Raw genomic sequence first — 56,610 nt, 5'->3', positions numbered from 1 at the left:
ACACTTGCAATGACGGCATGTGAGTAGTATTACTACTCACATGGATATCGACACCCTCAGCGACACCCAGCAGGCGATCCTCGGCTTCATCGCCGAGCGCATCGAGGCCGATGGCTACCCGCCTTCGCAGGCGGAAATCTCGCGCGCCTTCGGTTTCAAGGGCGTGCGGGGTGCGCAGTACCACCTCGAAGCACTGGAAGCGGCCGGCGCCATCGAGCGCAAGCCCGGCGTCGCGCGCAGCCTGCGCGTGCTGCACGCGCCCGAATCACCGCAGCCCGGGCTGCCTCTGGAAGATCTGGACGAAACCGCGGTGCGTCTGCCGGTGCTGGGCCAGGTGGCCGCCGGCGTACCGATCGGCGCGGACATCGGCTCCGACCAGGTATTGATCCTCGATCGCGTGCTGTTCTCGCCCAGGCCCGACTACCTGCTCAAGGTGAAGGGCGACTCGATGGTGGACGAAGGCATCTTCGACGGCGATCTGATCGGCGTGCACCGCACTCCCGAGGCGCGCAACGGGCAGATCGTGGTCGCCCGCATCGACGAGGAAATCACGGTCAAACTGCTGAAGAAAAGCAGCGATCGCATCCGCCTGCTGCCACGCAACCCGGACTACGCACCGATCGAGGTGCAGCCGGGGCAGGACTTCGCCATCGAAGGCCTGTATTGCGGGCTGGTGAGGCCAAATCGGTGAGTCGCGCGCGTCTTTTCCCTACCCTGCGCAGGGTCATCGCCCGCTGCCGTCAGCCGCGGCAAGGGACTAATTTCAGACTCGCGCGCCCCGGTCGCAGCCTGTGCGACAGGCCCCGTGCAGACTGGAACCCATGAGCAAGAACACTTCCGTTTCCAAATCCCGCACCGAGGACACCAAGATGGACGAAAACCGCAAACGCGCGCTGACCGCAGCGCTTGGCCAGATCGAGAAGCAGTTCGGCAAGGGCTCGGTGATGCGCATGGGCGATCGTGCCATCGAGCAGGTCGAAACCATCGGCACCGGCTCGCTGATGCTTGACCTCGCACTCGGCATCGGCGGCCTGCCCAAGGGCCGCGTGGTGGAAATCTACGGCCCGGAATCCTCGGGCAAGACCACCCTCAGCCTGCAGGCCATCGCCGAATGCCAGAAGGCCGGCGGCACCGCCGCCTTCATCGACGCCGAACACGCGCTCGATCCGGTCTATGCCGCCAAGCTCGGCGTGAACGTGGATGATCTGCTGCTGTCGCAGCCCGACACCGGTGAGCAGGCACTGGAGATCGCCGACATGCTGGTGCGCTCGGGCGCGGTGGACATGGTGGTGGTCGACTCGGTCGCCGCACTGACGCCCAAGGCCGAGATCGAGGGCGAAATGGGCGACCAGCTGCCCGGCCTGCAGGCCCGCCTGATGAGCCAGGCCCTGCGCAAGCTCACCGGCAACATCAAGCGCAGCAACTGCATGGTGATCTTCATCAACCAGCTGCGCCACAAGATCGGCGTGATGATGCCGGGGCAGAGCCCGGAAGTGACCACCGGCGGCAACGCGCTGAAGTTCTACTCCTCGGTACGCCTGGACATCCGCCGCATCGGCGCGATCAAGAAGGGTGACGAGATCATCGGCAACCAGACCCGGATCAAGGTGGTCAAGAACAAGCTGGCACCGCCGTTCAAGCAGGTCATCACCGAAATCCTCTACGGCGAGGGCATCTCGCGCGAGGGCGAGCTGATCGAGATGGGCGTCAATGCCAAGCTGGTGGACAAGGCCGGGGCCTGGTACGGCTATGACGGCGAGCGCATCGGCCAAGGCAAGGAAAACGCCCGCAACTATCTGAAGGAAAACCCCGAGATCGCGGCCAAGCTGGAAACCCAGCTGCGTCAGATCCACATTCCGGAAGAAGCCGAGCGCGAAGAGGAAGGCGCCGGCGCCGAAGCATGAGCCCGCCGCCCGGCGATGACGCGTCCCCCTCGCGTCGTCGCCGGACACGTCCGCCGCCGACGCCGGGGCAGCGCGCGCTGGGCCTCCTGGTGCGTCGCGAGCATTCGCGCAAGGAACTGCAGCTCAAGCTCGAAGCCCGTGGCGTGACGGCGGATGAAGCGCGCTCGGCGGTCGAACAGATGGCCGAGGCCGGCTGGCAGAGCAACCAGCGTTTCGCCGAATCCCTGTTGCGCAGCCGCGCCGCGCAAGGCCACGGGCCGATCCGCATCCGTGCCGAACTCGCCACCCATGGTGTGGACGAGGCGCATGTCGAGGCGGCCTTCGCCGCGTTCGAGGAAGACTGGAACCGCCTCGCCTTCGACCTGGTACAGCGTCGCTTCGGCAGCGGCCTCCACCTCGACCGCACACGGCAGCGCAAGGCGGCCGAATTCCTGCTGCGTCGCGGCTTCAGCACGGAGCAGATGCGCCGCGCCACGCGCAGCAGCGAGTTCGACGAGTATTTCGACGCCTGAGAGCCGGCGGCAAACGCCTTGGGCTGCACGCGGGCCGGCCCGCTCCACCCGCCCCTCCCACGACCATCCCGCTGCCGCTTCGGCCTGGTCGTGCGCCACGCGATCCCTCGAGGCGATCCATCACGATCAGCGATCGACGCGATCGGCAAAACCATCCGCAGGATCGGCGCGTCCTGCTACCCTTGTGCCTCCCAGCTTGCCGGCCGAGCCCCGCGCCCATATCCAGGGGAACGCGGGTGAGTTCGTGCCCGCCGCGCCAGACCACCGATTCCGTCCCGCATGAAAACCACCGCCGACATCCGCAAGGATTTCCTTGACTTTTTCGCCGACAAGGGCCACACCATCGTGCCGTCCGCACCGCTGGTGCCGGGCAACGACCCGACCCTGCTGTTCACCAACTCGGGCATGGTCCAGTTCAAGGACGTGTTCCTCGGCGCGGAAAAGCGCAGCTACGTTCGCGCCGCAGACGTGCAGCGCTGCCTGCGCGCCGGCGGCAAGCACAACGACCTGGATTCGGTCGGCTACACCGCGCGCCACCACACCTTCTTCGAGATGCTCGGCAACTGGTCGTTCGGTGACTACTTCAAGCGCGATGCCATCGTCTGGGCCTGGCAGTTGCTGACCGAGGTGTGGCAGCTGCCGGCCGAGCGCCTGCTCGCCACCGTCTACCACACCGACGACGAAGCCTTCGCCATCTGGCGCGACGAGATCGGCCTGCCCGAGGAGCGCATCATCCGCATCGGTGACAACAAGGGCGCACCGTTTGCCTCGGACAACTTCTGGCAGATGGCCGATACCGGCCCGTGCGGGCCGTGCAGCGAAATCTTCTACGACCACGGCGCGCACATCCCCGGCGGCCCGCCCGGCTCGCCGGATGAGGAAGGCGACCGCTTCATCGAAATCTGGAACCTGGTGTTCATGCAGTACGACCGCCAGCCCGACGGCGAACTGCTGCCGCTGCCGGCGCCCTGCGTGGACACCGGCATGGGCCTGGAGCGCCTGGCCGCGGTGCTGCAGGGCGTGCATTCCAATTACGAGATCGACCTGTTCCAGCAGCTCATCGCACGTGCCGCGGAACTGACCGGCACCCGCGACACCGACAACAAGTCGCTGCGCGTGATCGCCGACCACATCCGCGCCGCCAGCTTCCTGATCGCCGATGGCGTGCTGCCGTCCAACGAAGGCCGCGGCTACGTGCTGCGCCGGATCATCCGCCGCGCCCTGCGCCATGGCTGGATGCTGGGCGTGCGCCAGCCGTTCTTCCACCAGCTGGTGGCGACGCTGGATGCGCTGATGGGCGAGGCCTATCCGATCCTGCGCGAGCAGCGCGCCACCATCGAGCGCGCACTCAAGGCCGAAGAGGAGCGCTTCGCCGAGACGCTGGACGCCGGCATGCGCATCTTCAACGAGGTCGCCGCGCAGGCTGCCGCGACCATTCCCGGCAACGACGCCTTCCGCCTGTACGACACCTACGGCTTCCCGCTGGACCTGACCCAGGACATGGCCCGCGAGCGCGGCCTGTCGGTGGACGTGGCCGGTTTCGAGGCGGCCATGCAGCAGCAGAAGGACACCGCGCGCGCCGCCGGCAAGTTCGGCGGCGGGCTGGTGTTGCCGACCGAGCTGATTGCGCAAATGCAGCCGACCGAGTTCCTCGGCTACGAGCACGGCGAAGCCGGCAGCCTCAAGGTCGTCGCCCTGCTGCACGAGGGCAAGCCGGTGCAGGAGGTCGAAGCCGGCGACGACATCGTGGTGATCCTCGACCGCACCCCGTTCTATGCCGAGTCCGGCGGCCAGGTCGGCGATACCGGCGCGCTGAACGGCGTGGAAAGCCGCTTCACCGTCGGCAACACGCTGAAGCTGGCCGGCCAGTTCCACGCCCACGTCGGCCGCCTGCAATTCGGCCGCCTGCGCATCGGCGACATGCTGCATGGCGCGATCGACACCGAACGGCGCGCGGCGATCGTGCTCAACCACAGCGCGACCCACCTGATGCACGCCGCGCTGCGCGAGGTGCTGGGCAGCCATGTGCAGCAGAAGGGCTCGCTGGTCGCGCCGGACCGGCTGCGTTTCGACTTCTCGCATTTCCAGCCGCTCAGCGCCGAGGAGCTGTCCGCGATCGAGCAGCGGGTCAACGCCGAAATCCGCGCCAACCATGAAGGCGAAGTGCACCACATGGGCATGCAGGAAGCACTGGACTTCGGCGCGCTGGCGCTGTTCGGCGAAAAGTACGGCGAGCAGGTGCGCGTGCTGCGCTTCGGCCCGACATCGACCGAATTGTGCGGCGGCACCCACGTCGCCCGCACCGGCGACATCGGCCTGTTCAGGATCATTTCCGAAGGCGGCGTCTCCGCCGGCGTGCGCCGCATCGAGGCCGTCACCGGCCAGGCCGCACTGGATCACGTCGCCGCGCAGGCACGGCAACTGGCCGAACTGTCCGCCCTGCTCGGGGCCAACCAGGGCGATGGCGCCGACAAGCTGCGCGGCCTGCTGGAGCGGCAGAAGAAGCTGGAGCGCGAGCTGGAAGCGCTCAAGGCCAAGGCCGCCAGCTCGGCCACCGGCGATCTCGCCGGCCAGGCCGTGGACGTCGATGGCCTGAAGGTGCTGGCCGCGCGGCTGGAAGGCTTCGATGCCAAGGCCCTGCGCGAGGCCGTGGATCGGCTCAAGCAGCAACTGGGCGATGCGGTGATCGTGCTCGCCGGTGCCGGCGGCGATGGCAAGGTCGCCCTGGTCAGCGGTGTCAGCGGCGCGGCCATGGGCCGGATCAAGGCCGGGGAACTGTTGTCGCATGTCGCCGGTCAGATAGGAGGACGCGGCGGTGGCCGTGCGGACATGGCCCAGGGTGGCGGCGAGGATGGCCCTGCACTGCCCGCGGCGCTCGCGGGGGTCGCGGAATGGGTTGCGGCGAACGCCTGATGCCCGCACCATGCCCCTTTCGCGTGCAAAGCGTGTTCAGCATGACGGCCACTCGCGTTATGCTTGATGCAGTGAGTGCCGGCGCAGCCTGTGCCGGCAGCAATTCAGGAGCGGTATTCCATGTTGATTTTGACCCGTCGAGTCGGTGAAACCCTGATGATCGGAGATTCGGTCACGGTCACCGTGCTTGGCGTGAAGGGCAACCAGGTGCGCATCGGGATCACGGCACCGAAGAACGTTGCCGTGCATCGCGAAGAGATCTACAAGCGCATCCAGGATGCGGGCAGCGAAGCGGATGCCCCGGGCAGTGCCGAATCCGGCCCGGAAAATTTGCCCGGCAACGCCTGAGCCGGTATTCTTTGCCGTCTGCCCGCCCGCGGCAGACCCCGGAGACTTGCCCGAGAGGCCGAAGGGGCTCCCCTGCTAAGGGAGTATGGGGCTAAACACTCCATCGAGGGTTCGAATCCCTCAGTCTCCGCCAGATTCGCATCAAAGCCCCTGATTGCAGGGGCTTTTTTGTTGGCGCAGGGCTTTCATCCCATCCCTTGTCCCATCCCCACGCACGATCACGTCGAACCGCCCGCGCACGCGCCGACGCGTTCAACCTCGGCAGCGATGACAATGGAGTGCATGGCGAACCGACCGGCCGCGACCATCACACCCACAAGCCGGACATCGCCCGCCTGCCTTGTCGAACGGATCCCGGACGGCGTTCGGCGTATGCTGGCCGCAGCCGAGCCTGTCACTGGAGCCTTCCATGCGTCTTGCACCCGTCATCGCGCTGGCATGCCTTGCGCCCATCGCCCATGCTCAATCGACACCACCGGCGCCGGTCCCCGATGCCATCAGCCCCGGCAGCATGACCAACGAGAAGTTGCGCCAGGACGCCCTGGTCGGTGCACTCTCCACAGCCAACGCGCGCGGCTGCCGAGACGCCAGCAACTTCGCCGTCTGGGTCACCCGCCTGCCCGAAGGCACGCCCGGAGAGCGCAGCTGGCAGGAAGTCTGGGTGATGCAATGCGCCAACGGCAGCTTCCCCGTGCGCATCGACTTCCGCGAGGACGGCCTGCAATCGGCCTACTGAACCATCACTGGCACCAGGGCAGAGCCGGCCACGACCGAGGCCGAAGCCAAACCCGCTCCCCCCACCCCTTGAATCCAACAGCACGCACCATGTACCACGCCATCGTCCGCAAGCGCCTTGCCAATGCCTTCGCCGGATTGGGCGAAGGCCGCATCGAAGCGATCACCGACGAACTCTCTCCAGACGCCGAGCATTACTTCATCGGCCAGCATGCCCTGTCCGGCACCCGCCGCCGCCCCGAGCTGATCCGCGCCTGGTACGAACGCCTGCTGCGCCTGATGCCGGGTATCCGCTTCCGGCTGGACGAGATCGTCGCCAAGGGTCCGCCCTGGGACACCCTGGCCGCAGTGTTGTGGGAAGAAACCAACCACGGTACCGATGGCGTGGCGACCACCACCGAAGGCGTCAACCTGATTCGCCTGCGCTGGGGCAAGGTGGTCTCGGTGCGCATCTACACCGACACCGTGGCGCTGAAGGCCACCCTCGACCGCATCGCCGCCAAGGGCACCCACGAGGCCCATGCCGTACCGATCATCGGCTGAGCGCCAGCAGCTCCCAAGCCCCCCCACAACTCGACGGCGCGCCCATCCCAGCCTGCGCCACACAATTGCAGAGGTTGACGCCAACGACCGACATCGCCATAATTCCGCTTCTCCCGCGCGCCCGTAGCTCAGCTGGATAGAGCACCAGGCTACGAACTTGGGGGTCGGAGGTTCGAATCCTTCCGGGCGCGCCACTTTTGAAAGCCGATGCTGACCGCATCGGCTTTTTTCTTGTGCGCCCGTCGGATTCCCGGCCCGTCGCTCACGCAACGGGCGTTCGCTGGATGCGCCTGGGGCTGCGTGGCCCCAGCGACGCATCCATCCGCTGCCATGATCTGCGATCACGGCTGAGGATCCAGCGAAGCATCTCGCGCGGACCCGTGGGGCGAGGCCGCCACGTGATCGTATTACGATGCCCGGCAGACGTTCGATCGAGTGTGGATGGTGAAGCAGATAGCGCGGCTACGGTCCGGTTGTCGGGTGACCTTCGAAATCAAGCACGAGGCCGTGCGGACGATGCGAAGGGGCCACCCGAAGGCGATGAGGACAGCGGGGTAATGGACGCGGTCGTCCGCCAGAGGGTCACGCTCTGCCCGCGACGACGCCCGCGGTCGCTCATGCAAACCGCTTCGCCGACAGCCAGCGCGGCATGGACTGTCATGCACGCGAGAACATCGTGACAGACAGGGATGCCACCACCGTGGGCGCGAAAAAAACAGGCAGCGTACCTGAGGTCTTCGCTGCCTTCCTGCGCCTCGGGCTGACTTCGTTTGGCGGCCCGATCGCGCATCTGGCGTACATGCATGAGGAGTTCGTGCGGCGCAGGCAGTGGCTGGACGAAGAAAGCCATGGCCACCTGCTGGCGATCTGCCAGTTCCTGCCCGGACCCGCCAGCAGCCAGTTGGGCTTCGCGATCGGGCTGCTGCGCGCGGGCTGGGCGGGCGCGCTGGCGGCCTTCGTTGCGTTCACCCTGCCCTCCGCCGTGCTCATGCTGGCCTTCGCTTTTGCTGGCACCGCACTGGAGGGCGCATACGGCCAGGCACTGGTGCATGGGCTGAAGCTGGTTGCGGTGGTCGTGGTCGCGCACGGGCTGCTGGGCATGATCCGCGCACTGGTGCCGGATCTGCCGCGCGCATTGATCGCCCTTGGTGCCGTCGCGGTCTTGTTGCGGGTTCCCGGTGCGTGGCCGCAACTGCTGGTGATCGTCGCCGGTGGCCTGCTCGGTCTGCTGCTGTGCCGACGCGCCACGCTGAAACCCGTGGCGCCATTCCCGCTACCATATGGCCGGGGTGCGTCGATCGTCTTCATCGCACTGTTCCTGACCGGACTGTTGATGTCGATGGCTGCCGGTCGCGCGCCGAATGGCCTAGGCAAGCGACATCCGTGTTAGCACACGCCCGTCAGGCTGTCAAAGCAGGCGCTCCAGCGCACACACGCGAAGGCACGAGTGACACGAAGTCAGCGCCCGTTCCGGAACCCGACGGGATTGCGCCGAATCAGGCATGCAGTGGGGCTCGCCAGCCGGCGATGACCATCTGGCACGTCCCTGCAGCACGTACTGATGCCTGTCGCCTGCCGCTGACGCGCGCGGACTTGCCGGTGCCCGGAGTCGGCCGCCATGGCATGCCCGCCGTCACGGCTGGGCCGGTTGAAGTCACCTCGGTCTGGCCAGGTTGGTCTGGCCGGGTGCTGCACAGCCTGTCACCCGGCGTCGGAAGTGATGGCACGACACAAGCTGTTGCTTGTGGTGCGCAGGCTGCCGAATGTTCGCATCCGGTCTGGCAGGTGATCGGCACTTCCGAGCGGGGATCGGCATATCACGACCAATCGCCCGTGCAGCTTCCATTGGCTGTCGGTTGCTTGAATCAAAGGTCTTGCCAAGCGTCGCCGCATCACGCCGGTGAACCCGGAGTTGACCTGCAAGCACCTGTGCACGAGCGGGGATCCGGCCATCACTTGCGACCACCGCGCTCAGTTGGCTTGTCATTCTCATCCCAGCCATTGCGCCAGGCTTCGTACTCCTGTGCGCTATGGAAAACGAAGCTGCACCCTTCGGGACCCTCTCGGCCATCCGCACAGTAGTTGATATCCGTGCATGGACGGTATGTCAGTTCGTAGCTGTAGTAAGGGCAGTGAAGTTCCAGATCCAGCACCGCATACGCCTTGGGCTTGAACACCTCACGCGCCCAGCCCGACGCGATATCGACGAACGACTCGGTCAGACCAAGCACGCCCTTGCCGGCATTGACCAGCGTCTCCAGTGACGGCAGGCCAGCCGAGTCCACTTCCGCGCGCACTTCGACTTTCGCATTACCCACTGGACCAACATGGCTCCGCTCGGGGAGTATGCGGATCATGAATTCGCTTTCGGTGCTCGACCCCGAAACACGCTTCATCCGCTTGCCGATGCGACCGGCACCGAAGAACCTGGCATCGGGATTGTCGCGGCGCGACCAGTTGGCGTGCAGCGGATCACTGAACAGCCGCCAATCCAGAATCCAGTTTTCCGCATTTTTGGCCACGTCCTTGATCGAATCCGCGGCTGGAAGACTGGTCCAGCCGAGGCAGTCACGTATCGCCTGCTCAGGCAGCCCGCCCTCTTTCACCGCCTGTTCGTAGGCCTTGAGCTCCTCCTCGGATACGCCCACCCGCGCGGTGAACTTCACCCTCTCCGGATTCCCCAACGGCTTGTGCATCTGCGTGACGTTGCTCTCCACCGTCACCTGCGTGTGCGCATAAAAGGACGCCAGCGAAATCACCTTGCCGACGATGACCAGCGACGAGATGGCCTGGCTGATCTGCTTGCCGGCATTCTCGCCCCAGAGGCGCTTGAGCTCACGCCCCAGAAGCTCATTGGTGACCACGCCATTCGCGGTATTGGCGACGTCCTTCCAGCTGTCCCAGGCCTCCTTGGCCACTTCGCAGGGCGTGGATGCATGTGCCGTCGGCACCAGCACATCCAGCAGCGTGGGCATGGCGGCTCGATGGGCGACACTATCGGGTCTGGGTTGGAAGGCGGAGGCGAACAGGGCCATTTCCAGCAGGCTCCAGCGATGCCGCGCGGCGGACGGCGCCTCGGCAAGGTCGATCGGATCGGCTTGCAGACGCGCCATCTCCGCCAGGTACAGGGGCACGAAGCTGTCCGGATGGTCCGGCTCGGCCGCCGCCGCGCGTACCCAGGCCGCCAGCAGTTCCATCAGCTGGCGGCCGGCCTTGTCGTTGGCGCCGAAGCCGGCGGCTGCATTTTGTTCAATTTTCTGCAAGCGCCAGCGGGCGTGCTGCTCCCGAGAGAAGGCCTCATCCAGTTCGCGGGCACGGGCGCGCACCTCACGCACCGCTTTTTCCGCCTCGACGTACTCCCGTCGCAACGCCCCGATCCGGGCGCCGTATTCTTCACGCGACGCGCTCGACAATGCCCGTATCGCTTCATGCGCCGCGGTCTGCCGCTTCAAGGCGGGATCAGTGATCGCCTTGATGCGGGCGCGGTGCCGGGCCTTGGCGGCGTCTTCTTCGGCCTTCTTTTTCGCCTTGGCGGCCTCGTAGGCAGCCCGCCGCTGCCGGCTGACTTCATCGCTTGCGTCCTGCCGCTCCTCTGGGTCAATCGTCTTCAATACATCCGAATAATCGTAGCCTCCGTACGTGGCACTCACACCCTCGAACGGGAATCCGAATGACAGCAGCATCTGCGCGAACTGGTTGGAATCCAGTCGCATCTGGCTGGATTTGCGTCGCGCGTCCAAGGCATAGCCCAGCACTTCACTGCGAGTCGCCGAGGGAATGCCGCCACGTTCCACCACGTTTTGGGTGGCCTCGATGGCCTGCTTGACCCCGCCATCCACCAGTGTGTGGCTGAGGGTCGAAGCCTGGCCGCGCGGCAACGGGGTGAAGTCCGCAGTGGCTTCGTCATCGCGGCAACCCGCCAGCATCAGCGCCAGCAGGCACACCAGCGCAGCCATGGAGAGCAGGTTTTTCATGCGGGTATGTCCGGTGAGGTTCGCGCCGCATGGGCGCCGGCACATGCCGGGAAAACCCGGCCCTTTCCCCATATACGAGATCGCGTGGCGAAAACCGACAGCCCGCGGAAAAGTTGATCCGGCGGCCGATGCGCAGCACGCGGAAAATACCGGACAGGATGCGTCGGCTGACACGCGATCGCCCCGGCGACGAGTCGCAAGGCCGGCCGAACACGCCCGTGCGCGTGCTAATGTCGCGCCAAGCGCGCTTGACCAAGCGCCATACTGGGGAGGGAGGTGATCATGAACGTTCCACGGATCGGGGGGCTTGCCGCCGCCCTGCTTTGCAGCACGATGCTTGCCGGCTGCGGCGAAAACTACGCCCATCTGGAGGAGTCCTACGCGGTGGCGGACATCGCCGGCAGCCCGAGTCTTCACGATCTCTCGATCAAGATCGGTGGCCCGGCGCACAAGGCGGAAACCGGCTATGCGGATGCCGCCAATGTGTATCTGGGCGAGGATTCGATCTCGATCAACCTGGCGATCCCGCGCCACCAGCCGTTGCGCATCCCGGTCAGCGACATCAGCGGCTGCGCGATGAGCTGTACCCAGCCTCGCGAGCGCGAGGTGGATTTCCTGATCGGCTCCAAGGGCACCTACCTGTCCCTGCCCAGCAGCAATCGCCTGATCGACTGGTGCTGGGAGCAGAAGAAGCCGATCTACTCGGGCGAGATCCAGCGCGAATGGCGGAAAGGCGCCGAACTGCCGGCACCGGAAAGCATGGACACCGCGTTGTCGAACAAACTGGGTTACCGCTCCGCGATGAGCGGCAGTTGCCGCCGTCGCTGATCATCAATGCCGGGCCCGGCCGGGCAGCCGGGCCCGGACACACGCATTGCAAGCCGGCATTCACGCGGCAGGTTCCGGCTGGCGGCATGTCCGCTTGCCGGCCGCCGACGCTCACAACGGAAAGCGCGCCAGCTCCTCGGGTGCGCGCAGGCACAGGTGCACGCACTGGCCGGCCTGCCACTCGCCCTCGGGCAGGTCCACTTCCAGCAGGCCGCCTTCGGCAAGGCTGAGGCTGCCGACCAGACCCGGGCCGCGGAAGCCGACATCGACCAGTTCCGCACACACCGGGCCGTCTTCGGCCAGCCGCAGTTGCTCCGGGCGCAGCAGCACCAGATTGTCTTCGTCCAGACCCAGCGCGCGGGCGCGGACGATGCTGCCGCGGCCGATGAAACCGGCGACCTCGACACTGGCCGGGCGCGCGTACAGGCTCGGCGCATCGCCCCATTGCAGGATGCGGCCACGCGCCATCACGCCGATCACGTCGCCCAGCGCGAACGCCTCGCCCTGATCATGGGTCACCATCAGCACGGTGGTGCCGGTGCGCTTGAGCAGGCCGCGAAGTTCCACCGCCAGTTGCTGGCGGGTATCGACGTCGAGGTTGGAAAACGGCTCGTCCAGCAGCAGCACCGCCGGGTCCGGCGCCAGTGCGCGTGCCAGCGCGACGCGCTGCTGCTGGCCGCCGGACAGCTCATGCGGATACTTGCCGGCGGCGTGCTCCAAGCCGACCAGCGCGAGCATGTCGGCGACCTTGGCACGGCGCTGCGCGGCATTGGCCTTGCGCAGACCGAAGGCGACATTGGCGGCGACATCCAGATGCGGGAACAGCGCGTAGTCCTGGAACATCATGCCGACCCGACGCTTCTCCGGGGCCACGCCTTTGCCGGCGCTGGCGACTTCTTCGCCTTCGATCAGGATGCGCCCGGCGCGCAGCGGCTCGAAGCCGGCCACCGCACGCAGCACCGTGGTCTTGCCGCAGCCGGACACACCCAGCAGGCAGCCGATCTGGCCGCGCTGCAGGTGCAGGGACACGCCATCGACCGCGCGGAACTCGCCGCTCGGGGTGCGGTAATCGACATGCACATCGTGCACCGCCAGGCTCGGCGTGGCTGCTTCCGGTACCGGCTGCACGTTCGGCGCCAGCGGGAAATTGCCGATGGAAGTGGTGGATGCGGGGCTCATGGTGTCGGGGTATCCGGTTGTGGTGCGGCCACGGGTGGATGCGCATCGCGCAGGCCGGTGCGAGCGAGCAGGATCACCGGCAGCAGGCCGGCCAGCACGATCAGCAGCCCGGCCACGGCACCTTCTTCATAGGTGCCGCGCGCGGCTTCGGCATACAGCCAGGTGGCAAGGGTTTCGAAATTGAGCGGGCGCAGCATCAGCGTCGCCGGCAGTTCCTTCATGCTGTCGACGAATACCAAGAGCGCCGCCGCCGCCAGTGCCGGACGCAGCAGCGGCAGGTGCACATGCCACAGGCGCGCGCCGGGGCCGTGGCCGAGGCTGGCGGCGGCCGAATCCAGCGAGCTGCCGATGCGCTGGAAGCCGGCTTCCAGAGTGCCGGCGGAAATCGCCAGAAAGCGCAGCGTGCAGGCCAGCACCAGCAGCGCCAGCGAGCCCATCAGCCAGCCGCGGGCGCTGCCGCCGCTGGCCGCATCCAGCCAGCCATCGAACACGCCGGCCGCGGCCAACAGGCCCAGTGCCAGCACCGTGCCCGGCAAGGCGTAGCCGAGGCTGGCTGCGCGCAGGCTGGCCTGCGCCAGACGCGGACGCCGGCGTTGCTGGGCCAGACGCAACGCCCAAGCCAGCACCAGCCCGGCGAGCACGGTGGCGGCGGTCGCCAGCGCGGCAACCAGCAGGGTATTGCCGGCCGCCGACCACAGTTGCGCGCTGATGCCGGCGCCGGATTGCAAGCGTTGGATGGTTTTCCATGCCAGGAACGCCGCCGGTGCAGCAAAGCCGAGCAGCACCGGAATCAGGCCCAGCGTCAAGGCGAACCACGCCGCCGCGCCATGCAGGCGCTGCGGCTGCATCGGCCTCGGTCGTTGCGTCGCGGCATAGCGCTGGCGACGGCGGCCGAAGCGCTCCAGCAGGATCAGCACCAGCACCACCGCCAGCATCGCCAGCGCGATCTGCGCGGCGCCGGCCAGATCACCGCGGGTGACCCAGGTGACGTGGATCGCCACGGTCAGCGTCTGCACGCCGAGAAACTCCGAGGCGCCGATATCGTTCAGCGTTTCCAGCAACGCCAGTGCCAGGCCAATCGCGATCGCCGGCCGCGCCAGCGGCAGCACCACGCGCCAGAACAGCGCCGCGCGTCCGGCGCCCAGCGTGCGTGCCGCTTCCATCAGCGCCACCGCCTGGGTCATGAACAGCGCACGCGTGGTCAGGTACACATACGGATACAGCACCAGTCCGAGCAGGCCGATGGCGCCCGGCAGCGAGCGGATGTCCGGCAGGCGGAAATCACGCGGGCTGTCGATGCCGAGCAGCGCGCGCAGCCCGCCCTGCACCGGGCCCAGAGGATGCAGCAGATCCAGATAGGCGAAGGCGACGATGTAGGTCGGCACCGCCAGCGGCAGCAGCAGCATCCAGCCGACCGTTTGCCGGCCCGGGAAGTCGTAAGCCGATACCAGCCACGCACTGCCGACGCCGAGCGCGCAGGCGACCACGCCGACGCCGACCAGCAACACCAGCGTGTTGAGCGTGGCCCGCGGCAGCACGTGGCTGGCCAGATGCGACCACAGCCCGTCACTGCCCTGCGCCGCGGTCAGCGCAAGCGCCAGCAGCGGCAGCAACACCAGCAGCGCCAGCAGCATCGACGCCAGCGTCCAGGCCTGCGGCCGAGGCCAGCGCCAGTGCAGGCGCTGGCGCGGCAGGGGTGGACTACTGATCGAAACCAACCCGGTCCACCAACTCGCTGGCGGCGCGGCGGTGGCGATGGATCTCGGCCAGCTGCAGCGTATCGACCTGCATCGGGCCGAGCGCCTCGATCACCGGATCCAGTTCGACCCCGGCCTTCACCGGGTATTCGTAATTGGCCTTGGCATACATCGCCTGGGCCTCGTCGGACACCAGGTATTCCATCAGCTTCAACGCGTTGTCCGGGTGCGGCGCATGCGCGGCGATGGCGGCGCCGCTGATGTTGACGTGGGTGCCGCCGCTGCCGGCGAACACCGGGCGCACCACGCGGATGGCATCGCCCCACTGGCGCTGTTCGCTGCCCTCCGGCGAGTTCTTCATGCGGCCGACGTAATAGGTGTTGGCGATGCCGATCTCGCAGATGCCGGCGAGGATGTCGCGGGCCACGTCGCGGTCGCCACCGGCCGGCTTGCGCGCCAGGTTGGCCTTGACCCCGCGCAGCCAGGCTTCGGTCGCTTCCACCCCGTCATGCGCGATCAGCGCCGCGATCAGGCTGGTGTTGTACGGATGCTGGCCGGAACGGATGCACACCTTGCCCTTCCATTCGGGTTTGGCCAGATCCTCGTAGGCAAAACTGTCCAGCGCCAGATCCTTGTCGGCATACAGCACCCGGTCGCGCAACGACAGCGCGAACCACTGCCCTTCCGGGCCGCGCAGGTGTTCGGGGATCGCCGCCTGCAGCACCTCGGACTGCACCGCGCGGGTCTGCCCGGCATCGACCAGATCCAGCAGGTTGCCGGTATCCACCGTCATCAGCACGTCCGCCTGCGAACGCGCGCCCTCGGCGGCCAGCCGTTCCAGCAGGCCATCCTTGAGGTACACGGTATTGACCTTGATCCCGCTGTGCGCGGTGAAGGCATCCAGCAGCGGCTGGATCAGGCCCGGCTCGCGGGTGGTGTACAGATTGACTTCATTGCCATCGGCCGCACTGGCGTCGGCTTGGGCCGACTCGTTGCCGGGCTGCGGGTTGCACGCGGACAGCAGGCCGAGGGCGAGCAGCGCGGTGGCAATGACATGAAGGCGGCGGGAGCTGCGCATGCGTGTTCCTTCGCGGGCATGGGCCCGGCTGGGTTCCAAATGGGAATTATACGCATTTGCGATGCGGCGCGACCCAACAAGCTGAAGCGAACGGCGATGATTCAGGCACTTCCGGCCGGTGGTGTCGGCTGCACTTCCGCGACGCGGCTGGAGTCGACGGCAGCGCCATGCGGCCCAACCAACGGTTCGGTGCGCACTGCCCGCTTGCCGGCCACGCTCGCCCGCCCCGCCGAGCCATGGATCAGCATGATCTGCGCCATCAGGATGAACATGGCGATGCCCGAGAGCAGGAACGGGTGGATGTACCACTGCGCGCCGAACTCCAGTTCACCGGCGAACAGGCGCCGCCAGCCACCGAAGTTCTGCGTCGCCGCGACCACCAGGCCAAGCGTGGCGAAGACGCTGCCGATCCAGCGCAACAGCCAATGGCCCGGCTGCGGCAGCAGCATCAACAGACCCAGCAAGCCGATCATGGTGCGCTGGGTGCGGCAATACGGGCAGGCGTAGACCAGTTCGGCCAAGTCCACCGCCCAGGTGGCGATGGCGATGAGGATGGTCAGTATCCCGATCAGGCGGATCCGGTCCAGCCAGGTTTCGGCATCAAGCAGCGACATGCGGGGCTCCGGTGGTGTGCGGCGATATGCAAACTGCCGATTGTGCACGCATTGGTGTGCACGCATCGGTGCGCGCCCGTCCGCTGGCGCTCGCGATGCGCTCAGCGAGTCGCGGCCTGCGCCGCCTAGGCGGCATCGCGCGCGAGCTGGTCGAGGAAGCTCTGCACCTTCAGCATCACCTCGCGGGTGCCGTCATGGGCCAGCGCGGACACCACGAACCACGGTGCATCCCAGCCCAGCTCCGCGACCGCGGCGCGGGCCGCGGCCTCGGCGTCTTCGCGGGTCAGGAGGTCGGCCTTGTTGAACAGCAGCCAGCGCGGCTTGTGCATCAGTTCGGGATCGAAGCGGGCCAGTTCGCGTTCGATGGCGCGCACCTGTTCGGCGGCGCTGCTGCCGTCCAGCGGCTCGATTTCCACCAGGTGCAGCAGCAGGCGGTTGCGCTGCACATGGCGCAGGAACAAGGCACCCAGGCCGGCACCCTCGGCCGCGCCCTCGATCAGGCCGGGGATGTCGGCGATGACGAAGCTGCGGTGCGGCTCGACGCTGACCACGCCAAGGTTCGGATACAGCGTGGTGAATGGGTAATCGGCCACCTTCGGCGTGGCCGCCGACACCGCGCGGATCAGGGTGGATTTGCCGGCATTGGGGAAGCCGAGCAGGCCGACATCGGCCAGCAGCTTCAGTTCCAGGCGCAGCTCGCGCTCCTCGCCGGGGGTGCCCGGCGTCGACTGCCGCGGCGTGCGGTTGGTCGAGCTTTTGAAATGCATGTTGCCGAGGCCACCCTTGCCGCCCTGCGCCACCAGCAGGCGCTCGCCATGACGGGTCAGGTCGCCGATCACTTCGTCGGTGGCGATGTTGCTGACCACGGTGCCGACCGGAACGGTGATGACGAGGTCGTCTCCGGACTTGCCATAGCGCTGGCGGCCCATGCCGTTCTCGCCGCGTTGCGCGCGGAACAGCTTCTGGTGGCGGAAGTCGACCAGCGTGTTGAGGTTTTCATCGGCCACCAGCCATACGCTGCCGCCATCGCCACCATCACCGCCATCGGGACCGCCCTTGGGGATGAACTTCTCGCGGCGAAAGCCCACGCAGCCATTGCCGCCGTTGCCGGCGACCACGGTGATGTCTGCTTCGTCTACCAGTTTCATGCGTGGCGGTCCTGTGCGTCGGGTCCAGTGTAACGGGGCCGCCGGCAGTCGATGCCGGCAATGAAAAGCCCCGCCGAAGCGGGGCTTTGCACCTGCACTGGATGCAGCCTTATTCGGCCGCGACCACGCTCACGGTGCGGCGCTTCTTCGGACCACGCGTGGAGAACTCCACGGTGCCGTCCTGCAGCGCATACAGGGTGTAATCGCGGCCGCAGCCGACGCCCGGGCCCGGATGGAACTGGGTGCCGCGCTGGCGCACGATGATGTTGCCGGCCTCGATCGCCTGGCCGCCGTAGATCTTGACGCCCAGGTACTTCGGGTTGGAGTCGCGGCCGTTGCGCGAGGAACCTACGCCCTTTTTGTGTGCCATGACTGCTTCTCCTTATTGCTTGTCGCCACCGGCGATGCCGGTGATCTCGATTTCGGTGTAGTGCTGACGGTGCCCCATGCGCTTCTTGTGGTGCTTGCGGCGGCGGAACTTGATGATGCGCACCTTGTCGGCGCGACCGTGGCCGACCACCTTGGCCGACACCGTCGCACCCTTGAGTGCATCACCCAGCTTCACGCCATCGCCATCACCCAGCATCAGGATGTCGTCGAACTTGATTTCACTGCCGGCTTCGGCATTGAGCTTTTCCACGCGCAGGGTTTCGCCCTGCATCACGCGGTACTGCTTGCCGCCGGTGACCATGACTGCGTACATTGCCATCTTCCTTTGTCGTTATCGTGGCTGTTGTTGGCCGCCCACGGCATGCCGCCGCGGAACGGAACCGGGAATTATAGCGGATTTTCCGCCCGTGGGCAGTGTTTTGCACGACGCGGCCTGAACCGGTGCATCCGCCTGCCTGACTGCCACCGGGCAGCAGCGGCGCGAGCACTCCGACGGCCCGGTCATGTTGCTGAACCCGGCGCCCCGCGACCCACGTTTCCGTGGACTGACAAGGCTTCCCGGCTTGGCTTGCGTCGATCCGCCCCCATGTTTTCGCCTGTCCGGCCGGTTGCCGGACCCGCGCCCGGCGCTTTAGGCTGGGCGATTGCCTTTTCGCCCACCAAGGATCCCCCGTGGCGCTGGACACCATCCGCATCCGTGGTGCACGGACGCACAACCTCAAGAACTTCGACCTCGACCTGCCGCGCGACAAGCTGATCGTGATCACCGGCCTCTCCGGCTCGGGCAAGTCGTCGCTGGCGTTCGACACCATCTATGCCGAGGGCCAGCGCCGCTACGTCGAGTCGCTGTCGGCCTATGCGCGGCAGTTCCTCTCGGTGATGGAAAAGCCCGATGTCGACCACATCGAGGGCCTGTCGCCGGCGATCTCGATCGAACAGAAATCGACCAGTCACAACCCGCGCTCGACCGTCGGCACCATCACCGAGGTCTACGACTACCTGCGCCTGCTGTACGCACGGGTCGGCATCCCGCGCTGCCCCGACCACGACTTCCCGCTGGAGGCGCAGACCGTCAGCCAGATGGTGGACCAGGTGATGGCGCTGGCCGACAAGCCGCAGACCGCCGAGCAGCGCTGGATGCTGCTCGCCCCGGTGATCCGCGAACGCAAGGGCGAGCATGCGCAGGTGTTCGAGCAGCTGCGTGCGCAGGGCTATGTGCGCGTGCGCGTCAATGGCGAGCTGCACGAGATCGACGAAGTGCCGACGCTGGCACTGCGCCAGAAGCACACCATCGAAGCGGTGATCGACCGTTTCCGCGTGCGCGACGACATTCGCCAGCGCCTGGCCGAATCGTTCGAAACCGCACTCAAGCTCGGCGACGGCATGGCGATGGTGCAGTCACTGGATGATGACGCTACCGCGCCGCTGCTGTTCTCCTCCAGGTATTCCTGCCCGGTCTGCGACTACGCATTGCCGGCGCTGGAGCCACGGCTGTTCTCGTTCAATGCGCCGCTGGGCGCCTGCCCCACCTGCGATGGCCTCGGCGTTGCGCAATTCTTCGACCCGGCACGCGTGGTGACGCATCCGGAATTGTCGCTGGCGGCCGGCGCGGTACGTGGCTGGGACCGGCGCAACACCTATTACTTCCAGATGCTGCAGTCGCTGGCGAAGCATTACGGTTTCAAGGTCGACACGCCGTGGCACGAGCTGCCCGAATACATCCGCAACGCGGTACTGCATGGCAGTGGCGAGGAAGTGGTCGCCTTCACCTATGTCAACGATGCCGGCAGCCGCAGCACGCGGCGACATCGCTTCGAGGGCATCCTGCCGAACCTGGAGCGGCGCTACCGCGATACCGAATCCAGTGCGGTGCGCGAGGAGCTGGCCAAATACATCAGCGAACGCCCCTGCCCCGACTGCGGCGGCGCGCGCCTGAATCGCGCCGCACGCAACGTGTTCGTCGGCGAACGACCGATCTGGCAGCTGACGCAGCAACCGATCGACCAGGCGCTGGCCTTCTTCACCGAGCTGCGCCTGCCCGGCTGGCGCGGCGAGATCGCGGCCAAGATCGTCAAGGAGATCGCCGAGCGGCTCGGCTTCCTGGTCGATGTCGGCCTCGATTACCTGACCCTGGAGCGCAAGGCCGATTCGCTGTCCGGCGGCGAGGCGCAACGCATCCGCCTCGCTTCGCAGATCGGCGCGGGACTGGTCGGCGTGATGTACGTGCTGGACGAGCCTTCGATCGGCCTGCACCAGCGCGACAACGAGCGCCTGCTCGGCACCCTGACCCGGCTGCGCGATCTCGGCAACACGGTGATCGTGGTCGAGCACGACGAGGACGCGATCCGCCTCGCCGATCACGTGGTCGACATCGGTCCCGGTGCCGGCGTGCATGGCGGCGAGGTGGTGGCGCAGGGCAGCGTCGAGGACGTGATGGCGGCACCGCGCTCGCTGACCGGGGATTACCTGTCCGGGCGCAAGGGCATCGAGGTGCCGGCCAAGCGCCAGCGTGCCAACCGCAAGCTGATGCTCAAGCTCAAGGGCGCCAGCGGCAACAACCTCAAGGACGTGGACCTGGAAATCCCCGCCGGGCTGATGACCGCGGTGACCGGGGTCTCCGGCTCGGGCAAGTCGACCCTGGTCAACGACACCCTGTACGCGCTGGCCGCCAACGAGATCAACGGTGCCTCGCACACGCCCGCGCCGCACCGCGAGATCATCGGCCTGGATCTGTTCGACAAGGTGGTGGACATCAACCAGTCGCCGATCGGGCGCACGCCGCGCAGCAACCCGGCGACCTATACCGGCCTGTTCACCCCGCTGCGCGAGCTGTTCGCGCAGGTGCCTGAAGCGCGTGCACGCGGCTACGCGCCGGGCCGTTTCAGCTTCAACGTGCGCGGCGGACGCTGCGAAGCCTGCCAGGGCGATGGCCTGATCAAGGTCGAGATGCACTTCCTGCCGGACGTGTACGTGCCCTGCGACGTGTGCCAGGGCAAGCGCTACAACCGCGAGACGCTGGACATCCGCTACAAGGGCCACACCATCAGCGACGTGCTGGAGATGACGGTGGAGGACGCCGCCGAGCTGTTCGCCAACGTGCCGTCGATCAGCCGCAAGCTGGATACGCTGATCGACGTCGGCCTGTCCTACATCAAGCTCGGACAATCGGCGACCACGCTCTCGGGCGGTGAGGCACAACGGGTGAAGCTGTCCAAGGAACTCTCGCGGCGCGACACCGGGCGCACCCTGTATATCCTCGACGAGCCGACCACCGGCCTGCATTTCGCCGACATCGAACACCTGCTGGCGGTGCTGCACCGGCTGCGCGACGAGGGCAATACGGTGGTGGTGATCGAACACAATCTCGACGTGATCAAGACCGCCGACTGGATCATCGACCTCGGCCCCGAGGGTGGCCACCGTGGCGGCGAGATCATCGCCACCGGCACCCCGGAGGAGGTTGCCAAGATGGCCCATTCGCATACCGGCGTGTTCCTCGCGCGCCAGCTTGCCGAAGACCGCAAGCGCCTCAAGTTCAGGGAGAACGCATGACCACGCACGCGCCGTTCCGTTTCCGCCTCAATCCGCGCTGGGGTGATCTGGATGCGATGAACCACGTCAACAACGCGGTCTATCTGCGCTATCTGGAAGAAGCACGCATCCAGTGGCTGGAAGCGCTCGACACGCCGTGGTTCGACGAGCATCACGCGCCGGTGCTGGCCTCGGCCACGGTCAACTATCGCCTGCCGATCACCTACCCGGCACAGGTGCTGATCGAGCTTTCCGCGCAGCGCATCGGCAACAGCAGCCTGACCATCGGCCATCGCATCGTGGACGAGGTGAGTGGCGCCGAGCATGCCGACGGCCACGTGGTGGTGGTGTGGGTCGATCGACAGAGCGGCACGCCCGCGCCGCTGCCCGCAGGCATCCGCGAGGCCGCCGGACGGATAGCCGCCGGCTGAGACGGGCTTGCCGCCGGCGCAGGCTTGCGCCACCCTGCAGCTTTCCGGCCCGGAGTCATGCCATGGCGCGAAGCGTGCCGGCCGTGCTCGCCCTGCTGCTTGCCGCCCTGCCCTGCGCTGCCGCGCCACCTGCGGCCGATGCGCAAGACCCGCGTTGCACGCCGATTCCGCTGGCCGCGGCCGATGCCGCCGCGGTGCGCACGCCCAGTGCTGCCGATGCCTGGGGCGGGCCACGCAGCGGCAGCGAACCGACCCTGTCCAACCGCGTGGTCGATTACCGCATCCACGCCAGGCTCGATCCGGTCAAGCACACCATCGAGGGCCGCCAGCACCTGACCTGGACCAATCGCAGTGCGCAGCCGGTGTGCACGGTCTATCTGCATCTGTACCTCAACGCCTTCGAATCCGCCGGCAGCACCTTCATGAGCGAGCAGCGCACGCGCGGCTTCAGCTTCCGCTCGGGCGAGCGCATCGGCAAGGACGAGTGGGGCTACATCCGCCTGGATCGGGTGGAACAGGCCGGGCAGCGCGTGCCGTGGCGCCATGTGCAGCCTGATGGCGGCCCGGCCAGCGACAAGACCGTGGTGCGGCTGGACCTGCCGACCCCGGTGTCGGCCGGCGCCAGCACCACGCTGGAAATCGACTTCTTCGACCAGCTGCCGCGCGTGATCGCGCGCACCGGCTACTTCGGCAGCTTCCATCTGGTGGCGCAATGGTTCCCCAAGATCGGCGTGCTCGAGCTGGCCGGCGAGCGCGGTGCCACCGCACCGCGCTGGAACGTGCACGAGATGCACCTGCACAGCGAGTTCTATGCCGATTTCGGCCATTACGATGTCAGCATCGAGGTGCCGTCGGACCATGTCGTCGGCGCCACCGGCGAGCTGGTGGAAAAGACCAGCGCCGATGGTCGCACCACCTGGCGCTTCGTGCAGGGCGATGTGCACGACTTCGCCTGGACCGCAGACTCGCGTACCGCCGAACCGCTGCGCGCGACCTGGAACGGGCCGGGTGGCGATCCGGTCGAGGTGCAGGTGCTGTTTCCGCCCGAGCTTGCCGACAACGCACCGGTGGTGCTCAAGGCGACGCTGGATTCGCTGACCTATTTCTCCGATACCCTCGGCCGCTACCCCTATCGCACGGTGACCGCGGTGATCCCGCCGCACAATGCCGCCGAAGCGGGCGGGATGGAATACCCGACCTTCTTCACCGCCATCGGCATTCCCGGCTACCGCCCCGGCGGCATCGAACAGTACCTGCTGGAATTCGTCACCATCCACGAATTCGGCCACGGCTACTTCTACGGCATCCTCGCCAGCAACGAGTTCGAGGAACCGATGCTCGATGAAGGGCTGAATCAGTACTGGAACAGCCGCATGCTGCGCGATCGCGGGCAGAAGATCGGCGTCGGACCGGGCCGCCTGGCACGTTGGCGGAGGCTGCCGCAACTGGCCGCGTTCGACCTCGACCGCCTCGGCGCCGGGCTTGACCGGCCGCTGGATCCGCTCGGCGCCAATGCCTGGAACCGACGCTCCTCGGCCAGCTATGCCTCGGTCTATTCGCGCAGCGCGACGCTGTTCGCCGGCATCGAGCGGCAGATCGGCCGCGAGGCGATGGAACGCGCGATGAAGCTGTACTACGAACGCTGGAAGTTCCGCCATCCCTCGCTGGCCGACCTGCGCGAGGCGCTGGCTGAAGGCAGTGGCCGGCGCGAGGTCATCGAGCGTGCGTTCGACCTGCATGTGTACGGCGTGCACAGGGTGGATGACCGCATCGAGCTGTTCACCAGTCGCGAGGAACTGCCGCCGGCGGGCATGCGCGACGGCCAGGGTCGAATCATCGATGAATCGGCACGGCGCCGGGCGATCCGCGCGGAACGCGCGAAGTGGAAGCGCGAGAATCCGCGCGCCAGGCCCGGCACGGGTGGGCCCTATCCGTGGCGCACGCGCGTGGTGGTGCGTCGTGATGGTGCCGACGTGCCGCAGGTGCTCAGGGTGATCTTTGCCGATGGCAGCCACGAGCTGGTCGAGTTTTCAGGCGACCAGCCATGGTTCGAGTTCAGCTGGACGCGCCCTTCGCGCGCGCTCAAGGTGGAGCTGGATCCGCAGCGGCTGCAGCCGCTGGATCGCAATCTGGCCGACAACGTGCGTTCGATCGAGCCGCATGGCGAAGCCGGCGCGATTGCCGGCAGCCGCATGTTCGGCTGGATGCAATGGCTGCTGGCCTGGGTATTGGGCGCCTGAGATGGAGACGAAGTCGAGCACCCACCCGCGTGCGGCCTGGCGCGCCCTGTTGCAGGGCATGACGGGCGCCTTCGCCCACTGGCGGCTGTGGCTGCTGTGGTGGCTGGCCGGCCTGTTGCCGGCCACGCTGGCCGCACTGCCAACCGCAAGCCTGTTCAACGACGCCTTCGGCCATCACCCCGATGCCGCCCGCATCCTCGGTGAACCCGACCTGGCCGCGTTGATCGAAGGCCTGCTCGGCCTGCTGCAGGACGGCGGTTCGATGGCCACGCTGCTGTCGGGCATCGGCACCGGCCTGTTGCTCGGGGCGCTGCTGGCGCCGTGGGCTGCCGGCATGCTGGTGGCCAGCCTGCGCCAGGGCCGCGCGCTCGGCTTTGCCGCATTGTGGCGCGGTGGCTGGCGCGAATACGGGCGCATGTTCCGGTTGTGGCTGGTGATGCTGATCCCGCTGGCGCTGGCTGCCGGGGTGGCGGTGGCGGCCTCGATCTGGGCCACGCTTAGTGCTGAATCGGACATCCTCGCCAGCGAAGGCCGGTGGCGCGAGCGGGTGGCGCTGATCAGCTCCGCGCTCGCCCTGCTCGCCGCCTGGAGCTCGCTTGAAGCCGCGCGTGCGGCGTTCGCCACGGATCCCCGCTTGCACTCCGCGTTTCGCGCCTGGCTGTGCGGGCTGACCCTGCTGCGCACGCGCCCCTTCGCCGCCAGCACGATCCTGCTGCCGACGCTGCTGCTGGGCGTGGTCGGCAGCACTGCCCTGCACGCCTGGAGCTGGGCAATGGGCCACCCGGCAGCCAGCCTGCTGCTGGCGCAACTGGCCGTATTCATACTCGCCTGGAGCCGTACGGCCCGGCTATCGGCATTGGCCACGATCATGCCGCCCGCAAACCCCGGCCGCGCCACCCTGCCCGTGCCGCCCGCCAGCGTCACCCGCAATGCCCCACCCACCACCATCGCGGACGATCCGCCAGGCATGGAAGCACGCCCCTGAAGCCGGGGGATGCGATGTTCCTGAACGCGTCAGGATGCTATGCTCAGCAGGCAGGCGGTCATGCGTGGGGGCACACTTCAATCGGTCGAACTTCCATGGCCGCGCCGTTCCAAGGGGGGAACGTGTCATGGATCCGTGGAAATTCCTGCGTCGGCGCAAGGCCACTCAGGCCAATGGCGGGAGATACAAGGTGCCCGATCGGCGGCGCAAGCCTCGCCTGTCCAGCACCCGGGGACTGCGCGTCCTGGTGATTGACGACTCCGCCCAGCTCCGACAGCAGCTGCGCGACATGCTGCGTGATGACGGCTATCTGGTCGCCGAAGCCGGTGATCTGGCCAGCGGCCGGCAACGTCTGATCGATTTCGAACCCGGATTGCTGTTCATCGACATGCTGTTGCCCGACGGCGACGGTTTCAGTGAAGTACGCGAGCTGCGTCGCCTCAAGCACGTCCGTGATCTGCCGATCGTGATGATGAGCGGCAGCGGTTTCGATGCCGAACGTCGCTACGGCGACGCCATCGGCATCGATGGCTTCATCCGCAAGCCGCTGGTGCGCGGGGATGTGTTCGCCTGCCTCGATCGCCTGATCAGCAGCGGGCGCCTGCCACGACGCAATACCGGACCGCGGCCCCCTGCCCACCCATGAGTCCGCGGCTCAGATGCCCATCTGCGCGATGTCGAGTCCGTAGCTGCCCGGCGCCAGCGCACGCTGGATATGCACGTCCTGCAGCGCCGGATTTCGCGCGGTATCGAGCAGATCGACCGCAACAAAGCGCGAGCGCTGCTGCTTCTGCGGGTTGGTCAGCATCAACAGGCGCGGGCGCAGGCGCTGTTCGGGATTCTGCGCCATCACCACGCCGACCTCACCGGTATTGAGCTCGACCAGGGTGCCGACCGGATACACGCCGAAGCAGCGCACGAACTCCTCCACCAGTGCTCCGTCATGCGCGCTGTCGCGGCTGGCAACCAGCTCCTGCAGTGCCTGTGCGCGGCTCAGCGCCTTGCGATAAGGGCGATCGCTGATCAAGGCATCGAAACTGTCCACCAGTGCCGCGATGCGCGCGGAAAGCGGGATCTGATCCCCCCGCTTGCCGGCCGGGTAGCCACTGCCGTCGAAGCGCTCATGGTGCCCGGCCATCATTTCCACCACCAGCGGATCATCGATGCCGCTCTCGCGCAGGCGGTCGAGGCCTTCACGCACATGCCGCTCGACGAAGGTTTGCCCGAGCTCGTCCAGCGGGCCGGCTTGATTCAGGATTTCCGGCGGCACCGCGCCCATGCCGATGTCCAGCAGCAGCGCGCCGGTGGCCAGCGCATTGATGCGCGCATCGTCGAAACCCAGATGACGCCCGAAGGCAGCCGCCAGTGCACAGCAATTGACCGCATGGCGGTAGGTGTAATGGTGCCGGCTGCGCAGCGCCTCGAGCCAGAAGTACGCATCCGGATTGCGGCCCAGGCTCTCCACCACCGGCTGCACCACTTCGTCCACGTCTTCCAGGGAAGGCATTTCCCCGCGTCGCCATTTCTCCATCAACTCGGCCGCACGCACCGAGACCTTGTCCAGCATGCGCGTGCCGTGCACCAGCTCCTGCTGAAATGTCTGCAAGTCACGCTTCGGCGCGGCACCTGCACCGCTCGACCGTGGCGCAAGTCCATGACGACGTGGCCCTGCGGCTGGCACCACCCGGCTCCTTTCCACGTCGATCCAGAACCGCTGCGCGTGGCGCCGCAGCATGGCGATGTCCTCGCTCGACTTGATCAACACGCCCTGCAGCGGGAATGGTGTCTGGATCCAGTCACGATCAAGGCGACTGACGAACATGCCGATCGCCAGCTCCTCGCCGCTGATCTCCTGCTCCTCGATTTCACGGTACGTGCCCACCGCGTCAGTTCGCCTTCGCGTCATTGGGCAGCGGGCGCAGCCGCAGGTCCTGGAAATCGAAGCTGAAGTCGGTCCTGGGCGATACCGGCTTCATGCGCATCTCGCCGATGCGGCCATCGGGTTCGAGGGCGAAATAGACGAAGGCATCGGCATTGAGTGCGCGATCGTCCCAGCGCACGATGAAGCTGTCATGCTGCCAATGCTCCAGCGTGCCGGCCAGTTCGCGGGTACGCGCGAACTGCATGCGCAACCGGTTGCCGGATTGGCTGATCACAACCTCGCCATACCACGGGTCGCGGTAGCGCCCGGCATAACGCGCCAGCGGCAATGAAGGTTTGGAACGGGCATCGCGCGCGGCCAGCAGCTTCTGCCACGAATCGTCGGCGCGCGCTTCGTTGCGCGCGACTGCCTTGGCGTAGGCATCCACCCAGTCATGCCGCTCGTGTCCGAGCATCATGTCCAGCGCGACATGGGTCAGCGAATGGAACGCGGCACCGACTTCCTGGTTGGTCAATACCACCACGCCGATCCCGCGCTCGGGCACCAGGGTCAGGCGCGAAACCATGCCCGGCCAGCCACCGGTATGCCACACCAGTTTGTCGCCGCGGTAGTCCGACAGCATCCAGCCTTCGCCGTAGCCGAGGAAGTTGGGCGTCATCGGGGCCAACTCGGGCACCGCCGGCGGAGTGACCGGAATCGGCGTGAGCACGCTCCACATGCGCTGCTGGCGGCGCGTTTCGAACAGCCGCGTGCCATCGGCGGCAAGGCCACCGGCCAACTGCATCCGCATCCAGCGCGCCATGTCGTTGACACTGCTGTACAGGCCACCGGCACCCGAGGCATTGCGCCAGGTCAGGGTGCCCACCGGCTTGAGTTCGCTGAAGTCCAGCTTGGCATGGCCGGTGGCGACGTTGTCACCCGGCACCAGGTCATCGGCGTTGTAGCGCGTGTCGCGCATGCCGAGCGGCTGGAAGATGCGCTGCTGCAGGAACTGCTTGAAGCTCATCTCCGCCGCTTCCTCCAGCACCAGCTGCGCGACAGCGAACAGGATGTTGTCGTAGGCGTACTGGCCGCGGAACTGGCCGCTCAGCGGCACGTCCTTGAGCCGCTCGACCACTTCGCGCGTGGTGTAGTCGGTGGTCGGCCAGTACAGCAGGTCGCCCGCCCCCAGCGACAGGCCGCTGCGATGCGCCAGCAGGTCGCGGATGCGCATGTCATGGGTGACGTACGGATCGGCCATGCGAAACCAGGGCAGATGGTCGATCACCCGGTCGTTCATGCCCAGCTTGCCATCCTCGTCCAGCATCTCCAGCGCGGTGGCGGTGAAGGCCTTGGTCAGGCTGGCGATGGCGAACATGGTGTCGGCGTCGACGGCCTCGGGCTTGCCGGCTTCGCGCACGCCCCAGCCGCGGGCCAACACTACCTCGCCATCCTTGACGATGGCCACCGCGATGCCCGGCACCTCGAAACGCTCGCGCACCGCCTCCACCTGCGCGGAGAAGTCCGCCAGCGCCGCGGCATCCGGCGCTGCGTGCCGCTGGTCGGCGAATTCGGCAGCGGGTGCAGCATGCGGCGCGCCCGGCAGCCACAGACCGACGAACAACAGACCGAGCACGACTTTCCGCATGGTTCGCATGGCACCCCCGGGGGACGAGTACGCAGGGGATGGTAGCGCGGACGCGGCATGGCGCAAGACGCGCCTTCTCCATACTGGCGCGTGCGGCCGCACACCTTGCCTCAGAGCATCGGCAGCTTCAGACCCTGCTCGCGCGCGCAGTCCCTGGCGATGTCGTAGCCGGCATCGGCATGCCGCATGACGCCGGTGCCGGGGTCATTCCACAGCACGCGGGCGATGCGCTTGTCGGCCTCGGGCGTGCCGTCGCAGACGATGACCACGCCCGAATGCTGCGAAAAGCCCATGCCGACGCCACCGCCGTGGTGCAGCGACACCCAGGTCGCACCACCGGCGACATTGAGCATGGCGTTGAGCAGCGGCCAGTCCGACACCGCATCCGAGCCGTCCTGCATGCTTTCGGTTTCCCGGTTCGGCGAGGCCACCGAGCCGGAATCCAGATGGTCGCGGCCGATCACCACCGGCGCCTTCAATTCGCCCTTGCGGACCATTTCGTTGAACGCAAGACCCAGCTTGTGGCGCAGGCCGAGGCCAACCCAGCAGATGCGCGCCGGCAGGCCCTGGAAGCTGATCCGCTCGCGCGCCATGTCCAGCCAACGGTGCAGATGCGGGTCATCGGGGATCAGTTCCTTGACCTTGGCATCGGTCTTGTAGATGTCCTCGGGATCGCCCGACAGCGCCACCCAGCGGAACGGGCCGATGCCGCGGCAGAACAGCGGGCGCACATAGGCCGGCACGAAGCCGGGGAAATCGAAGGCGTTGCGGCAGCCGGCTTCCAGCGCCATCTGGCGGATGTTGTTGCCGTAATCGACGGTGGGGATGCCCTGCGCGTTGAAGGCGAGCATCGCCTCGACATGCACGCGCATCGACTGCTTCGCCGCCTCGCTGACCTTGTCCGGGTTGGCCTTCTGCTCGGCTTCCCACTGCTCCACGCTCCAGCCGGCCGGCAGGTAGCCATGCACCGGATCGTGCGCCGAGGTCTGGTCGGTGACGCAGTCGGGGCGGACGCCACGACGCACCAGCTCGGGCAGGATTTCGGCGGCATTGCCGAGCAGCGCGATCGACTTGGCTTCGCCAGCCCGGGTGTATTTCTCGATCCGCGCCAACGCGTCATCCAGATCATCGGCCTGCTCATCGACATAGCGGGTGCGCAGGCGGAAATCGATGCTCGACTGGCGGCATTCGATGGTCAGCGAACAGGCGCCAGCCAGCGACGCCGCCAGCGGCTGCGCGCCGCCCATGCCGCCCAGGCCCGCGGTCAGGATCCACTTGCCGGTCAGATCACCGCCGTAATGCTGGCGACCCATCTCGACGAAGGTTTCGTAGGTGCCCTGCACGATGCCCTGCGAGCCGATGTAGATCCAGCTGCCTGCGGTCATCTGCCCGTACATCATCAGGCCCTTGCGGTCCAGCTCGTTGAAGTGCTCCCACGTCGCCCAATGCGGCACCAGATTGGAATTGGCGATCAGCACCCGCGGCGCATCCGGGTGCGAGGGAAACACGCCGACCGGCTTGCCCGACTGCACCAGCAGGGTCTCGTCATCGCCCAGCGTCTTCAGCGTTTCGATGATGGCGTCGTAGCAGGCCCAGTCACGCGCGGCGCGACCGATGCCACCGTACACCACCAGATCCTGCGGGCGTTCGGCGACGTCCGGATCGAGGTTGTTCTGCAGCATGCGGAACGGCGCTTCGGTCAGCCAGCTGCGGCAGCTGAGCTGGTTGCCACGCGGGGCGCGGATTACCCGGGACGGGTCATGGCGATGGGCGGAAGACATGGCGCGGCCTCGATCTGGGACAAACGCCCATTATCGCAGGCCGGCGCGGCCGGGTTCAAAGACAGGCACGACGCGTCGGGCCGTGCCGACCGCGTAATGGCGCAGCGATAGGCCGCTGGTTCAGCGTACCGACGGATCCAGTCGACGCAGCGCATCGGCGAGGTCGATCGCTCCGGTGCGCTCCAGGTCGTCGCGGGTCCAGACCCGACCCGTGACCGGCGCACAATCCGTTTCCTGCGCCTGGCCACTGGCGCGGACATGGCGTGCAGCGCGCTGGTTCCTCACACGCGTGATGTTGGAGCCGGTTTCGCGCAGGCACACATGCTCGCGGACGTCGTTCGCGGCACGCTCGGGCGCGGTTTCGGTCTGTACCGCCTCATTGCCGACGGCATCGGCATCCGCCGGCAGCGTGGCGGGCGATTGCGCCAGCACAAGCGGCGCGAACGTGAGCCCGATGACAAGTCCCAAGGTTTTCATGGCATGACCCTCCTCGGTCAGGTAGCACCACTGTACGCGCGAACTGGATGGAGCGCCGCCAACCCGGTGACTGCGTTCAGATGCCAGCCACCTGCGATCCACGGATACGGCCCTGCTGCAGTGCAACGCCGCTGCCATCAAGCGCGGCCTAGAATCCGGGCATGAACACATGGATTCGTGCCATCACCGCGCTGGCATTGGCCGCCCTGCTCGGCGCCTGCGCCAGCCATCCACCGGCGCCGGCACCCGCTGCCGATTCCGATGCCACCCGCCCGACCCTGCTGCTGATCTCGATCGACGGCCTGCGCCCGTCCGACATCACCGCCGAGCAGATGCCGCGGCTGAGCGCACTGGCCGCCAACGGCGTGATTGCCAGCGAGGGCATGCGCCCGTCCTATCCCAGCCTGACCTTCCCCAACCACTACACCCTGGTCACCGGCCTGCGCCCGGACCGCCACGGCATCGTCCACAACAGCATGCAGGATGCCGAACTGGGCAGCTTCCGCCTGTCGCGGCGCGAAGCCGTGGAGGACGCGCGCTGGTGGGGTGGCAAGCCGGTCTGGGTCAGCGCCGAAAACGCCGGCCTGCGCACCGCGACCATGTACTGGCCGGGCAGTGAAGCGGCCATCGCCGGGGTACGCCCGCAAACCTGGCTGACCTTCGACCAGGGCACCAGCGCACAGTGGCGCGCCGAGCAGGTCCGCGGCTGGATGCTCGGCCCCGCGACCGAACGCCCCGCCTTCGCCACCCTGTATTTCGACAAGGTCGATCACGAATCGCACTCGCACGGGCCGGCTTCGGCACAGGCCCGCGCCGCCCGTGCCGACACCGACGCGGCGATCGGCCAGTTGCTGGACGCGCTGCAGGCCGCCGGCGAACTGGATCGCATCAACATCCTCGTCGTCTCCGACCACGGCATGGCCGAGGTGCCGCCAACCAACCTGGTCGCGGTCGAAGACATGGTCGCGGCCGAAAATGCCCGCCACACCACCCTCGGCCAGGTGGTCGGCTTCGTGCCTGTTGCTGGCCGCGAAACACAGGCGCGGCAGCAGTTGCTGGGCCGCCACGACCGCTACCAGTGCTGGGACAAGGCCGAACTGCCGGCGCAGTGGCATTACGGCCGTCATGCGCGGATCCCGCCGATCGTGTGCCAGATGGACGAAGGCTGGGACGCCCTGCGGCGCGAATGGATCGACAATGCCAAGGCCAAGGGCGTCGGCATGCGCGGCTCGCACGGCTACGACCCGGCGCTGCCGTCGATGCGCGCCAGCTTCATCGCCCACGGCCCGGCGTTCAGGCCCGGCACCCGCCTGCCGATGTTCGACAATGTCGACGTCTACCCGCTGATGATGCGCCTGCTCGGTGTCACCCCCGAGGCGCATGATGGCGATGGGCGGGTGTTCGACAAGGTGTTGCAGCCGGGGCACTGATCGGCGGCACCGCGCTGTGCCCCGGCCACCCGGGGCAAGGCCTGCACCGTGTCGCCGGCCCGCGCCGAGGCTTCGACTGCTTGAGGGCATGCCATCATGGGTACCGTGCGATGCAGCCACCCGGATCACCCACGGCGAGGAGCCAGCCAGATGCGCGTGCATTACCGCCACATCGACAGCCCGATCGGGCGCCTGCTGATCGCCGCAGGTGATGCCGGCATCCGTGCGCTCGAATTCCCCGAGAACCGGCATCCGGTGAAGCGCGATGGCGATTGGGTCGCAGGCAATCACCCGTTGCTCGATGCCGCCGAGCAGCAGTTGCACGAGTACTTCGCCGGCCAGCGGCAGCAGTTCGAGTTGCCGCTGGATGCGCACGGCACCATGTTCCAGCGCAGCGTCTGGGCAGCCTTGCAGGCAATTCCGTACGGCCAGACCTGCAGCTATGCGCGATTGGCGCAGGCCATCGGCAAGCCGGCCGCGGTGCGCGCGGTCGGTGCCGCCAACGGACGCAACCCGATTCCGATCATCGTGCCCTGCCATCGCGTGATCGGCGCAGACGGCACGCTCACCGGCTTCGGCGGCGGGCTGCCGACCAAGCAGTTCCTGCTGCGCCTTGAAGGCGTATTGCCGAAGGCCTGATCGCCGCGGGAAGATCAGTCGGCGAGTAGCCTGGCGATGGCCTGGCGATAACGCGCCGTGATTGCATCGCGCTGCCGATGGCGGCCACCTTCGACCACGCGGCTGCCCGCCACCGTCACTTCGCGCACCACATTGCGGTTGCCGGCGAACAGCCAGCGGTCGGCGATGTCGCCCTCGTGTGCGCCGATCAAGGCCGGTGCCTCGGCATCCAGCACGACTTCGTCCGCGGCCTCGAAGCCGGTCGATGCCGCCGCGCTCGCCCATGCGCCGTGCAGCAGGGTTTCGCCGACGCTTGGCATCGAAGCGGAACTGGCGATGTTGCGGCGCCGGGTGACCAGCCGCTGACCATATTCCAGCCAGCGCAATTCTTCGACCGGCGACACGCTGACATGCGAGTCCGAACCGACGCCCCAGCGGCCGCCGGCATCGAGGTAATCGCGCAACGGGAACAGACCGTCGCCGAGGTTCGCCTCGGTGGTGGTGCAGATCGCCACGGTCGCGCCACTGGCGGCAATGCCGCGCACCTCGGCATCGTCCAGGTGCGTGGCATGCACCAGTGTCCAGCGCGCGTCGACCGGCGCATTGTCCAGCAGCCACTGCACCGGGCGCGCACCGCGCAGCGTCAGGCATTCATCGACTTCCGCGGTCTGTTCGGCGATGTGGACATGGATGCGGCTGTCGGCGGGCAGTGCCGCGAGCACCTCGCCCAGTGCCGCCTGCGGCACCGCGCGCAGACTGTGCAGCGCGCAGCCGATCAGCAGCGATTCGTCCTGCTGCGTGCGCAGGCTTTCCAGCAAACGCAGGTAATCCTCGACCTCATGGCCGAAGCGCCGCTGCCGGGCCGACAGCGCACGGCCATCGAAACCGCCGGTCATGTACAGCACCGGCAGCAGAGTCAGGCGGATGCCGGTTTCGCGCGCAGCGGCGATCAGTGCCTGCGACATCGCCGCCGGATCGGCGTAGGGACGGCCATCGACGTCATGGTGCAGATAATGGAATTCGCAGACCGTGGTGTAGCCCGCTTCGAGCATTTCCGCGTACAGCTGCGCGGCCACGGCCTGCAACGTCTCCGGGTCGAAACGTCCGGCCATGGCATACATGGTTTCGCGCCAGGTCCAGAACGAATCATTGGGATCGCCCTGGCGCTCGGCCATGCCGGCCATGGCGCGCTGGAAGGCATGCGAATGCAGATTGGCGATGCCGGACAGGTGCCAGCCGCGGTCGGTGCGCGTGATCGGGTGCATGCGGTCATTCTCGCGCAAAGCCATAAAATGGGCGAATGAACATCGCCCCCCGAAGCGGCCTGCTGCTGGGCCCGACCCTGGCCACCCTGGACGAGGATGCCGGCTACGGCCTGATCGAGGACGCCGCCCTGGCCTGGCGCGACGGCCTGATCCGCTACGCCGGCCCGCGCGCCGGCCTGCCCCCCGAGCTCGACGAAAACGGCATCGAATGCGATGCGCTGATCACCCCCGGCCTGGTCGACTGCCATACCCATGTGGTGTTCGCCGGTGACCGCGCGAGCGAATCCGAGATGCGCCTCGAGGGCCGCAGCTACGAGGAGATCGCGCGTGCCGGCGGCGGCATCCTGTCCACCGTGCGCGCGGTGCGCGGAATCGACGAGGATGGCCTGCTGGCCGCTTCACTGCCACGCGTGCGCGCCCTGATCGGCGATGGCGTGACCACGCTGGAGATCAAGTCCGGCTACGGCCTGGATTTCGACAACGAACGCAAGATGCTGCGCGTGGCGCGCCGCATCGGTGAGCAGTGCGGCATCCAGGTGTGCACCACCTATCTTGCCGCACACGCCCTGCCGGAGGAGTACCGCGACCGCGCCGATGACTACATCGATGCGGTGATCGACTGGCTGCCGCGCCTCGCCACCGAAGGGCTGGTGGATGCGGTGGATGCGTTTTGCGAGGGCATCGGCTTCTCGCCGGTGCAAACCCGTCGCGTGTTCGAGGCCGCGCGCGCACTCGGGCTGCCGGTCAAGCTGCATGCCGACCAGTTGAGCGATCTCGATGGCGGCGCCCTCGCGGCCGAGTTCTCGGGACTGTCCGCCGACCACATCGAATACACCAGCGTCGCCAGCGTGCAGGCGATGGCTCGGGCCGGCACCGTGGCGGTGCTGCTGCCCGGCGCCTTCCATGTGTTGCGCGAAACGCGTCTGCCACCACTGGACGCGTTGCGCGAGGCCGGCGTGCCGATGGCCGTCGCCACGGACTGCAACCCGGGTACCTCGCCCCTGCTATCGCTGCGCCAGGCGATGCAACTGGCCTGCACCCATTTCCGCCTGACCCCGCTGGAAGCCTTGCGCGGTGCCAGCGTGCACGCGGCACGCGCACTCGGCCTCGAGGCTGACCGCGGCGTGCTGCGCACGGGCATGCGCGCCGACTTCGTGTTGTGGAATGCACGCCAGCCCGCCGAGCTGTGCTACTGGCTGGGTGGTGATTTGTGCCGCGCGGTGTACGCTGACGGTTGTCGCCTGAATTGACGAGGATTGCTTGATGCCGATTTCCCGCCGCCTGATCACCGCCGCGCTTGCGCTTGCCATCGCCGGAACCGCCCATGCGCAGGCCACTGACGCCGCACGTGCGCTGGCGCAGGACGCCCTGATCGTCGATACGCATATCGATGCACCCGGCGAAATGATGGGAGGCTGGCGCGACCTTACCGCCGACACCGACCGCGAGTTCGACTGGCCCAAGGCACGCACGGGTGGCCTGGACGTCGCCTTCATGTCGATTTACACCTCGCCTCGCCAGGACGAGCAGGGCACTGCCTGGCATGCCGCCAACCAGCAAATCGACGCGGTGTGGGCGCTGGCTGCGCGCGCGCCGGACAAGTTCGCCGTGCTCACTTCCCCGCGCGACATCGAACGCCTGCGCCAGCCCGGTCGCGTGCTGCTGCCGCTGGGCATGGAAAACGGCGCACCGATCGCCGATGACCTCGGGCGCCTCGCCTTCTTCCATGAGCGCGGCGTGCGTTACATCACTTTGGCGCACAGCGCGGCCAACCGCATCGCCGATTCATCCTATGGCGTCGAACGGCGCTGGAACGGGCTCTCGCCGTTCGGCCGCGAGGTGGTCGCCGAAATGAACCGGCTCGGCATCATGGTCGATGTTTCCCATCTGTCCGATGCCGCCGCGCTGCAGGCGGTCGAACTCAGCCGCGTGCCGGTGCTGGCGACCCATTCGGGCATGCGTCACTTCACCCCGGATTTCGAGCGCAATGCCAGTGATGAAGTCGCCCGCGCCATCGCGGCCAAGGGCGGACTGGTGCAGATCACCTTCGGCACCGGCTTCGTCAATCCCAAGGCCGCCGCCGACATGCAGGCCAAGTTCCGCGAGCGCGCGGCGTTGCAGGCGCGCAATGCAGAGGCCCGCGCCGCCGGCAAGCCGGTCGAGGACGAAGCCGCGTGGAGCGCTGCCTGGGATGCCGCGCATCCGGTTCCGGAGACCGACATCCAGGCCGTGACCGACCAGATCATGTACGCGGTGAAGCTGATCGGCGCCGATCACGTGGGCATCGGCTCGGACTTCGATGGCGTGGGTGGCGAACTGCCCAACGGCCTGCGCAATGCTGCCGACTACCCCAATCTGATCGCCTCGCTGCAGCGCGCCGGGCTGGCCGATGGCGACATCCGCAAGGTGCTGGGCGAGAACCTGCTGCGGGTCTGGCGCGCAGTCGAGGACGGTGCGGAAAAACGCTGATCCGACGCCTCGACCGGCCACGAAAAAGCCCCGCATCGCGGGGCTTTTCATTGCGCTCGTGGCAGCGGCTCAGGCGGCCGGCTTGGTCGCCTTCTTCGCCACCACCTTGCGGCCGCTGGCCTTCTTCGCCACCGGCGCGGCGGCACTGCCGCTGGCCTTGGTCACGGCCTTGGGGCGCGCATTGCCGTAGCTGGAGTTGTAACGCTTGCCCTTGGCCGTCTTGCGATCGCCCTTGCCCATCGAAATGCTCCTGGAATGTTGCGGCGCGACCCGGAAGCGGGCCGCGGATTGTGAAACGATCAGTTTATCACAGGCATCGCGCCCGCTTGCCGCATGCCGGGCTCAGACGCCGGCATCCGCCCCGCCATCGCGATGGCTCAGGCGCATGTTGGTCAGATGCGCCGCCGCCAGCAACAGGCCGCCGCTGACCATCATGCCGGCGTGCAGCCAGGCATCGCGACCACCGCCATGGTCATGGAACGGGCCGAAAGTGGCGAACCACAGCAGGCCGAGGGCCGGCAGCAACAGGCTCCACGCATGGTAGGCACGGTGCCGCCGCCAACCGATCGTCAGCGTCGCCGCGGCCAGCAGGGTGGCGAACACCACCACGCCCTGATCGATGTCCACCCAGCCGCCTGCGCCGAGGCCCAGCGTCGGCAGCAGGGCCAGCAGCAGCGGCATCGCCGCGCAATGCACCGCGCACAGCATCGAGGCGGCAAAACCGACCCGGTCCGCATTGCGCAAATGAGAGCTGGATTGAGACATCGCACGTGGCCTGTGGCGACTGGACATGAAACAGTATAACATTCCCGATCCTTCGTAGCGCCCACTTTAAACCATCCCATGCCCATTGCCGTTCACCTGCCACGTCATCCACTCAGCCTCGCTCTGCTGTTCGCCCTCGCCGCCACGCCGCTGGCCGGCCAAGCGCAGGACGCCACTGCGGAACAGGATCAGGATCCGCATCGCCAGTCCGCGCACCTGCTGGACAAGGTGGTGGTCACCGCCTCGCCACTGCACCAGACTGCCGATCAGTTGGTGCGTCCGGTCGAAGTGCTGGCCGGCGAGAAACTCGATGAAGACAAGTCGGCCACCCTCGGCCGCAGCCTGGAGCGCATCCCCGGAATCCAGAGTTCGAACTTCGGCCCCGGCGTCGGTCGCCCGATCATCCGCGGCCTGGAAGGCGCGCGCGTGCAGGTGGTCAGCGACGGCATGGGCAGCGGCGACGTGTCCACCATCAGCGCCGACCATGCAGTGAGCATCGAGCCGTTCCTAGCCAACCAGATCGAAGTGCTCAAGGGGCCGGCCACCCTGCTCTACGGCAGCGGCGCGATCGGCGGCGCGGTCAACGTGATCGATGGCCGCAGCCCGGACGCCCTGCCCGATCGCCCGTTTGGCGGTCGTGCCGAATGGCGCGCCGGCACGGTCGACCGCGAACGCACCGGCATGTTCCGCATCGATGCCGCCACCTCGACCGACGGTCGTGGCCTGGTGCTGCATGCCGACGGCCTGCTGCGGGAAGCGCAGGACATGAAAATCCCGGGTTACGCCGAAAGCGCGGCGCGGCTGGAAGCCGAGGGCGAGGAGCCGGATGCGGACAGCCACGGCATCCTGCCCAACAGCGCACTGCGCACTGCCAGTGGCGGCCTTGGCCTCACCTGGGTGGGCGAGCGCGGGCACATCGGCATCAGCAGCAGCCTGTTCAACACCCGCTACGGCGTGCCCGGCCACCAGCATGCGCATGGCGGTGGCCACGACCACGACCACGACCATGATCACGACCACGATCACGACGATGACCACGATCATGATCATGGCGACGACGGGCATGACCACGACCATGCCGTGCGCATCGGCCTGGACCAGCGCCGCCATGAAGTGCATGCGGGCCTGAACGACCTCGGCATCTTCGAAACCCTGCGCTTCAAGTACGCGCGCACCAATTACACGCATACCGAATTCGAGGGCGCCGCGGTCGGCACCGTGTTCGACAACATCAGCGACGAAGCGCGGCTGGAGCTGGTGCACCAGCCGATCGCCGGCTGGCGCGGTGGTTTCGGCGTGCAGGCGGGCCGCCGCGACTTCTCGGCACGCGGCGAGGAAGCCTTCGTGCCGCCCACCGTCGGCCGCGAACTGGGCGTGTTCTGGCTGGGCCAGCGCGAATTCGGCGATTTCAGGATGGAACTGGGTGCGCGCCATGACCGCGCCCGCATCCGCAGCGAAGCCGAACCGCTGCTGCCCGATCGCCTGACCGAACGCGATTTCCGTACCCACCATCTGTCCGCCGCGCTGCGCTGGCAGGCCAGCGATGCCCTCGATTTCAAGCTCGGCCTGGATCGCGCGCAGCGTGCCCCGACCGCCGAGGAGCTGTATTCCAACGGCCTGCACGTGGCCACCGCCACGCTGGAGATCGGCGATGATCGGCTGAAGCCGGAAACCGCCAACCGCCTCGAACTTGGCCTTGGCTGGCGCGGCGACGGTTGGCGCGTGGGCGCCAGCGCATGGGCCGCGCGCTACAGCGACTTCCTCTACCAGTCGCCGCTGATCGTGCCGTATGACGATGGCAGCGAGGATCCGCTGGTCGAGCTCGGCTCCCCGGTGATGGTCTGGACCCAGGGCGATGCGCGCTTCCACGGCGTCGAGGTCGAATCCGAATTCACCCTGTTCGATGGCGGCAGCGGCCATCTCGACATACGCCTGTTCGGCGACATGGTGCGTGGCCGGCTGGGTGGCACCAGCCGCGAGGCCGCGATCAGCATCGTGCACGGCGACCACACCCATGACCACGAAGGTCGCCTGGTGGGCGGCGGCAACGTGCCGCGCCTGGCACCGGGGCGCATCGGCGGCGAACTGCGCTGGGATGCGCCGGCATGGCGGGCTTCGCTCGGCGCCATCCGCACCCTGAAACAGTCCCGCGTCGCCGAAGGCGAAGCGGTCAGCGCCGGCTACACCATGGTCGATGCCCACTTCGCCTGGCACGGCGATACCGCCAGCGGCACCGGCTGGGAAGTGTTCCTCGATGGCCGCAACCTGCTCGACAAGGAAGCGCGGCCGCACACGTCGTATCTGAAGGATCTGGCACCGCTGCCCGGACGCGGCTTCGTCGGCGGCGTGCGGCTGTTCTTCTGAAGCCGCGTCAGCGCAACATGGACAAGCACACCGGGCCCGCAACGTCGGGCCCGGTGTGCATCGGCCGCGGCGAGCGATACATCACGTGCCTGCGCCGGTCCTGTCAAGCCGGCACGGCCTCGCAGCCGTGTGGATCGGGTCAACCCTTTGCAGCGCACCTCGCGCACAGGCCATGCACTTCCAGCGTCTGCGCATGCGGCACGAAACCCAAGGCACGCGCGCGGGCATCGAGCGCATCCACCACCGCCTGATCCTCCAGTTCCACCGCCGAGTGGCAGCGATTGCAGATCAGGAACGGCACCGAGTGCAGATCCGCATTGGGATGGTGGCAGGCGATGAAGGCGTTGACCGATTCCAGTTTGTGGATGAAACCGTTGGCGAGCAGGAAGTCCAACGCGCGATAGACCGTCGGCGGTGCCGCCGCGCCCGGCCCACCGCCCTGGCGCACCTGATCGAGCAGGTCATAGGCCTTGACCGGCTGCCCGGCCTCGGCGATCAGGCGCAGCACGTGCGCACGGATCGGCGTCAACCGCAGGCTGCGTTCCTGGCAGGCCCGCTCCACCGCGGCGATGAAATCGGCGGCATCGTGCACATGATGCTCGGGCGCGATGCAGGTTTCGGAGTGCGCGCTCATGGCGCCATGATCGCCCAGCCCCCTGCGCGGCTCAAGCCGCCGCGACAGGATCCTGCTGGCAGCGCGGTTTTGCCTGCCGGCTTCAGCCGACCCTGGCCAGTGCCGCGTCGATACGCCTGAGTGCTTCTTCGCGCCCGCACAGGTACACCGTGTGCGAGATGTCGGGACTGACCTGGGTACCGGTGATCGCCACCCGCATCGGCTGCGCGATCTTGCCCATGCCGATGCCGAGCGCCTCGGCGGTGGCCTTCAGTGCCTCGCCGATGGCCTCGGCGTTCCATGCATGCAGCGCGGACAGCCGCTGCCGCGCATCCTGCAACGGCTCGCGCGCGGCCGCACCCAGGTGCTTGGCCACCGCCTTGTCGTCGTACTCGCGCAGCGGGCCGAACCACACCGCGGCCTTGTCCGCCATCTCGGCCAGGGTCTGCACGCGGTCGCGCAGGGCGATGACGATATCGGCCGGTGCCGGGCCACTTCCGAGATCGTAACCGCGCTGTTGCAGATGCCACACCAAATGTCCGGCCACGTCCTCCGGCGCATCATTCTTCAGGTATTGCTGGTTGAGCCAGCCGAGCTTGGCCGCATCCAGCCGCGCCGCCTTGGCATTGACGTCCTCGAGCGCGAACAACGCGGTCAACTCGTCGATGGAGAAGATTTCCTGATCGCCATGCGACCAACCCAGGCGCGCCAGATAGTTGAGCAATGCATGCGGCAGGTAGCCGGCATCGCGGTACTCCATCACGTCGGCCGCGCCGCTGCGCTTGGACAGCTTGGCGCCCTGCTCGTCGAGGATCATCGGCAGGTGCGCGAAGTGCGGCGGCGTCTTGCCCAGCGCGTGGTAGAGGTTGATCTGGCGCGGCGTGTTGTTGACGTGGTCATCGCCGCGCACCACGTGGCTGATCGCCATGTCGAGATCATCCACCACCACCGCGAAATTGTAGGTGGCATGGCCGTCGGGCCGCAGGATCACCAGATCGTCCAGTTCCTCGTTGCGCCATTCGATGCGGCCCTTGACCAGATCATCGAACACCACGCTGCCGTGATCTGGGTTGCGGAAGCGGATCACCCGGTTGGGGTCGTCGCGCCATGGCGCATGGCCGTCACGGTAGATGCCGCGGTAGCGCGGCTTGTCACCGGCGGCCAGCGCCGCCTCGCGCATCGCGTCCAGTTCCTCGCGGGTTTCGTAGGCGTAATACGCCTTGCCCGCCTCGACCAGCTGCTGCGCGACTTCGCGATAACGCTCCAGCCGCTGGCTCTGGTACACCGGGCCCTCGTCGTAATCCAGGCCCAGCCAGTCCATCGCCTTGAGGATCGCGTCGGTGGCGTCCTGCGTGCTGCGCTCGCGATCGGTGTCCTCGATGCGCAGCACGAACTGCCCCCCGGCGCGACGCGCCGCCAACCAGCAATACAGCGCGGTGCGTGCGCCGCCGATGTGCAGCCAGCCGGTCGGCGAAGGGGCGAAACGGGTACGGACGGTCATGATCACGCGCAAGCAGTCGGAGATCGGGCATTTTAAGATGAGCGGCCCGATCGCGCCGCGACCCGTCGCAGCGGCATTCCGCATGCCGTGCCTGCGACACCCGCAGCAACCCGATACCTGATCGCCCGGAACACGGATGAGCACATTCTTCATCGCCGACCTGCACCTCGAGGATGCACGCCCCGAAACCAGCGATGCGCTGCTGCGCTTCCTGCGCGAGGAAGCCAGAGGCGCGCGCGCGCTGTACATCCTCGGCGACCTGTTCGAAGCCTGGATCGGCGACGACGCGCCGGATGCCACCGCCGAGCGAGTGGCCGAAGGGCTGCGCGCGCTGGCCGATTCCGGCACCGCGCTGTATTTCATCCACGGCAATCGCGATTTCCTGCTCGGCGAGGCCTATGCCGCACGTTGCCGGATGCGCCTGCTGCCCGATCCCGCGGTGATCATGCTCGATGGCGAGCCGGTGCTGATCGGCCATGGTGATCTGTATTGCACCGATGATCTTGCCTACCAAGAGTTCCGTGCCATGACCCGCGCCCCGCAGTGGCGCGCGCAGTTCCTTGCGCAGCCACTGCCCGCGCGCATCGCCTTCGCCGCGCAGGCGCGTGCGGCGAGCAAGGCCCGCCACGGCGAATTGCGCGAGGCCGGTACCGCGGAAACCATCACCGACGTCAATCCCGCGCGCATCGGCGCCGAGTTCGAGCGCTTCGGCGTGCGCACCATGATCCACGGCCATACCCATCGCCCGGCGCTGCATGAGGAAGGCGCGGGCCGGCGCCGCATCGTGCTCGGCGACTGGCATGGCGATGCTCCGCGCTGGTTGCGCATGGACGGCACGCGGGCCGATCTCGCCCGCCTCTGAGCGCAGCTTCAGACCGACGGAAGGGAGCGCTGCTCAAGCGCCGAGTGCGCGCGCCTTGAGTTCGGCCACTTCATGCTCCACGCCGAAGCGGCCCCGTGCGTCGCGGGTGACCTGCGCCAGTGCGCATTCGGGGTCATGGGTGAAGAACAGGTGCACCTTGCGCCGCAGCTTGTCCTCGAGGAAGGCGCGCTTCTCGTCGATCAGCAGCTCCGCGTTGCGGTCGTAGCCCATGGTGATCGGCACATGCACCCAGGGCCGACCCGGGATCAGGTCGGCGCAGAACACCACGCCACCGTGTGCTTCGCCATCGACCTGTTCCGGGCCGCTGATCTCGGCCAGCATCAGGCCCGGGGTATGGCCGTCGCTGTAATGGAAGCGCACCGCCTCACCCAATGCCTGGCTGTGCGGGCCATTGACGATCTCCAGCCGCCCGCTGGCTTCGAGCAGGCCGGGCAGTTCGGGAATGAAGCTGGCGCGGTCACGCGGATGCGGTTCGCGCGCCCGTGCCCAGGCCTCTTGGCTGACCAGGAAGCGCGCATTGGGGAACAGCAACCGCGGCGACTCGCCTTCGCGCCACGGCGCGAGCAGGCCCCCGACGTGATCGAAATGCAGATGCGAGAGCACCACCACGTCGATGTCCTCATGCTCGAACCCGGCCTCGCGCAGCGAATCGAGCAACACGTGGCGATCTTCCTGCACGCCATAGCGCTCGCGCAGGCGCGGCTCGAAGAAGTTGCCGATGCCGGCTTCGAACAACACCGTCTTGCCGTTCAGCGGCGTCGCCAGCAGCGCGCGGCAGGCCAGCGGAATCCGGTTCAGCTCGTCGGCGGGGATCCACTTGCGCCACATCTCGCGTGGCGCATTGCCGAACATCGCGCCGCCATCGAGCATCTGCGAATTGCCCAGGATCGACCAGAGTTTCATCATCCGTCTCCCTTCCTCATGCAAGGATTCTAGTCGCCCCGGGCGGCCAGCCAAGCCACGCATGGTCGCTGCCCGGCAACCGAACCCATCACAGGAGACCGCAATGCCCGGCCAGACCGTTCCCGACGTGACCCTGAAGACCCGCGTGCGCGATGAATCCATCGGCGGCGACAACCCCTATCGCTGGCAGGACGTGTCCACCGGCGAGTTGTTCGGCAAGGGCCGACACGTGCTGTTCGCCCTGCCCGGCGCATTCACCCCGACCTGCACCACCGAGCAATGCCCGGCCTTCGAGCGCGAGTACGAGGCGCTGTGTGCGGCCGGGGCCGACGAGGTGCATTGCCTGTCGGTCAACGACGCGTTCGTGATGTTCCAGTGGGGACGGCATCTGGGCATCCGCAACGTGAAGATGCTGCCGGACGGCTCCGGCCATTTCACCCGCCGCATGGGCATGCTGGTGGACAAGGACCATCTGGGCTTTGGTCAGCGCAGCTGGCGCTATGCCGCAGTGATCGACGATGGCCGCATTTCCGCGATGTTCGTGGAGCCGGGCATCAATGATGATGGCAGCGACGACGACCCCTACGGCGAAAGCTCGCCGCAGAAGGTGCTGGACTGGATGCGGCAAAACCCGCGGCCCGCGACCGCCTGAGCCGCAGGCACGCACCGGCGGCGACGCGCCTCAGCGCGCCGCGGCCGCCTTGGCGCGCACTTCGCCCTTGCCCACCGGGTTGCGCGGATCGGTGCCGGCGCGCAACGAACCGTCGCGATAGTCCATTTCCACCGCCTGCAGGTTGCCCCAGGCATCGGAGGAACGCACACCGGCGACCTCGCCCGGCACGCTGACGGTATGCCCCATCGCGCGCAGCCGCGTGATGGTGTCCGCGGACAGTGCGTTCTTTTCGATGCCGATCACGTCGGGCAGCCACTGGTGGTGGAAGCGCGGCAGCGCCGCGACCTGCTGCGCATCGAGTCCGGCATCGAAACCGAGGATGCCGAGCAGGACCATGGTGATGATGCGCGTGCCGCCGGGCGTGCCGAGCACCGCCACCCGCTCGCCGGATTCCATGAACGTCGGGGTCATCGAACTCAGCATGCGCTTGCCCGCCTCCGGCGCATTGGCCGCGTAGCCCATCACGCCGAATGCATTGGGCGTGCCCGGCTTGAGCGCGAAATCGTCCATCTCGTTGTTGAGCAGGAAGCCGGTGCCGGGCGGGATCAGGCCCGAGCCGTAGAGCAGGTTCACCGTCTGCGTGGCGGCCACCCGGTTGCCCTCGGCATCGATGATGGAGAAATGCGTGGTCTCGTCATGTTCGAGGAACGGCGTGGGCGTGCCTGGCAGCAGGTCGCTCGGCGTCGCCTTGCCCATGTGGATGGTGCTGCGCAGGCCGTCGGCATAGCGTGGCGCGGTCAGCACCGCCTGCGGCACCTGCACGAAGTCCGGATCACCCAGGTAGAAGGTGCGGTCGTGATAGGCACGGCGCATGGCCTCGACGATGAGGTGCACGCGGTCGGCCTCGTCCATCGATTTCAGATCCCAGGGCGCGAGCATCTGCAGCATCTGCGCCAGCGCGATGCCGCCGGAGGACGGCGGCGGCGCGGTCACGATCTTCCAGCCGCGGTAGTCGAAGCGCACCGGCTCGCGCTCCTTGACGCGATAGGCGGCGACTTCCTGCGCGGTCCAGTGCCCGCCCTCCTTGCGCACCGCATCAACCATGCGTTTGGCGGTGGGACCGCGATAAAAGCCGTCGAAACCGCGATCGGCCAGCAATTGCAGGGTGCGCGCGAGATCGGGCTGGCGCAGCAACTCGCCTTCGGCCAGCGGCTTGCCGTTGCGCAGGTACACCGCGCGCGTGCCGGGATAGCGCTCCATCACCTCGCGGCGCTCGTTGTAGCCGCGCACCAGTCGGCCGTACATCGGGAAGCCTTCGCGCGCGATGCGGATCGCCGGCGCCAGCGACTGCTTCAGCGGCAGGCGGCCATAGTTTTCGGCCATGTGCACCAGTGCCGCCGGCAGGCCGGGGATGCCCGCCGCCCATGGGCCGTTGACCGCACGGTCGCGATCCAGTGCACCGTCGGCATCAAGATAGGCCTCGGGCGTGGCGCTGGCCGGCGCGATTTCGCGCGCATCGATGAACACCTCACGCCCGGTGTCGGCCTGGTGCAGCAGGAAAAAGCCGCCGCCACCGATGCCCGAACTGATCGGCTCGACCACCGACAACGCGGCCGACACCGCCACCGCGGCATCGAAGGCATTGCCGCCTTTTTCCAGCGTTTCGAAGCCGGCGTCGGTGGCCAGGGCATGCGCCGAAGCGATCGCGGCACCCTGCGGCGCGGCACGCGGGGTTTCTCGGGCCTGGGCGCCACCGACCACCAGCAACAGGGCAAGGGTGAACCAGAGGCGCCGCCACGGGCGCAGCGGAAGCTTCATGCGGCTTTCTCCAATCGTTGCAGTTTGGCCAACAGTTGGGCCTCACTCTCGACATGCAGCGGGTCGGGCTCGATGCACTCCACCGGGCACACGATCACGCACTGCGGTTCATCGAAATGGCCAACGCACTCGGTGCACAGTGCCGGGTCGATCACGTACACCGTCTCGCCCTGGCTGATCGCCTGATTGGGGCAGGCCGGCTCGCAGACGTCGCAATTGACGCAGGTGTCGAGGATCTTCAGTGCCATTTCACATCATGCGACAGGGTGCGGGACCGCCATCCGGGTGCGGCCCCGCCCCATGCGCGGACTCACTTGGTATTGGGAACGAACACGTAGGTGACGCCCGACTCGGCCACGCCCTCGGCCACGCGGTCCTTGTCAGCCGGGTTGCCGACGAACACCACCTTGACGTTCTTCATGGTGTTCGGCTTGACCATGGTGAAGCCTTCGACCACCAGATCGGCGAGCTTCTCCGCCGAGGAATGCGGCGAGCCGAACATCAGCATGTTGCCTTCGACGATGCCGCGCGAGAGGTCGCCCTGCACGCGTTCGAGCAGGCGCTCGGCCTCGCCATCGAAGTCTTCGCTGCTGGTACCGGGCAGGAAGTAGGCATACGGCGCATTGGTCACGCCGTCCATGTTCGCTTCGGCCAGCGATGCCAGATAGCCCTGCCAGGCGCCACGGTCTTCGTTGCCGGGCACCGCGACCGGCGTGGCGGCGACTTCGACCGGGGCGGCTTCTTCCTTCTTGCACGCGGTCAGGGAAAGGGTGGCAATCGATGCAGCCAGGAGCAGGCGATTGAGGTTTTTCATGGGGTCCCCGGGTTCTGTGTTGAATGACGCTGCGTTTGGGCCTGCAGCGCGGCGGCCACTGCCGGTGGCACGAAGGCGGAAACATCCCCGCCCAGGCGGGAGATTTCGCGCACCAGCGAAGATGAAATGAAGCCGTATTTTTCCGCCGGGGTCAGGAACATGGTCTCGACCTCGGGTATCAGATGGCGGTTCATGCTGGCGAGCTGGAACTCGTACTCGAAGTCCGAGACCGCGCGCAGCCCGCGCAACAGCACGCCACCGCCGACCTCGCGCACGAAATGCGCCAGCAGGGTGTCGAATCCGCGCACCTCGACGTTGTCGATGCCGGCCACCGCCTCGCGCGCGAGTGCGACCCGCTCCTCAAGCGAAAACGCCGGACCCTTGCCGGAACTTCGGGCCACGCCGATCACCAGATGCTCGAACAGCGGCGCGGCCCGTTGCACCAGGTCGAGGTGACCGGCGGTGATCGGGTCGAACGTGCCGGGATACACGGCGATGCGATGGCGCGGGCTGGTCATGCGGACTCGCGGACAAGGGTCACGCGAGTTTAGCAGTCCGCCACGCCATCGCGTGCGGCCCCGGCCGGCGGCTGGCGCCGGAACAGGCGGCCGGTGGTCTCCCGACTGCCGGCCTCGCGATGCAGCTGCCAATCCGCCGGCAACACGGGCGGCACGGCACCTGCCGGTGCTTCCAGATACAGCCAGGCGGCATCGGCCATCAACGGCAGGGTGCCAGCCAGCGCGTCGGCCCACACGTCCGCGGCAAATGGCGGATCGATGAAGGCGATGTCGTAACGCACCCGCTCACCGGCGGCATCGGCGAGCCAAGCCAGGGCATCGACATGCACGATGCGGGCGGCGTCACCGGCACCCAGGCGCGTGGCGCTGCTGCGCAGGGCCTGCACGAGGCCGGCGTCGCGCTCGATCAGGGTCGCGGCCCGTGCGCCGCGCGACAATGCTTCCAGCCCCAGTGCGCCACTGCCGGCGAAGAGGTCCAGCACGCGCGCGCCGGGCAACACCGGTTGCAGCCAGTTGAACAGCGTTTCGCGCAGACGGTCGGGGGTCGGCCGCAGTCCGTCGATATCGGCCACCGGCAGCCGGCTGCCACGCCAGCGCCCGCCGATGATGCGCACCGCACCGGCGCGAGCGAGGGTCGCCTTGCGACGTTGCGTGCGCTTCATGACGGGGTCGGGGCCGATGCTACCATCATCGACATTCTCCTACAGCCTGCCGTGCATGGTTAACTGGTTCTGGCGCAAGAAGTCCGGCAAGGACGAAGGCGAAGCGCAAACACCCCCCGATTCCAGGCCCGCCGACAACGGCGTGCCGACCGACTTCACGCCGCCGCTGAGCGTGGAACCGGCTATTCCACCCGCGCCGCTGACGTCGCCGGAAACCGATGTGCCAGCCGCTGCGGCAGACGACGAATATGCCAATGCCCCGCCCGCCGCGGCGGCGGGCAAGCCTGGCTGGCGCGAACGCCTCAAGGGCAGTGGCTTCGCCCGCTCGCTGGGCGGGCTGTTCTCGCGCAATCCACGCCTCGACGACGAGCTGCTGGACGAGATCGAAACCGCTTTGCTGACGGCCGATGTCGGTGTCACCGCCAGCACCGCGCTGGTCGAGGATCTGCGCGCACGCATGAAACGGCGCGAATTCGCCGATGCCAATGCCCTGCTGGCGGCATTGCGCGAAGACTTGATCGCTCTGCTGCGGCCGGTGTCCGTTCCGCTGGAAATCACCGCCGACGCCAAACCGTTCACCATCGTCACCGTGGGCGTGAACGGGGTGGGCAAGACCACCACCATCGGCAAGCTGGCACGCCGCTTCCGCGACGAGGGTCGCAGTCTGATGCTGGCCGCCGGCGACACCTTCCGCGCCGCCGCGGTGGCGCAATTGCAGGCCTGGGGCGAGCGCAACCAGGTCGCCGTGGTCGCCCAGGGCCAGGACGCCGACGCCGCCGCAGTGGCCTTCGATGCCTATGCTTCGGCCAAGGCACGCGGCGCCGACATCCTGATCGCAGACACTGCCGGCCGCCTGCATACGCAGGCCGGGCTGATGGACGAACTGGGCAAGATCGTGCGCGTGCTCGGCAAGCACGGTGCCGGCGTGCCGCATGAAGTCCTGATGGTGATCGACGGCACCACCGGGCAGAACGCCATCGCCCAGGTACGTGCCTTCAGTGCCAAGGCACCGGTGACCGGACTGGTGGTGACCAAACTCGATGGCACCGCCAAGGGCGGCGTGGTGTTCGCCCTGGCACGCGAGTTCGGCATCCCGATCCGCTTCGCCGGCATCGGCGAGCGGCCCGAGGATCTGCGCGTGTTCGACCCGGAAGCCTTCGTCGACGCGCTGCTGCCGGAGAATCTCGGCCAGTGAGCCGGACCCCGGACGCGGCAGCGGCAGCGCCGCGTCGGCACCGCCGCCGACGCGGCATCATCCTGCTGCTGATCGGCCTTCTGCTGCTGGCGCTGGCACTGGGCCTGCGCCTGCTGTTGCGCCCCGAGTTCGCCACTGCGGTGATCCTCGACCAGGTCGGCGATGCGTTGGGGCTGGAAATCCATGCCGACGGCAAGGCCGACTACGACATCCGCGGCACGCCGCGCATCGTGCTGCATGGCGTGCACGCGCGTGCGCCGGGCGATGCGCAGGAACTGCTGCGTGCCGAACGGGTGTACCTGTCATTGCCCTGGAGCACGCTGAAGAGCCGCGGCGAAGTGCTCGATGTCGAACGGGTTGAGCTGGATGCACCGATGCTCGACCTCGGCGCCCTGGCGCGCTGGCGTGCCACGCGCCCGCCCTCCGCACCCGTGCGCCTGCCGCAGCTGACGCACGGCATTGCCGTGGTCCGCGGGCAATTGCTGGGTGATGGCTGGTTGCTGGACGGGATCGGCATCGACATCGCCCGATTCCACCCGGACCAACCGTTGCGCGCGCGGCTGACCGGGCGTTATCGCGGCGATGCGCTGCAGCTTCCATTCGACCTTGCGCTCAATCTCTCGCGGGTCGCCTCGCCCGCCGCGCTGGGGCTGGCCGGCAGCATCGAGCCACAGGGCGCCGACTGGCGCATGCCGGTCGAGCTGCGCCTGGCCGCACCGCTGGTCTGGGACGACGAGGGCATGAAGCTCACGCCAGCCAAACTGGGAGCCAATGCGCGATGGCAAGGCAGCGGCGATCCCATGGCGTTCGCCTTGGGCGCATACGGCCCGCTGCACATCGATGCCGACGGCGTGGACTGGCCGCAGCTCGCACTTGCCGTGCGTGGCCGGCAGCGCGTGCCGTCGCTGGATGCACAGGGTCGATTCGCTTTCGGCAGCCAACTGGATTTCGAGCTTGGCGGGCAGATGCCGGCATGGCCCGCGCAGTGGCCGGCCTTGCCGCAACCCTTGGCGGCTTCATCCTCGCCATTGCCATTCACGCTGGCCTACACGGGACCACCCGCGCTCGAAGCTCCGCTCCGGCTGCAGCTCAGTCGCGATGCCACCCGCTTTGCCGGCGAGTTCCGCCTGCGCGAAGTGCTCGACTGGGACTTCGCCTCAGGCTCGCCGTTGCCGCCGCTGCGCGGGCAGCTTGTTTCGCCGCGTATGGACATTGCCGGTGCACGGCTGGAGGGCGTCGAAATCGAGTTCGATGAGCCGGACCTGCCACCAGCACAAGGCGCCGCAGACCAGTCACCCGGACCGACGCCTTGAAGCGCACGGACGCCATCGCCATCCACGATCCACTTGCCGGCGATGCATTCGCCAGCCGCCTGCTGGCCTGGTTCGACCAGCATGGCCGCCACGACCTGCCATGGCAGCATCCGCGCACGCCGTACCGGGTGTGGCTGTCGGAAATCATGCTGCAGCAGACCCAGGTCGCCACCGTGATTCCCTACTTCCAGCGCTTCGTCGATGCCCTGCCCGAGCTCGGCGCGCTGGCCGCTGCGCCGCTGGATCGGGTCCTCGGTCTGTGGTCGGGGCTGGGCTACTACAGCCGCGCGCGCAATCTGCATGCGGCCGCGCGCATCTGCGTCGAAAAGCACGGCGGTGCCCTGCCCGAGCACTTCGACGACCTGCTGGCACTGCCCGGCATCGGCCGCAGCACGGCGGCGGCAATCCTTGCCCAGGCCTGGAACCATCCGCGCGCGATCCTCGATGGCAACGTCAAGCGCGTGCTGTCGCGCCTGCACGCGGTGGACGGCTGGCCCGGACTGCCGGCGGTCGAAAAGACCCTGTGGGCACTGGCCGCACAGGCGCTGCCGACCTCACCCACGCTGCGCGCGCGGATGGCCGACTACACCCAGGCGCAGATGGACTTCGGCGCCACCGTGTGCACCCGCGCGCGCCCGCGCTGCGACATCTGCGTGTTCGCCGCCGATTGCCATGCCCTGCGGCAACAGCGTACCGGCGAGTTGCCGGCGCCGCGCCCACGCAAGCCGCTGCCGCAACGTGAAACGCACATGCTGTGGCTGCGCGACAGCGAGGGGCGCAGCCTGTTGCAACGTCGTCCGGCGCAGGGCGTGTGGGCCTCGCTGTGGTCATTGCCCGAAGCCGAGGATGAAGCCGGCATCGATGCACTGCGGCTGCGCCATGCACGCAACGCGAGCGATGTGCAGTCGCTGGCTGGCATCGACCATGTGTTCAGCCATTATCGATTGCGCATCCGCCCACTGCGCGTGGATGGCGTGCCGCCAGTGGCCGAGGTCGGCGACAATGACGGCATGCGCTGGTTCACGCGCGATCAATGGCGCGCACTGGGCATCCCCGCACCGGTGCGCCGACTGCTCGAGGAGGAAACATGAGCCGCATGGTGTTCTGCCAACGCGACCAACGCGAAACCGAGGGTCTGGCCTTCGTGCCGTGGCCGGGCGAGCTGGGCCAGCGCGTGTTCGCCAACATCGGCCGCGAGGCCTGGGCCGCCTGGCTGGCCCACCAGACCCTGCTGATCAACGAGAACCGGCTCTCGCCGATGAACCCCGAGCACCGCGCCTTCCTGGAAAAGGAGATGGAGAAGTTCCTGTTCGGCAAAGGCGCCGACAAGCCCGCCGGCTACGTGCCGGAGGGCTGAGTCGCTGGTCGCGACACCAGCCCTGGATCCGATCAGCCGCCGCTGTGTTGCGCCTTCTCCGCCTCCCGCGCGGCCTGCAGGTCCAGCGGGCGAATCTCGCGGATGGTGCAGCGCACGCCCGGCGTGGAGCGCAGGCGGATCGCATCGAAATTGACGCTCAGCTGACCGCTGCTCGTGTTGTCCACCACCAGTGCCGGCGAGCCGGCTGCCCAGCTCAGGCATGACGGATCGACACGGATCAGGAAGTTCCGCCGCGGCGAAACGCTCAGCACCAGATGCTCGTCATCGACCAGATCGAAGCCGCTTCCGCCGCTGCCGTACATGATGCTGCTGACCGGCTCGCCCGCATGAGCCATCAGGTTGGCCAGGCGCTGCGTGCGATCGACCTGCGGGGTGCTGGCGCAGCCGGCGAGGAGCAGGCCTCCAAGGATGACGGCACAGGATTTCATCGTGTTGCTCATCTCGTTTCCCTCCACAAAATGATCCAGTCGATCATCGCACCATGCGCGACACGGTGGCGGCACCGCCGATCCCGTGCTGTAAAGCCGTTCAGCTGCCGGGCTGCTTGCTCCGCGCGGCGCCGCGCATGTATCATGCCCGGCTCGCGCAAGCGAAACCGCGTGGCCGGGTAGCTCAGTTGGTAGAGCAGGGGATTGAAAATCCCCGTGTCGGGGGTTCGATTCCCTCCCCGGCCACCACATTAAACCCCTGATTTTTCAGGGGTTTTTTCTTGTCTGAAGGATTATCGGATACGCAGGTTCTGCCTCCATATCCGGCAAATATCCGACAGGTGGCGCCCCCTCAACGGCTCGCCAACTTGATCCGGCGCATCTGCTCAAACGTGGCGGGTCGCGTCACCAGGCATCCGTACCGCACCGCGTCCGCGCCGTGATCCGGGCCGGTCGTGTCCACGTCCTCCATCCGCTTGGGGTTGCGGGGGAGCATCGGAACCGTGTTCCAGAAATAGGTGCAGTTGCGGGCCACGTACAGGCCAGGCCGGTCAGGTTGGCCCGCGTGCGACAGCAAGCGGCGCATCCGGTTCCAGCCGGTGATCCGGTCGGCCTTGCGGGCAGGGTTGAAATACACGCCCTCGCGCCTGAACTCATCCGCGATGCAGCCCGCGCCGGAGCCGGTGCGCGCGAAGATGGCATCGTCGGCCACGCCGCTGGCGGGCACGCCCCAGCGTCCGCACATGCCCTTGATAGCCTCGGCCAGTACCGGCACGGTCCAGCCCAACCCTTGCGCGTAGTTGCCGCCTTTATGGGTTGCCAACTCGTCCACGATCAGCAGCGAGCCGCGCGGGAACCATTGCCCGTTGAACTCCGCGCCGGGTGATTCCGTAAACAGGTACGTGACCGATGGCGCGGCGCTGCCGAAGTCATGCGCCAGGAACGTGGGCCAATCCTCCGGCAGGTACTCGACCGGCGCGATGGCGTTGCGGTTTTCGTCCAGGCAGCCGGCAAAGTACGCGCCACGGTTCACGGCCCAGTCGCCAGCCGTCCATGCTCGCAGCAATTCGGGATCGTCTGGACAGGCGGATTCCAGTTGCTCCCGGTATTGGTCGCGGTCGATGAAGCGGTTTCCGTCGAACGTGGAAGGGGCATATACCCATTTCCGCTTTGACTTGCCCTCGTCGAACGGTTGCCACGGGCCAGCACGGAACACGTACCGATGCGCCAGCCAGTGATGCCCTGGTCCACCGGGGTTAGCGGCCATGACCATGCGGATGGGAATATCGACCGGACCACGCATGTTGGAGCGCAACAGGTCCAGCAGCGACGCGTCGGGGAACTGGCCCGCTTCATCGACCATCAGCAGGGTGAAGCTGCGGCCTTGATATTTGGCGTAATCGGCGGCGCTTTCCAACTGGCCCAGCTCCATGTATGCACCATTGGGGAAGCGCCACACGTGTTCCGCGGCGTTGTAGCGGGCAGCGGTGCCGTACACCCTGCCGAATAGCTCGCGGGTCAGTAGCTCGAAATCGGCCAGCCCCTTGTACGTGCGCCGGATGTAAAGGATGCGGGCCGCCTTTCCGTATTGCTCCGCGTGCCTGAGTGCCAACAGCCCCAGCGCATAGGACTTGCCACCGCCTCGACCACCGCCCAGGAACAGGTCTAATTCCTCGGGAACGGACATGGCCCGCTGCTGGAAGTCGTTTAGCTCAATCGTCTGTTCCGTCATGCTCCAGCGCCTTGGGCTTGGCCGGGTCCAGCGTGGCGGTGTAGGTCGCCATCGGCTGCGCTCCCGGCAATGTGAAGTTGATCGACACGCGGTTGGCGACTTCGCTTTGGTCGCCCTCGCGGTAGCCGTGCCGTGTCTTTAACAGGAAGATGGCCGGGGTCGGGGACTTGTCCAGATGCTTCAACAGGGCGTTGTAGAGCATCAGGTGTTCCGCCTCGCGCCCCGCGTCCATCGCATCGCGCAATTCCGGGTGGCGATCCATCCAGGTGTTGAGCGTTTCCAGGCTCACGCCCAGGCGTCGGGCAATCGCCTTGACGCCGGTGGCTTCGCTGGCCCAGCGCTCGATCTTCTCGGCGGCACCCTTTGGTGGCAGGTTGTCGGCGGCCACGCGTCCCCTGCGTGCGGGTTTCCTCGACATTGGAAAAAGGGCCGGAGTTTCCCCCGGCCCCCTCGGTTAGGCCTTGGAAACCAGGAACGCCAGCGGGATGGCCTTGCGCTCAAACACGCGTCGCCAATTCCCGCCGTTGCGCAACTCGGCCAGCGTCGGGCTTTCGCCCGTGACTTCCGATTCCGTCCAGGTGAAGCCCGCCGGATGCACGCCAACATTTACGCGGGAGTGCAGCACTTGCTGGCCGCCACCGTTGCCAGCGCTCGGCAGGCTCTCGACTTCCGTTCCATCGGCCACGCTCGGCTCAGTGATCCCGTAGCCAATTGCGCCGGCGCCGAACATGACAGACGTGTATGCGTCATCGATGTTGGGCAGCCCGTCATCAATAACCACCGCCAGCCCCCGGAAGGTCTGGAACGGGCGTCCGGCGCTGTCCATGACCGTGGCGATCAGGTCGCGCTTCATGGCACTGCGGTAAACGTCCGAGTGCATCGCGATGGCAGACACCGCCTCCAGGTTGTCACCCAGTGTGGCCACGGCGTCGATGACCGCGGCGGCGCTAAATTGCCCGGCGTCCCCCGTCCCACTGGAAATGTCGTGTACCAGGTCGCCGTCATTGTTGGCGATGTTGTCGGCCACGATGCCTTGCAAGCTCGCGATCAGGCGGCGTTGCAGTTGGTGGCTCCAGTACGCGGCCACGCGGTCCTTAATCCGGGCGATGGCATCGGAGCCGGCGATCTCGCTCGCCAGGTTCATGGCCGACCAGGAATTGTGCAGGAACGCTTTGCGGACAAGCTGCTTGCCAGAGGCGATCTTGTACGGCGTGGAGTGATCGTCGGGATCGTCGTTGGCGATGTTGGCCTCTTGGTCGCCCAGGTCAAACCAGTTGGGAACCGTGAAGGAGTGCGAACCCTTTTCCAGGTGCGACGTGATGACGTCGTTGCGCACGGCCACGCCAGCCTGCACCAGTGCGTTTTTCTGCATGGTGTTGGCGACGATGTAATCAGTGAAGTGTTGCGGCTCGACAATGTCGGCCAAGCGAGTAACGCTCATGGGAATAGCTCCATAGGTCGTGGGATTGGTGTTGGCGTGGTCGGCTACTGCCTTGCACGGTCGGCCCCACGGGAGCCATTGCAGCGTGGCGTGTGCGCATCACGGATGCGGTGTCCACTGGTGTGGACAATACCACCATTCCAACGGCAAAGAAACGCCCCCGCTGCCTCTGGCGAGCGGGGGCGGCAGGCTCACGGGGCAAAGGAGCATCCCGCGCCTGCTGCGGCGGTTTTCTTGGCCCGGCACTCACCGCTAATCCGGGCCGGTCGGGTTGTACCTTGTTGCGCGGCCCGATCCCGGCAGTCCCGCGCTTACTTCAGGCCGAACTGCGGCGACGGAATGCGGCGTTCACAGTTGGCGCTTTCTCCGCGCGCGGCACCGCCAAAGCCGCCGTGGCTACCGCTGGCACCGCTGCCGCTGGCCCGGCTTGCGACGATCAGCGCGTCAAACGCCTTGGCTGCCGGATGGTCGATGCTCAACAGGATGCGCCGCACGTCACCAGCTTCAAACCTTGCGGGGCGCTCGCTTCGCTTGCCCTCATTGCGCCGGAGTGGCTCACTTCTCGGATTGCCGCCGTATGTCACTTCGGCGTCGACCAGAACAGGAACCTTGCCCTCGGGGTCAAGGATCGTCGGGTTGCCTGCATCGTCCAGGTCGAAGCGGTAGCCGGTGGCCTCGATCACCGCCAGCAGGCCGGGGGCGCAGCCGGGCATGGCGATCTCGTCCAGCAGGTGGTCCCGTGGCGCGTGGAGCGTCTGAGCGCGCAGGGCAGCGGCGGCGGCGTCCCGGTCGGCCTCTGCCGCCTCTCGGGCTTCCTGGGCCTCTCTGGCGCGATCCTTGGCGGCTTTGGCTTCGGCCCTCAGCTTGGCGGAGTGCTTGCGCAGCGCTTCCACTTCGTTGGGGTCGGCGGCGTCGGCTTCTACGGGGCGCTCAGGGGCCTGTGCAGCGGTGTCCGGTGCGGTGTCAGTCTCGACCGGGTCGGGGGTGGTGTTGTCGATCATGGTGATTCCTCAGGTTGGGTGTTGGGGTGCCTGCAATCCTCCGTACCGCGTCCCCTAAAAAAGGATGGT

At 67.3% G+C, this 56,610-nt stretch carries 51 protein-coding genes, 3 tRNA genes and 2 pseudogenes; 28 read left to right on the top strand and 28 right to left on the bottom strand.

Translation table 11 applies throughout. The features are described from left to right. Window positions 1-40: 40 nt before the first annotated feature. From lexA to ACW11F_RS01085, 10 genes are all read left to right on the top strand, one after another. The gene (lexA, locus tag ACW11F_RS01130) at window positions 41-691 is read left to right on the top strand and encodes a transcriptional repressor LexA (RefSeq protein WP_456995040.1); all 651 of its coding nucleotides are present in this window, start codon (window positions 41-43) and stop codon (window positions 689-691) included. A 178-nt stretch (window positions 692-869) separates the two neighbouring features. After that, entirely contained in the window at window positions 870-1,904 is a 1,035-nt protein-coding gene (gene recA / locus ACW11F_RS01125; protein ID WP_456995856.1) for a recombinase RecA, read from the top strand. Then, complete coding sequence (locus tag ACW11F_RS01120; RefSeq protein ID WP_456995038.1) at window positions 1,901-2,416, top strand: regulatory protein RecX; 516 nt, start codon at window positions 1,901-1,903, stop codon at window positions 2,414-2,416. Before recA ends, ACW11F_RS01120 begins: the two co-directional genes overlap by 4 nt. A gap of 279 nt (window positions 2,417-2,695) precedes the next feature. Beyond that, window positions 2,696-5,329 (top strand): alanine--tRNA ligase, encoded by a 2,634-nt coding sequence (gene alaS, locus ACW11F_RS01115; protein ID WP_456995036.1) that lies wholly within the window; start codon window positions 2,696-2,698, stop codon window positions 5,327-5,329. A gap of 120 nt (window positions 5,330-5,449) precedes the next feature. Beyond that, on the top strand, window positions 5,450-5,677 hold the full coding sequence (gene csrA, locus ACW11F_RS01110) for a carbon storage regulator CsrA (protein WP_456995855.1): 228 nt from the start codon (window positions 5,450-5,452) through the stop codon (window positions 5,675-5,677). 40 nt (window positions 5,678-5,717) lie between these two features. Continuing rightward, window positions 5,718-5,810, top strand: a tRNA-Ser gene (locus ACW11F_RS01105). A 276-nt stretch (window positions 5,811-6,086) separates the two neighbouring features. Continuing rightward, window positions 6,087-6,413, top strand: a complete 327-nt coding sequence (locus ACW11F_RS01100; protein ID WP_456995034.1) for a hypothetical protein — start codon at window positions 6,087-6,089, stop codon at window positions 6,411-6,413. An 89-nt stretch (window positions 6,414-6,502) separates the two neighbouring features. Next, a complete protein-coding gene (locus ACW11F_RS01095; RefSeq protein WP_456995032.1) occupies window positions 6,503-6,955 on the top strand; it encodes a nuclear transport factor 2 family protein in 453 nt (150 codons plus the stop codon). A gap of 117 nt (window positions 6,956-7,072) precedes the next feature. Further along, window positions 7,073-7,149: transfer RNA gene (locus ACW11F_RS01090), tRNA-Arg, on the top strand. Window positions 7,150-7,631: 482 nt separating this feature from the next. Beyond that, window positions 7,632-8,345 carry a chromate transporter gene (locus tag ACW11F_RS01085; protein WP_456995030.1) on the top strand — a complete coding sequence of 238 codons (714 nt, stop codon included), beginning with the start codon at window positions 7,632-7,634 and terminating at the stop codon, window positions 8,343-8,345. Window positions 8,346-8,907: 562 nt separating this feature from the next. Here ACW11F_RS01085 and ACW11F_RS01080 read toward each other — a convergent pair. Further along, window positions 8,908-10,929, bottom strand: coding sequence for a hypothetical protein (locus tag ACW11F_RS01080; RefSeq protein WP_456995028.1), 2,022 nt, complete (start codon window positions 10,927-10,929; stop codon window positions 8,908-8,910). 282 nt (window positions 10,930-11,211) lie between these two features. Between ACW11F_RS01080 and ACW11F_RS01075 the strand changes: the two genes are divergently transcribed. Beyond that, the gene (locus ACW11F_RS01075) at window positions 11,212-11,757 is read left to right on the top strand and encodes a hypothetical protein (protein WP_456995026.1); all 546 of its coding nucleotides are present in this window, start codon (window positions 11,212-11,214) and stop codon (window positions 11,755-11,757) included. A 111-nt stretch (window positions 11,758-11,868) separates the two neighbouring features. Here the strand turns inward: ACW11F_RS01075 and ACW11F_RS01070 are convergent, their stop codons facing one another. The 7 genes from ACW11F_RS01070 to rplU all read right to left on the bottom strand — a co-directional run bounded on the left by ACW11F_RS01070 (window position 11,869) and on the right by rplU (window position 18,176). Next, window positions 11,869-12,936, bottom strand: coding sequence for an ABC transporter ATP-binding protein (locus tag ACW11F_RS01070; RefSeq protein WP_456995024.1), 1,068 nt, complete (start codon window positions 12,934-12,936; stop codon window positions 11,869-11,871). After that, a complete protein-coding gene (locus tag ACW11F_RS01065; RefSeq protein WP_456995022.1) occupies window positions 12,933-14,654 on the bottom strand; it encodes an ABC transporter permease in 1,722 nt (573 codons plus the stop codon). Before ACW11F_RS01065 ends, ACW11F_RS01070 begins: the two co-directional genes overlap by 4 nt. Next, window positions 14,638-15,711: an extracellular solute-binding protein gene (locus ACW11F_RS01060; RefSeq protein WP_456995020.1), complete on the bottom strand. Its 1,074-nt coding sequence runs from the start codon at window positions 15,709-15,711 to the stop codon at window positions 14,638-14,640. The genes ACW11F_RS01065 and ACW11F_RS01060 overlap by 17 nt, the downstream gene beginning before the upstream one ends. A 101-nt stretch (window positions 15,712-15,812) precedes the next feature. Next, entirely contained in the window at window positions 15,813-16,325 is a 513-nt protein-coding gene (locus ACW11F_RS01055) for a hypothetical protein (protein ID WP_456995018.1), read from the bottom strand. A 125-nt stretch (window positions 16,326-16,450) separates the two neighbouring features. Continuing rightward, entirely contained in the window at window positions 16,451-17,473 is a 1,023-nt protein-coding gene (gene cgtA / locus ACW11F_RS01050; RefSeq protein ID WP_456995016.1) for an Obg family GTPase CgtA, read from the bottom strand. 109 nt (window positions 17,474-17,582) lie between these two features. Further along, the gene (gene rpmA, locus ACW11F_RS01045) at window positions 17,583-17,843 is read right to left on the bottom strand and encodes a 50S ribosomal protein L27 (protein ID WP_456995014.1); all 261 of its coding nucleotides are present in this window, start codon (window positions 17,841-17,843) and stop codon (window positions 17,583-17,585) included. 12 nt (window positions 17,844-17,855) lie between these two features. Then, window positions 17,856-18,176: a 50S ribosomal protein L21 gene (rplU, locus tag ACW11F_RS01040; protein WP_456995854.1), complete on the bottom strand. Its 321-nt coding sequence runs from the start codon at window positions 18,174-18,176 to the stop codon at window positions 17,856-17,858. Window positions 18,177-18,535: 359 nt separating this feature from the next. Here rplU and uvrA point away from each other — a divergent pair. From uvrA to ACW11F_RS01015, 5 genes and pseudogenes are all read left to right on the top strand, one after another. After that, window positions 18,536-21,391 (top strand): annotated as a pseudogene (gene uvrA / locus ACW11F_RS01035) (excinuclease ABC subunit UvrA); the annotation flags it as partial. A 20-nt stretch (window positions 21,392-21,411) separates the two neighbouring features. Further along, window positions 21,412-21,825, top strand: coding sequence for an acyl-CoA thioesterase (locus ACW11F_RS01030; RefSeq protein ID WP_456995012.1), 414 nt, complete (start codon window positions 21,412-21,414; stop codon window positions 21,823-21,825). A gap of 62 nt (window positions 21,826-21,887) precedes the next feature. Beyond that, window positions 21,888-24,065 (top strand): M1 family metallopeptidase, encoded by a 2,178-nt coding sequence (locus ACW11F_RS01025; RefSeq protein ID WP_456995010.1) that lies wholly within the window; start codon window positions 21,888-21,890, stop codon window positions 24,063-24,065. Window position 24,066: 1 nt separating this feature from the next. Then, a complete protein-coding gene (locus tag ACW11F_RS01020) occupies window positions 24,067-25,050 on the top strand; it encodes a hypothetical protein (RefSeq protein ID WP_456995008.1) in 984 nt (327 codons plus the stop codon). A 127-nt stretch (window positions 25,051-25,177) separates the two neighbouring features. Beyond that, a complete protein-coding gene (locus tag ACW11F_RS01015; protein ID WP_456995006.1) occupies window positions 25,178-25,696 on the top strand; it encodes a response regulator in 519 nt (172 codons plus the stop codon). A gap of 9 nt (window positions 25,697-25,705) precedes the next feature. Here ACW11F_RS01015 and ACW11F_RS01010 read toward each other — a convergent pair whose 3' ends face one another. From ACW11F_RS01010 to ACW11F_RS00995, 4 genes are all read right to left on the bottom strand, one after another. Beyond that, the gene (locus tag ACW11F_RS01010) at window positions 25,706-26,932 is read right to left on the bottom strand and encodes an HD-GYP domain-containing protein (protein WP_456995004.1); all 1,227 of its coding nucleotides are present in this window, start codon (window positions 26,930-26,932) and stop codon (window positions 25,706-25,708) included. A gap of 4 nt (window positions 26,933-26,936) precedes the next feature. Then, window positions 26,937-28,559, bottom strand: a complete 1,623-nt coding sequence (locus ACW11F_RS01005) for a serine hydrolase (RefSeq protein ID WP_456995853.1) — start codon at window positions 28,557-28,559, stop codon at window positions 26,937-26,939. A 110-nt stretch (window positions 28,560-28,669) separates the two neighbouring features. After that, window positions 28,670-30,340 (bottom strand): urocanate hydratase, encoded by a 1,671-nt coding sequence (gene hutU / locus ACW11F_RS01000; protein ID WP_456995002.1) that lies wholly within the window; start codon window positions 30,338-30,340, stop codon window positions 28,670-28,672. Between the two features lie 120 nt (window positions 30,341-30,460). Continuing rightward, on the bottom strand, window positions 30,461-30,817 hold the full coding sequence (locus tag ACW11F_RS00995) for a hypothetical protein (RefSeq protein WP_456995000.1): 357 nt from the start codon (window positions 30,815-30,817) through the stop codon (window positions 30,461-30,463). A gap of 161 nt (window positions 30,818-30,978) precedes the next feature. Between ACW11F_RS00995 and ACW11F_RS00990 the strand changes: the two genes are divergently transcribed. Then, window positions 30,979-32,247 carry an alkaline phosphatase family protein gene (locus ACW11F_RS00990; RefSeq protein WP_456994998.1) on the top strand — a complete coding sequence of 423 codons (1,269 nt, stop codon included), beginning with the start codon at window positions 30,979-30,981 and terminating at the stop codon, window positions 32,245-32,247. A gap of 150 nt (window positions 32,248-32,397) precedes the next feature. Next, window positions 32,398-32,886 carry a methylated-DNA--[protein]-cysteine S-methyltransferase gene (locus tag ACW11F_RS00985; RefSeq protein ID WP_456994996.1) on the top strand — a complete coding sequence of 163 codons (489 nt, stop codon included), beginning with the start codon at window positions 32,398-32,400 and terminating at the stop codon, window positions 32,884-32,886. 14 nt (window positions 32,887-32,900) lie between these two features. On the opposite strand, the gene ACW11F_RS00980 is transcribed toward ACW11F_RS00985, so the two are convergent. Continuing rightward, complete coding sequence (locus tag ACW11F_RS00980) at window positions 32,901-34,154, bottom strand: formimidoylglutamate deiminase (protein ID WP_456994994.1); 1,254 nt, start codon at window positions 34,152-34,154, stop codon at window positions 32,901-32,903. 11 nt (window positions 34,155-34,165) lie between these two features. On the opposite strand from ACW11F_RS00980, the gene hutI reads away from it, so the two are divergent. Both hutI and ACW11F_RS00970 read left to right on the top strand, forming a co-directional pair. Next, a complete protein-coding gene (gene hutI / locus ACW11F_RS00975; protein ID WP_456994992.1) occupies window positions 34,166-35,380 on the top strand; it encodes an imidazolonepropionase in 1,215 nt (404 codons plus the stop codon). A 13-nt stretch (window positions 35,381-35,393) separates the two neighbouring features. Further along, complete coding sequence (locus ACW11F_RS00970; RefSeq protein WP_456994990.1) at window positions 35,394-36,599, top strand: dipeptidase; 1,206 nt, start codon at window positions 35,394-35,396, stop codon at window positions 36,597-36,599. 69 nt (window positions 36,600-36,668) lie between these two features. On the opposite strand, the gene ACW11F_RS00965 is transcribed toward ACW11F_RS00970, so the two are convergent. Then, complete coding sequence (locus tag ACW11F_RS00965) at window positions 36,669-36,899, bottom strand: 30S ribosomal protein THX (protein WP_456995852.1); 231 nt, start codon at window positions 36,897-36,899, stop codon at window positions 36,669-36,671. Window positions 36,900-36,941: 42 nt separating this feature from the next. Continuing rightward, on the bottom strand, window positions 36,942-37,364 hold the full coding sequence (locus ACW11F_RS00960; RefSeq protein WP_456994988.1) for a MerC domain-containing protein: 423 nt from the start codon (window positions 37,362-37,364) through the stop codon (window positions 36,942-36,944). Between the two features lie 78 nt (window positions 37,365-37,442). On the opposite strand from ACW11F_RS00960, the gene ACW11F_RS00955 reads away from it, so the two are divergent. Then, window positions 37,443-39,728: a TonB-dependent receptor gene (locus ACW11F_RS00955; protein ID WP_456994986.1), complete on the top strand. Its 2,286-nt coding sequence runs from the start codon at window positions 37,443-37,445 to the stop codon at window positions 39,726-39,728. A gap of 139 nt (window positions 39,729-39,867) precedes the next feature. Here the strand turns inward: ACW11F_RS00955 and ACW11F_RS00950 are convergent, their stop codons facing one another. Beyond that, window positions 39,868-40,362: a transcriptional repressor gene (locus tag ACW11F_RS00950; RefSeq protein WP_456994984.1), complete on the bottom strand. Its 495-nt coding sequence runs from the start codon at window positions 40,360-40,362 to the stop codon at window positions 39,868-39,870. A gap of 82 nt (window positions 40,363-40,444) precedes the next feature. Next, window positions 40,445-41,842: a glutamate--tRNA ligase gene (gltX, locus tag ACW11F_RS00945; RefSeq protein WP_456994983.1), complete on the bottom strand. Its 1,398-nt coding sequence runs from the start codon at window positions 41,840-41,842 to the stop codon at window positions 40,445-40,447. Between the two features lie 136 nt (window positions 41,843-41,978). On the opposite strand from gltX, the gene ACW11F_RS00940 reads away from it, so the two are divergent. Beyond that, window positions 41,979-42,704: a UDP-2,3-diacylglucosamine diphosphatase gene (locus tag ACW11F_RS00940; RefSeq protein WP_456994981.1), complete on the top strand. Its 726-nt coding sequence runs from the start codon at window positions 41,979-41,981 to the stop codon at window positions 42,702-42,704. A gap of 33 nt (window positions 42,705-42,737) precedes the next feature. Here the strand turns inward: ACW11F_RS00940 and ACW11F_RS00935 are convergent, their stop codons facing one another. Next, entirely contained in the window at window positions 42,738-43,628 is an 891-nt protein-coding gene (locus ACW11F_RS00935) for an MBL fold metallo-hydrolase (RefSeq protein ID WP_456994979.1), read from the bottom strand. A 103-nt stretch (window positions 43,629-43,731) separates the two neighbouring features. On the opposite strand from ACW11F_RS00935, the gene ACW11F_RS00930 reads away from it, so the two are divergent. After that, the gene (locus ACW11F_RS00930; RefSeq protein WP_456994977.1) at window positions 43,732-44,280 is read left to right on the top strand and encodes a redoxin family protein; all 549 of its coding nucleotides are present in this window, start codon (window positions 43,732-43,734) and stop codon (window positions 44,278-44,280) included. Between the two features lie 30 nt (window positions 44,281-44,310). On the opposite strand, the gene ggt is transcribed toward ACW11F_RS00930, so the two are convergent. The 5 genes from ggt to rsmD all read right to left on the bottom strand — a co-directional run bounded on the left by ggt (window position 44,311) and on the right by rsmD (window position 48,053). After that, window positions 44,311-46,059 (bottom strand): gamma-glutamyltransferase, encoded by a 1,749-nt coding sequence (ggt, locus tag ACW11F_RS00925; RefSeq protein ID WP_456994975.1) that lies wholly within the window; start codon window positions 46,057-46,059, stop codon window positions 44,311-44,313. Continuing rightward, a complete protein-coding gene (locus tag ACW11F_RS00920) occupies window positions 46,056-46,307 on the bottom strand; it encodes a YfhL family 4Fe-4S dicluster ferredoxin (RefSeq protein ID WP_456994973.1) in 252 nt (83 codons plus the stop codon). Before ACW11F_RS00920 ends, ggt begins: the two co-directional genes overlap by 4 nt. Before the next feature lie 62 nt (window positions 46,308-46,369). Then, complete coding sequence (locus ACW11F_RS00915; protein ID WP_456994971.1) at window positions 46,370-46,873, bottom strand: hypothetical protein; 504 nt, start codon at window positions 46,871-46,873, stop codon at window positions 46,370-46,372. After that, window positions 46,870-47,391 (bottom strand): pantetheine-phosphate adenylyltransferase, encoded by a 522-nt coding sequence (coaD, locus tag ACW11F_RS00910; protein WP_456994969.1) that lies wholly within the window; start codon window positions 47,389-47,391, stop codon window positions 46,870-46,872. The genes ACW11F_RS00915 and coaD overlap by 4 nt, the downstream gene beginning before the upstream one ends. Window positions 47,392-47,420: 29 nt before the next feature. Further along, window positions 47,421-48,053, bottom strand: coding sequence for a 16S rRNA (guanine(966)-N(2))-methyltransferase RsmD (rsmD, locus tag ACW11F_RS00905; RefSeq protein WP_456994967.1), 633 nt, complete (start codon window positions 48,051-48,053; stop codon window positions 47,421-47,423). A gap of 172 nt (window positions 48,054-48,225) precedes the next feature. On the opposite strand from rsmD, the pseudogene ftsY reads away from it, so the two are divergent. From ftsY to ACW11F_RS00885, 4 genes and pseudogenes are all read left to right on the top strand, one after another. Next, window positions 48,226-49,248 (top strand): annotated as a pseudogene (ftsY, locus tag ACW11F_RS00900) (signal recognition particle-docking protein FtsY); the annotation flags it as partial. After that, complete coding sequence (locus ACW11F_RS00895; RefSeq protein WP_456994965.1) at window positions 49,245-50,561, top strand: hypothetical protein; 1,317 nt, start codon at window positions 49,245-49,247, stop codon at window positions 50,559-50,561. The pseudogene ftsY and the gene ACW11F_RS00895, both read left to right, overlap by 4 nt. Next, window positions 50,558-51,652 (top strand): A/G-specific adenine glycosylase, encoded by a 1,095-nt coding sequence (gene mutY, locus ACW11F_RS00890; RefSeq protein WP_456994963.1) that lies wholly within the window; start codon window positions 50,558-50,560, stop codon window positions 51,650-51,652. Before ACW11F_RS00895 ends, mutY begins: the two co-directional genes overlap by 4 nt. Then, window positions 51,649-51,918: an oxidative damage protection protein gene (locus ACW11F_RS00885; RefSeq protein ID WP_456994961.1), complete on the top strand. Its 270-nt coding sequence runs from the start codon at window positions 51,649-51,651 to the stop codon at window positions 51,916-51,918. Before mutY ends, ACW11F_RS00885 begins: the two co-directional genes overlap by 4 nt. A gap of 32 nt (window positions 51,919-51,950) precedes the next feature. On the opposite strand, the gene ACW11F_RS00880 is transcribed toward ACW11F_RS00885, so the two are convergent. Further along, window positions 51,951-52,379, bottom strand: coding sequence for a DUF6491 family protein (locus ACW11F_RS00880; RefSeq protein WP_456994959.1), 429 nt, complete (start codon window positions 52,377-52,379; stop codon window positions 51,951-51,953). A gap of 161 nt (window positions 52,380-52,540) precedes the next feature. Between ACW11F_RS00880 and ACW11F_RS00875 the strand changes: the two genes are divergently transcribed. Continuing rightward, window positions 52,541-52,616: transfer RNA gene (locus ACW11F_RS00875), tRNA-Phe, on the top strand. Between the two features lie 103 nt (window positions 52,617-52,719). Here the strand turns inward: ACW11F_RS00875 and ACW11F_RS00870 are convergent. The 4 genes from ACW11F_RS00870 to ACW11F_RS00855 form a co-directional block, all read right to left on the bottom strand. Beyond that, window positions 52,720-54,099: a phage terminase large subunit gene (locus ACW11F_RS00870; protein WP_456994957.1), complete on the bottom strand. Its 1,380-nt coding sequence runs from the start codon at window positions 54,097-54,099 to the stop codon at window positions 52,720-52,722. Continuing rightward, the gene (locus ACW11F_RS00865; protein ID WP_456994955.1) at window positions 54,080-54,517 is read right to left on the bottom strand and encodes a hypothetical protein; all 438 of its coding nucleotides are present in this window, start codon (window positions 54,515-54,517) and stop codon (window positions 54,080-54,082) included. The genes ACW11F_RS00870 and ACW11F_RS00865 overlap by 20 nt, the downstream gene beginning before the upstream one ends. 36 nt (window positions 54,518-54,553) lie before the next feature. Next, window positions 54,554-55,540, bottom strand: coding sequence for a major capsid protein (locus tag ACW11F_RS00860; protein ID WP_456994953.1), 987 nt, complete (start codon window positions 55,538-55,540; stop codon window positions 54,554-54,556). 311 nt (window positions 55,541-55,851) lie between these two features. Then, window positions 55,852-56,541, bottom strand: a complete 690-nt coding sequence (locus ACW11F_RS00855) for a hypothetical protein (protein WP_456994951.1) — start codon at window positions 56,539-56,541, stop codon at window positions 55,852-55,854. Window positions 56,542-56,610 lie beyond the last annotated feature (69 nt).

Source organism: Luteimonas sp. e5, assembly GCF_054031035.1.
This window is presented reverse-complemented; position numbering and strand designations above follow the sequence as displayed.

Bases quoted from the DNA above. Each gene is read 5' to 3' on its own strand.
- lexA (WP_456995040.1), top strand. From the start codon at position 41: ATGGATATCGACACCCTCAGCGACACCCAGCAGGCGATCCTCGGCTTC.
- recA (WP_456995856.1), top strand. From the start codon at position 870: ATGGACGAAAACCGCAAACGCGCGCTGACCGCAGCGCTTGGCCAGATC.
- ACW11F_RS01120 (WP_456995038.1), top strand. From the start codon at position 1,901: ATGAGCCCGCCGCCCGGCGATGACGCGTCCCCCTCGCGTCGTCGCCGG.
- alaS (WP_456995036.1), top strand. From the start codon at position 2,696: ATGAAAACCACCGCCGACATCCGCAAGGATTTCCTTGACTTTTTCGCC.
- csrA (WP_456995855.1), top strand. From the start codon at position 5,450: ATGTTGATTTTGACCCGTCGAGTCGGTGAAACCCTGATGATCGGAGAT.
- ACW11F_RS01100 (WP_456995034.1), top strand. From the start codon at position 6,087: ATGCGTCTTGCACCCGTCATCGCGCTGGCATGCCTTGCGCCCATCGCC.
- ACW11F_RS01095 (WP_456995032.1), top strand. From the start codon at position 6,503: ATGTACCACGCCATCGTCCGCAAGCGCCTTGCCAATGCCTTCGCCGGA.
- ACW11F_RS01080 (WP_456995028.1), bottom strand. From the start codon at position 10,929: ATGAAAAACCTGCTCTCCATGGCTGCGCTGGTGTGCCTGCTGGCGCTG.
- ACW11F_RS01075 (WP_456995026.1), top strand. From the start codon at position 11,212: ATGAACGTTCCACGGATCGGGGGGCTTGCCGCCGCCCTGCTTTGCAGC.
- ACW11F_RS01070 (WP_456995024.1), bottom strand. From the start codon at position 12,936: ATGAGCCCCGCATCCACCACTTCCATCGGCAATTTCCCGCTGGCGCCG.
- ACW11F_RS01060 (WP_456995020.1), bottom strand. From the start codon at position 15,711: ATGCGCAGCTCCCGCCGCCTTCATGTCATTGCCACCGCGCTGCTCGCC.
- ACW11F_RS01055 (WP_456995018.1), bottom strand. From the start codon at position 16,325: ATGTCGCTGCTTGATGCCGAAACCTGGCTGGACCGGATCCGCCTGATC.
- cgtA (WP_456995016.1), bottom strand. From the start codon at position 17,473: ATGAAACTGGTAGACGAAGCAGACATCACCGTGGTCGCCGGCAACGGC.
- rpmA (WP_456995014.1), bottom strand. From the start codon at position 17,843: ATGGCACACAAAAAGGGCGTAGGTTCCTCGCGCAACGGCCGCGACTCC.
- rplU (WP_456995854.1), bottom strand. From the start codon at position 18,176: ATGTACGCAGTCATGGTCACCGGCGGCAAGCAGTACCGCGTGATGCAG.
- ACW11F_RS01030 (WP_456995012.1), top strand. From the start codon at position 21,412: ATGACCACGCACGCGCCGTTCCGTTTCCGCCTCAATCCGCGCTGGGGT.
- ACW11F_RS01025 (WP_456995010.1), top strand. From the start codon at position 21,888: ATGGCGCGAAGCGTGCCGGCCGTGCTCGCCCTGCTGCTTGCCGCCCTG.
- ACW11F_RS01020 (WP_456995008.1), top strand. From the start codon at position 24,067: ATGGAGACGAAGTCGAGCACCCACCCGCGTGCGGCCTGGCGCGCCCTG.
- ACW11F_RS01015 (WP_456995006.1), top strand. From the start codon at position 25,178: ATGGATCCGTGGAAATTCCTGCGTCGGCGCAAGGCCACTCAGGCCAAT.
- ACW11F_RS01005 (WP_456995853.1), bottom strand. From the start codon at position 28,559: ATGCGGAAAGTCGTGCTCGGTCTGTTGTTCGTCGGTCTGTGGCTGCCG.
- hutU (WP_456995002.1), bottom strand. From the start codon at position 30,340: ATGTCTTCCGCCCATCGCCATGACCCGTCCCGGGTAATCCGCGCCCCG.
- ACW11F_RS00995 (WP_456995000.1), bottom strand. From the start codon at position 30,817: ATGAAAACCTTGGGACTTGTCATCGGGCTCACGTTCGCGCCGCTTGTG.
- ACW11F_RS00990 (WP_456994998.1), top strand. From the start codon at position 30,979: ATGAACACATGGATTCGTGCCATCACCGCGCTGGCATTGGCCGCCCTG.
- ACW11F_RS00985 (WP_456994996.1), top strand. From the start codon at position 32,398: ATGCGCGTGCATTACCGCCACATCGACAGCCCGATCGGGCGCCTGCTG.
- ACW11F_RS00980 (WP_456994994.1), bottom strand. From the start codon at position 34,154: ATGGCTTTGCGCGAGAATGACCGCATGCACCCGATCACGCGCACCGAC.
- hutI (WP_456994992.1), top strand. From the start codon at position 34,166: ATGAACATCGCCCCCCGAAGCGGCCTGCTGCTGGGCCCGACCCTGGCC.
- ACW11F_RS00970 (WP_456994990.1), top strand. From the start codon at position 35,394: ATGCCGATTTCCCGCCGCCTGATCACCGCCGCGCTTGCGCTTGCCATC.
- ACW11F_RS00960 (WP_456994988.1), bottom strand. From the start codon at position 37,364: ATGTCTCAATCCAGCTCTCATTTGCGCAATGCGGACCGGGTCGGTTTT.
- ACW11F_RS00955 (WP_456994986.1), top strand. From the start codon at position 37,443: ATGCCCATTGCCGTTCACCTGCCACGTCATCCACTCAGCCTCGCTCTG.
- ACW11F_RS00950 (WP_456994984.1), bottom strand. From the start codon at position 40,362: ATGAGCGCGCACTCCGAAACCTGCATCGCGCCCGAGCATCATGTGCAC.
- gltX (WP_456994983.1), bottom strand. From the start codon at position 41,842: ATGACCGTCCGTACCCGTTTCGCCCCTTCGCCGACCGGCTGGCTGCAC.
- ACW11F_RS00940 (WP_456994981.1), top strand. From the start codon at position 41,979: ATGAGCACATTCTTCATCGCCGACCTGCACCTCGAGGATGCACGCCCC.
- ACW11F_RS00935 (WP_456994979.1), bottom strand. From the start codon at position 43,628: ATGAAACTCTGGTCGATCCTGGGCAATTCGCAGATGCTCGATGGCGGC.
- ACW11F_RS00930 (WP_456994977.1), top strand. From the start codon at position 43,732: ATGCCCGGCCAGACCGTTCCCGACGTGACCCTGAAGACCCGCGTGCGC.
- ggt (WP_456994975.1), bottom strand. From the start codon at position 46,059: ATGAAGCTTCCGCTGCGCCCGTGGCGGCGCCTCTGGTTCACCCTTGCC.
- ACW11F_RS00920 (WP_456994973.1), bottom strand. From the start codon at position 46,307: ATGGCACTGAAGATCCTCGACACCTGCGTCAATTGCGACGTCTGCGAG.
- ACW11F_RS00915 (WP_456994971.1), bottom strand. From the start codon at position 46,873: ATGAAAAACCTCAATCGCCTGCTCCTGGCTGCATCGATTGCCACCCTT.
- coaD (WP_456994969.1), bottom strand. From the start codon at position 47,391: ATGACCAGCCCGCGCCATCGCATCGCCGTGTATCCCGGCACGTTCGAC.
- rsmD (WP_456994967.1), bottom strand. From the start codon at position 48,053: ATGAAGCGCACGCAACGTCGCAAGGCGACCCTCGCTCGCGCCGGTGCG.
- ACW11F_RS00885 (WP_456994961.1), top strand. From the start codon at position 51,649: ATGAGCCGCATGGTGTTCTGCCAACGCGACCAACGCGAAACCGAGGGT.
- ACW11F_RS00880 (WP_456994959.1), bottom strand. From the start codon at position 52,379: ATGAGCAACACGATGAAATCCTGTGCCGTCATCCTTGGAGGCCTGCTC.
- ACW11F_RS00870 (WP_456994957.1), bottom strand. From the start codon at position 54,099: ATGACGGAACAGACGATTGAGCTAAACGACTTCCAGCAGCGGGCCATG.
- ACW11F_RS00865 (WP_456994955.1), bottom strand. From the start codon at position 54,517: ATGTCGAGGAAACCCGCACGCAGGGGACGCGTGGCCGCCGACAACCTG.
- ACW11F_RS00860 (WP_456994953.1), bottom strand. From the start codon at position 55,540: ATGAGCGTTACTCGCTTGGCCGACATTGTCGAGCCGCAACACTTCACT.
- ACW11F_RS00855 (WP_456994951.1), bottom strand. From the start codon at position 56,541: ATGATCGACAACACCACCCCCGACCCGGTCGAGACTGACACCGCACCG.